Source organism: Mesorhizobium sp. LNJC405B00, assembly GCF_000502615.1.
Classification (GTDB): domain Bacteria; phylum Pseudomonadota; class Alphaproteobacteria; order Rhizobiales; family Rhizobiaceae; genus Mesorhizobium.
On record NZ_AYWC01000013.1, the window covers coordinates 114,351 to 171,285 of the forward strand.

A 56,935-nucleotide genomic window follows, 5' to 3' on the forward strand; every position below is an offset into this window, starting at 1 on the left:
TCCAACACCAAGCAATTGCGGCTGGCTCTCGACAAGTCGGAGAAGCAGCTAGCCCGCCTGCAGAAGCAGCGCGCGCTGATCGACGACGCCATCAACGAGCTGAGCGGCTCGATGTCGGCCGTGCGCCAGATGCTGTCCGAGCGTTCGGCCCCGGCCAGCGCCGCCAGCTGATTTTGCTCCGCAGCTCCCGGCGAAAGCTTTGAACTTAAGAGCCGCGCGGCCGCCCGCGCGGCTCTTTTTGTTTGACCCCCCTCGCTTTGCACAAAGCCATGCACCGCTCGTGCCGATAGGCTGGCATAGGTAAATTTTGTCCCGGCGACAAAATTGACGTTTACGCAAACGTCAATTTTTGCTATCCCGCTTTCAACATTGGCCCGCATGCCGCCCCAACCTCATGTTTCGGGGCTCGATCTCGCGGCCAAGACCCGCATGGTGGAGGAAACACATGCCGATCTACAGGGCGCCGGTCCAGGACACGCTGTTCGTGCTCAACGAGGTGCTGGGTTATCAGCGCTACTCCAACCTTCCCGGATTTGCCGACGCGACGCCCGACGTTGTCGAGGCGATCCTCGCCGAAGGCGCCAAGCTCGCCGAAAACGTCATGCATCCTCTGAACCGCGTCGGTGACATGGAAGGCTGCGTGCGCCATGAGGACGGCTCGGTGACGACGCCGAAGGGCTTCAAGGAAGCCTACGACCAGTATCGGGAAGGCGGCTGGATGGGACTGGCGGCGCCCGTCGAGTTCGGCGGCCAGGGGCTGCCCTATGCCGTGCACACCGCGGTTGCCGAATACATGGTTTCGGCCAACATGGCGCTGATGATGTATCCCGGCCTGACTCAAGGCGCTATCGCTGCGATCATCACACACGGCACCGACGAGCAGAAGGCGACATGGCTGCCGAAGCTGGTCGAGGGGTCCTGGACCGGTACCATGAACCTGACCGAGCCGCATTGCGGCACCGATCTCGGCCTGCTGCGCACCAAGGCGGTGCCGAACGGCAACGGCACCTACAAGATCTCAGGCCAGAAGATCTTCATCTCGGCCGGCGAGCACGACATGTCGGAAAACATCGTCCATCTCGTGTTGGCCCGCATCGAAGGCGCGCCGGCAGGCGTGAAGGGCATCTCGCTGTTCATCGTGCCAAAGCTGAAGCTCGATGCCTCGGGCAATCCGGGCGAGAAGAACACGCTCTCCTGCGGGTCGATCGAGGAGAAGATGGGCATACACGGCAATTCGACTTGCGTCATGAATTATGACGAGGCCGAAGGCACGCTGCTCGGTGAGGCCAATGGCGGCCTGAAGGCGATGTTCACGATGATGAACGAAGCCCGGCTCGGCGTCGGCCTGCAGGGCCTGTCGCTGTCCGAGATCGCTTACCAGAACGCGGTCTCCTACGCCAAGGACCGGCTGCAGGGCCGCTCGCTGTCTGGCGCCAAGGCGCCGGACAGACAAGCCGATCCGATCATCGTCCATCCCGACATCCGCCGCTCGCTGATGACCATGAAGGCCTTCAATGAGGCCGGCCGCGCGCTGGCGCTGTGGACGGCGATCAAGTCCGACATCGCCCACCGCTCCGCCGACGACAAGGATCGCCAGGCGGCCGACGACTATACCGGCCTGCTGACGCCGGTGATCAAGGGCGTGCTCACCGACAAGGGTTTTGACCATGCAGTCATGGCGCAGCAGGTGTTCGGGGGCCACGGCTACATCGAAGAGCACGGCATGAGCCAGTTCGTGCGCGATGCCCGCATCGCCATGATCTATGAAGGCGCCAACGGCATCCAGGCGCTCGACCTCGTCGGCCGCAAGCTTGGTCTGAATGGCGGTCGCGCCGTGCAGGCCTTCTTCAAGGACGTCGGCGAGTTCTGCGAGGAGAACCGCGCCGACGAGAAGCTGGCGCCTTTCACGAAGGCGCTGAAGAAGGGCCTCAACGATCTGCAGGCGGCGACCATGTGGCTGGTGCAGAACGGCATGGCCAAGCCCGACAATGCCGGCGCCGCGTCGACCGATTACATGCATCTCTTCGGCCTGGTAGCGCTGGGCTACATGTGGGCGCAGATGGCCAAGGCCGCGCTCGGCAAGACCGGCGCCAATGGCTCCCAATCTGTCCACGAAAATGGGGCTTTTTACGACAACAAGGTGGTGACGGCGCGCTTCTTCATGGAGCGGATCATGCCCGAGACATCGGCACATCTCGCCCGCATTTCCAGTGGTGCGGACACGCTAATGGCGCTGCCTGCGGAAGCGTTCTAGAAATGGCTGGCGTCCCCCTCCTCCTTGAGGGGAGGGTGGCCCGAAGGGCCGGGAGGGGTCCTTGCGTGCAGTGCGCCGGCTGGTTGGCGCTTTGGTAGGAGATGATCGCAATGCCCCAAACCCGCGTCAATTCCGAAGATAAGGTCGAGCACGTCATCGGCGACCCCACCCGACCGCTTCGCGGCCACCCTCCCCTCGAGGGGGAGGGGGACGCCGCCGCCCCGCAACCGATGAGGTTTTAGAGCATGGCCGCCCCAGGCGAGAATCTGCGAATCAATTCAGACCGTTTGTGGGATTCCATCATGGAGATGGCGAAGATCGGCCCCGGTATTGCGGGCGGCAACAATCGCCAGNGCGCGGGAGAAACGGCATGACAAATCCAGCCGAAGTGCTCTCCTTGCCGAAGCCCGCCTGGGCGGCGGACGAGGTCGGCATGCTCTACGACATGGCGCACCGCTTCATGTCGGAAGAGATCGCGCCGCGCTACGACGAGTTCGAGAAGAACGAGATGGTCGACCGCGAGAGCTGGCGCAAGGCGGGTGCCGCCGGCCTGCTCTGCGCCTCTATGCCGGAGGAATATGGCGGCTCCGGCGGCACCTTCGCGCATGAGAGCGCCATCATCGAGGCGATCGGCCATGTTGGCGTCGACGGTTTCGGCATCGGTCTCCACAACGCGATCGTTGCTCCTTACATCCTTCACTACGGCTCGGAAGAGCAGAAGAAGAAATGGCTGCCGAAACTGGCGACCGGCGAACTGATCGGCGCCATCGCCATGACCGAGCCGGGCGCCGGCTCCGACCTGCAAGGCGTCAAGACGCGCGCCGAGAAGGACGGCAACCAGTACAAGATCAACGGTTCGAAAACCTTCATCACCAATGGCCAACTGGCCAATTTCATCATCGTCGTCACCAAGACCGATCCGGCCAAAGGCGCCAAGGGCACCTCGCTGATCGTCGTCGAGGCCGACGAGGCCGAAGGCTTCGAACGCGGCCGCAACCTCGACAAGATCGGCCTGAAAGCCAACGACACGTCGGAGCTGTTCTTCAATGATCTGCGCGTGCCGACCTCGAACCTGCTTGGCCACGAAGAGGGACAGGGCTTCATACAGCTGATGCAGCAATTGCCGCAGGAGCGCCTGCAGATCGGAACCGGCGCGATCGCCATGATCGAACGCGCCCTGGCGCTGACCATCGACTACGTCAAGGGTCGCAAGGCCTTCGGCAAGGCGATCATCGAGTTCCAGAACACCCAGTTCAAGCTCGCCGAACTGAAGACCGAGGCCACCATCGGCCGCGTCTTCTACAATGATTGCGTCACCCGCCACATCAATGGCGGGCTGGATCCGGTGACGGCGTCGATGGCGAAATACTGGCTCTCGGACCTGCAGGGAAAAGTCGTCGACGAATGCCTTCAATTGCATGGCGGCTATGGCTACATGAATGAATATCCGATCGCCCGCATGTTCCGCGACGCCCGCGTCCAGCGCATCTACGGCGGCACCAACGAGATCATGAAATTGCTGATCGGCCGCTCTCTCTGAGAGCGACGTCGGCAAAGCAAGGAGCAAGCAAATGGCCGAAGCTTATGTCTATGACGCCGTGCGCACACCGCGCGGCAAGGGCAAGAAGGATGGCTCGCTGCACGAAGTGCCGGCGGTGCGGCTCGCCGCCAGGACGCTTGAGGCGCTGCGCGACCGCAACGGCCTCGACACCGCAAACGTAGACGACATCATCTTCGGCTGCGTGGACCCAGTGGGCGAGGCCGGCTCCGTCATCCCGCGCGCCGCCGCCTTCGAAGCCGGCTACGACAACAAGGCGCCGGGCATGCAGATATCGCGCTTCTGCGCTTCGGGTCTCGACGCCATCAATTTCGGCGCCGCCAAGATCGCTCAAGGCGCCGACGAGATCGTCATTGCAGGCGGCGTGGAATCGATGTCGCGCGTCGGCATGGGCGCCTCGGGCGGCGCCTGGTTCATGGACCCGTCCGTCGGCCTGCCCGGCTGGTTCGTGCCGCAAGGCATATCGGCCGATTTGATCGCCACCAAGTATGGTTTTTCGCGCGACGACGTCGATGCCTATGCGGTCGAGAGCCAGAAGCGCGCCGGCAAGGCCTGGGCCGATGGCCGTTTCAAGAACTCCGTCATACCGATCAAGGACCAGAACGGCCTCACCATCCTCGATCATGACGAGCATATGCGGCCGTCGACCGACATGCAGTCGCTGGCCTCGCTCAACCCGTCCTTCGTCATGCCTGGTGAAATGGGCGGCTTCGACGCGGTCGCCGTGCAGAAGCACCCTGAGGTGGAAGAGGTCAATCACGTCCACCATGCCGGCAATTCGTCGGGCATCGTCGACGGTGCCGCCGCAGTGCTGCTCGGCTCCAAGAAGGCCGGCAAAACGATGGGCTTGAAGCCACGCGCGCGTATCCGCGCCTTTGCCAACATCGGCTCCGAGCCGGTGCTGATGCTTACCGGTCCGGTCGACGTCACCGAGAAGCTTCTGAAGCGCGCCAAGATGAAGCTGTCGGATATCGACCTGTTCGAGCTTAACGAGGCCTTCGCCTCGGTGGTGCTGCGCTACATGCAGGCATTCGAAATCCCGCACGACAAGATCAACGTCAATGGCGGCGCCATCGCCATGGGCCATCCGCTCGGTGCCACCGGCGCGATGATCCTGGGCACGGTGCTGGACGAGCTCGAGCGCCGCGATTTGAACACCGCTCTGGTGACGCTCTGCATCGGCGCCGGCATGGGCACCGCAACGATTATCGAACGCGTCTGATTTTCGGCCGGAAGGAGAGAGACATGACTTATACAAACTTCACGGTCGACACCGACGCAGACGGCATCGCGCTGGTCACCTGGAACATGCCGGACCGCTCGATGAACGTCTTCACCGAAGAGGTAATGAACGAGCTCGACAAGATCATCGACCAGGTGGTGGCCGACGCCGCCATCAAGGGCGCGGTGATCACCTCGGGAAAGGACAGCTTCTCCGGCGGCGCCGACCTGACCATGCTGCAGAAGATGCTGGCCGTATTTGCCAAGGAGAAGACCAAGGACCCGGAGAAGGCGGCACAGCTTCTGTTCGACAATGCCGGCCGCATGGGGGGCCTGTGGCGCAAGCTCGAAACGTCGGGCAAGCCCTGGGTCTCGGCGATCAACGGTACCTGCATGGGCGGCGCGTTCGAGCTGTCGCTGGCCTGTCATGGCCGCGTTGCCGCTGACTCCGAAAAGGTCAAGATGGCCTTGCCGGAAGTCAAGGTCGGCATCTTCCCCGGCGCCGGTGGCACCCAACGCGTGCCGCGCCTGACCGACCAGCAGCAGGCGTTGCAGATGCTGACCACCGGCCAGACGCTGTCGCCGCAGAAAGCCAAGGCGATGGGGCTGATCCACGAGATCGCCGAACCCGGCAAGCTGATCGAGACCGCCAAGGCGATGATCAGGAACGGCCTGAAAGCCGTCCAACCCTGGGACGAGAAGGGCTTCAAGCTGCCCGGCGGCCTGATCTATTCGCCCGCCGGCTTCAATCTGTGGCCGCCGGCCATCGCCATCCTGCGTCGCGAGACCTACGGCAATTATCCGGCCGCCGCGGCCATCCTGAAATGCGTCTATGAGGGCCTGCTGGTGCCGTTCGACACCGGTCTGCGCATCGAACAGCGCTATTTCACCGAAATCATGCAGTCCAAGGAAGCAGCAGCGATGATCCGCTCGCTGTTCGTCTCGCTGCAGGAGCTCAACAAGGGCGCCCGCCGCCCGGCCGGCGTGCCGGAGACCAAGTTCAAGAAGATCGGTATTCTCGGCGCCGGCTTCATGGGTGCCGGCATCGCCTTTGTCACCGCCAAGGCCGGCATCCCGGTCGTCCTGCTCGACCGCGACATGGCGTCGGCCGAAAAGGGCAAGGCGCATTCCGACAGCCTGATCTCCGATCAGGTCAAGAAGGGCCGCGCCAAGCCCGAGGAGAAGGACAGACTTCTGTCGCTGATCACGCCGACGGCCGACTATGCCGATCTCGCCGGCTGCGATCTGGTGGTCGAGGCGGTGTTCGAGGATTCGGCCGTCAAGAAGGCTGCCACCGAACAGGCCGAAGCCGTGCTGAAATCGTCAGCGGTCCTCGCCTCCAACACCTCGACCATCCCGATCACTGCACTGGCCAAGAATTCGGCGCGGCCGAAGAATTTCGTCGGCATCCACTTCTTCTCGCCGGTCGACAAGATGATGCTGGTCGAGATCATCCTGGGCAAGAAGACCGGCGACAAGGCGCTGGCCACCGCGATCGATTTCGTGCGCGCCATCAAGAAGACGCCGATCGTCGTCAACGACACGCGCGGCTTCTACGTCAACCGCTGCGTGCTGCGCTACATGTCGGAAGCCTACAAGATGCTGATCGAAGGCGTTCCGGCGCCGATGATCGAGAACGCCGCCAAGGCCGCCGGCATGCCGGTCGGCCCGCTGGCGCTGACCGACGAGACGGCGATCGACCTTGCCCAGAAGATCATGAAGCAGACCATCAGGGACCTCGGAGACAAGTCTGTCGACCCCAGGCAGATGGCGCTGATCAACACGCTGGTCGACACCCATGGCCGCTTCGGCCGCAAGAACGGCAAGGGTTTTTACGACTATCCGGCCAAGCCTGCCAAGAAGAAGCTGTGGCCGGGCCTGAAGGATCTCTATCCGCAGCTGGAGGCCGAGAAGGTCGACTATGAGGAACTGCAGCAGCGCCTGCTGGTAACCATTGCGCTGGAAGCGGCCCGGGTGATGGAAGAGGGCATCGTCACCGATCCGCGCGAGGCCGATGTCGGCTCGATCCTCGCCTTCGGTTTCGCGCCATTCACCGGCGGCGCGCTGTCCTATATCGACGGCATTGGCGCCAGGGAATTCGTCAGAATAGCCAAGGGCCTGCAGAAGAACTACGGCGCCGAGTTCAAGGCGCCCAAGCTGCTACTCGACCTGGCGGAGAAGGGCGAGACCTTCTACCAGCGCTTCGATCCCTATGCGAAAGGCGAAGTGCAGAAGGCCGCTTGAGCTAGCGCCCCATGTACGTCTGAGGGCGCCTCGCGCGCATGGCCACGGCAAGGCGCGCCGTGACCCTTACGCGGTCGGCAGCGAAAGTCGGCTGGCTTTTCGCTGCCTGCCGACATCGACTTCAACCTCCATCTCAACAACGCCCGCTACATGATGCTCGCCGACCTCGCGCATGACCCCGAAAATCGGAATCGATTTTCGGAAAGGATCATGCGCCAAATCAAATGCTACTGCGTCCTTGGCGCGTCCAATAGGACGCTTGCCCGCTCCGTTCAACCGCGGCCGCCGACCGAGGCCGAGCGGGTTTGCATGACCTCCCACCAAGGATTGCGCAGCCTTGCCAAGGCAGTTTGAGGCATCCATGACGACTTCGCCGCACACAGCTTTTTAGGGGATCGGGCCGCGCGCCGGTGGACAATCGGATGACCGCGCGTTAGAAGGAAAAGGTATTTTTTCCTGTTTTGAGGAGAGCGAATTGCTCTCGCATGACCGAGTTTGGGCAGCCATCGACGCTCTCGCCGAGCGCTATTCATTGTCGGCCTCCGGCCTGGCCCGGCGAGCCGGTCTGGACTCCACCGCTTTCAACAAGTCGAAGCGGCTGTCCTCGGATGGGCGACCGCGCTGGCCCTCGACCGAATCGCTGGCCAAGATCATCGAGGCGACAGGCGCTTCGCTCGACGAATTCACCGGACTGGTCGAAGGCCGCGCCAAGACAGCTTCGGGCTCGTTAGCCCCGCAGCGTTCAGCGGTGCCGCTGCTCGGCTTCGCCCAGGCCGGCGCCGGCGGCTTCTTCGATGATGCCGGCTATCCCTCAGGCCAGGGCTGGGACCTTGTCGAGCTTCCGGCACGGGCGACCGAAACCTCCTATGCGTTGAAGGTGCAGGGCGATTCCATGCTGCCGCTCTACCGCAATGGCGATGTGCTGATCGTCGAGCCGGGCGCCGCTACCCGCAAGGGCGACCGCGTCGTCGTCAAGACCAATGCCGGCGAAGTCATGGCCAAGGTGCTCGACCGCCAGACGACGAAATCGATCGTGCTGATTTCGCTCAACCCCGACCATCCGGACCGCGACATCGCGATGCGCGATGTCGAATGGGTGGCGCGGATCGTCTGGGCAAGCCAGTAGGTCTCGCGGTGCGTCTGCTTCAAATCCTCATAGCCCTCCTGGCGATCCCGGTGATGGTCGCCATTGTCGTCGCCGGCGGTCGCGCGCTGCATCGCGACGGCCCCGCCATTACTGTCGACCAGATCGACCCGGACACCGAGGCCGTGCCCGAGGAGCCGGCGACGTCGGCGATCCCCGAGGTCCAGCCCGTCAAGCCTCCGATGCACTCGCCTCAGGTGCATTCGAGGGCGATCGATCCCGAGGCCATCGCTCCGCCGCCGCTGCCGGTAGAAGAACTTGAACGGGTTGAGCCACGCGCGCCGCTGAGCGACCTGGCGCTGGCCGGGCCGCCCANGACGTGTGCTCTTCCGATCTGCTGCCGGTAGAAGAACTTGAACGGGTTGAGCCACGCGCGCCGCTGAGCGACCTGGCGCTGGCCGGGCCGCCCAAGCCGCGTGGGCGCAGAGCGGTCGACGACTGGGGAGGAACAAAACTGTTCCAGCCGGTCGCGGCCGCCGCCGGCCTGATCGAAGCCAATGGTTATTCCGTGACGGTCTCCGGCATCGACATCGTCAGGCAAGACGAGACCTGCACCGAGGGCGGCAAGTCCTGGGCTTGCGGTATCAGGGCGCGCACCGCGTTCCGGTCTTTCCTGCGCGGCCGGGCCGTTGCCTGCAAGGTGCCGCCGGAGGCCGACCGTGCACTGATCGCCGCCGAATGCCGCATCGGCAAGCTGGATGTCGGCCAGTGGCTGGTCGAAAACGGCTGGGCGCGCGCCACGGCAGGCGGCCCCTATGTCGAAGCGGGCGACAAGGCGCGCGCCGCCAAGAAGGGCGTCTTCGGTGCCGCGCCCAATCTTGGCGGCCTGCCACCGGCGCCAACGCCGGTTGCGGCACCGACGGCGTCGCAACCGATCCTCGATGCCCCGGCGATGGACACGCCGCCGGCCGGGACGGAAATTACGCCGCCAGCTGACCAGCCAGCGCCCGCTCAATGAGCGCGCGGGTTTCGGCGATGCCGTAGAGGGCTGCGAACGAACCGAAGCGCGGTCCGCGTTCCTGGCCGATCAGCACCTGGTAGATCATCTGGAAGAAAGCGCCCGAGACACCAGGGCCGCCGTCCGGGCTCTTCTTCGAATGGTCCTGATAGCGTTCGATCTTGCGCGCCACGTTGAGCGAAGCGTTCTGGATCGCTTCGCCGTCGGCGCCGGCCGGCAGGCCAGCAAGCGCGTTGCCAAGCGCTTCCAGCGCCACGCGTTCGACATCGTCGGCCGGCCGGAAGGTCTTCGTCGGCTTCACGAAATCGTCGAAGTAGCGGATGGCGAAACCGACCAGCTGGTCGAGTTCGGGATGCGTCGCCGGCGTCACTCCAGATGCATGGCGCGAGATGAAGCCCCACAGCACATCCTTGTTTTGCGCGTTGGAGGCGCTGACCAGGTTGAGCAGCAGCGAGAACGGCACCGGCATGTCGATGGAAGGCGGCTTGCCGTCATGCATGTGCCAGACCGGATTGCCCAGCCGCTCCTTCCAGTCCTGGCGCGGATAGGCGTTGAGGAAGGTGTAGTACTCGTCGACGGCGCGTGGGATGACGTCGAAATAGAGCTTTTTCGCCTGCCTTGGCCGTTGATACATATAGAGGCCGAGGCTTTCGGTCGGCGCGTAGCGCAGCCATTCGTCGATGGTCAGCCCGTTGCCCTTCGACTTCGAGATCTTCTGGCCGTTCTCGTCCAGGAACAGTTCGTAGACGAAATGCTCGGGCGCGCGCCCGCCGAGAATGTTGCAGATGCGGTCGTAGATCACCGCGTTCGTCTGGTGGTCCTTGCCGAACATTTCGAAATCGACGCCGAGCGCTGCCCAGCGCATGCCGAAATCCGGCTTCCACTGCAGCTTGACCTTCCCGCCGGTCACCGAAAGCGTGGTCTCGGTGCCCTCATCGTCGAAGGTGATGTTGCCGGCCTTGGCGTCGACATGCTTCATCGGCACGTAGAGCACGCGCCCGCTCTTCGGCGAGATCGGCAGGAACGGGCTGTAGGTTGCCTGCCGCTCCGGCCCCAGCGTCGGCAGCATCACCGCCATGATCTGCTCATAGCGCTCGGCGGCGCGCACCAGCATCGCATCGAAGCGGCCGGCCTTGTAGTACTGCGTGGCGCTGGCGAATTCGTAGTCGAAGCCGAACGTGTCGAGGAAGCGGCACAGCATCGCGTTGTTGTGGTCGGCAAAGCTCGCATAGTCGCCGCCGAACGGATTGGGCACCGACGACAGCGGCATATGCAGATAGGGCTCGAGCGCTGCGCGATCCGGCACATTGTCGGGAATCTTGCGCATGCCGTCCATATCGTCGGAGAAGCAGAGCAGCTTCGTCTTGACCTTGTTCCCGGTCAGCACGTGAAAGGCATGGCGCACCATCGAGGTGCGCGCGACCTCGCCGAACGTGCCGATATGCGGCAGGCCCGACGGGCCGTAGCCGGTCTCGAACAGGACGGTCTCGGGAAAGTCGCCGCCTTTGTAGCGCTCGATGATCTTTTTGGCTTCCTCGAACGGCCAGGCCTTGCTTTCGGCGGCTGCCGCAAGCATTTCGGGGTTGAGATCGGCGATGTTTGATCCCGTCATGTCAAAGTTCCAGTCATGGGCCGGCTTCGCGGCTGGTAAGATTTTTCAACCGGGTCTCTAGGCGCGACAGGGCGGAGCGTCAACGATATCAGGCGTTTTCGTTGCGACGGCGCCGTGGCGTCCCTACCTTCGACCCTCACTATCAAGGAGTTTTGAATGCCGTTGCCGTCCACCCATGAAGCCCTGATCTACCTGATGGTCATCACCTCGGCTTCCGATCGCGACATGACCGATATCGAACTGGCGCGCATCGGCGACGTCGTCCGCAGCTGGCCGGTGTTCGAGGATTTCAAGCAGGACAGGCTGATCGCCATTGCGCAGGACTGCCAGAAGATGCTGCATGAAAAGGATGGATTGGAAGGCGTGCTCGAGCGTGTCGCCGAGACTTTGCCCGAGCGGTTGCGCGACACCGCTTATGCCGCCGCCTTCGAAGTTGCCGCCGTCGATCTCGAAATGCGCATGGAGGAATTGCGGGTGCTGCAGTTGATCCGGCGTGAGCTCGATCTCGACACGCTGACCGCCGCAGCCATCGCGCGCGGGGCGAAGGCCCGCCTGCGCACGCTGACCTGATCCAGCCCCTAGAGGAAGCTGACCGGGACCGGATCAGAAAAAGCTGACCGGGAAATAGCGCAGGTAGAATTCGGCGAAGGTGCCTTTCACCGATATCTCCTGCAGCGCGTAGTCCATGGCTGCGGCCAGCGCTGGGTCGCTGGCCCGGGTGGCAATGGTCATGCCGGACCCCAGATATTCCGGCGCCAGGTAGGGTCCACCGGCGAAGCGGCAGCAACCGGCGGCGTCCGTGCCGCCCAGCCAGAAGGAAAAGCGCATGCCGTCGCCGAAGGCGGCATCGATCTTGGCGCTCTTCAAGTCGCTGTAGAGGTCTTCCGGCCGTTGAAAGCGGATGATCTGCACGGTGCCGAAATAATCGCGCAGCATCTTTTCATGCGCCGAGCCGGCCAGCACGCCGACCCGCTTCGAGCGCAATTTGTCGAGGATCGGCTCGGCGAAGGCCTTGGTCTTCGGCATGATGAAGCGCGCCGGAAACTGTAGATAGGAGCGCGAAAAGCTGTACTTCGCCCGCGTCTCCGGCGTTGCGGCGATGCCGGCGATGATCGCCTCGCCTTCGCCCTTCTGCAACGCGTCGTCGAGTTCGGCCCAGGGCAGCGCCTGGATCTGGCATTTGTCGGCGATGTCGAGTTCGGCGCAAATCGCCCGCGCCAGGTCGATGTGGAAGCCGGACAGTCGGCCCGTGCCGTCGAGAAAATTGAAGGGCGGGAAATCGGTTGTGGTGAGGAACCTGAGCCTCGGCAGCGCCGCAAGGTCCGGCTTCGGCAGCCGCTCCTTGGCATCCCAAAGCACCGGCACCTGCGGTTCCGCTGCCCGCACAGCGCCGGCAAACGGCTGCACTCCGATCAGCATCGACAGCAAGGCGATGGTTATCCAGCGTGATGTCACAAAAAACTCCGCCCGTCTTGGCCGTTGGCTTGTGATACGAAAACGGCGCAGGCACAATTGTTTTTGATTTCAAAGGGCAAATTTCGGGTTATGCTTTGGCGAGGTTGCAAATAGCCGCACAGAGTCGGCCCGGGGTTGGCGGTCGCTGGCGTTAGAAAAGCTAAGGATGTGGCTTTGCAATCCGGGGTTGATGGCTAAGTGCGGGGCAGGCACGTAGCATCGGTCTCAAGAGCGGTAGGCAACATGGGGTAGATGTTGCGATGGGTTATTTTGACCGGACACTTGAATATATTGACCGGGTGCAGCGTGCCGACACGTCGGCTGCGGTGTGCGAGCAGCTACTTAGTGTCACCTCGAATTTCGGATTGACGGCCCTGATAGCCGCAACGGTGCCGCAGCCCGGTACACCAAGCAGCCAGACGAAGGACCATGTGCTGCTCTGCGATTGGCCTAGCGAATGGCTGGAGCGTTACTTATCGCGCAACTACGTCGACCACGATCCGGTCGTCAGCCATTTGAAGCAGTTTCGGGCGCCATTCCAATGGCGCGATGCCGTTCAAAGCATGCCCGCCGACAAGAGCAGCGCCGAGGTAATGCGCGACGCCCGCCAGTTCAAGCTGCGTGACGGCCTCGCCTTCCCGCTGATCACGCTCGAAGGCCAGATCGCGCTGGTCTCGCTGGGCGGTGAGGCGGTCGAACTGTCCGAAGCCGAATTCGCAATGGTCTCGCTGGCCTCCACCTATGCCATCGGCCGCGCCATGCAGCTTCAAACGACGGCCGGCAAATCTATCGATCACATTGAATTGACGCCGCGCGAGCGCGAATGCCTGCAATGGGCGGCGGTCGGAAAATCCGAGTGGGAGATTTCGCAGATCCTCGGCATCTCGGAGCATACCTCTGAGAAACACCTTCTCAACGCCAAGAGCAAACTAGGCGCCGCCAACCGTGTGCAGGCAGTCGCCGAAGCAGTCAGGCACGGCTATATCAGCTAGGCCGGTTCTGGCGGCCCGAAATAATGGCCGCATTGTTGGCGTCATATCTTCAGAAAAGACCGGCCCCTGTCGTCCTCTTGAGACGGCTAATGCTTTCTTAACGCCAAAAGCAGACTCGGCGTCGCCAACATGGTGCACGCCATCGCGGAGGCGTTTAGACGCAGCTATATTAGCCATGTCGGCTGTGGCAGCCTGGAAATCCTTGCCAACACCTTCGCGCAATTTTTTCGGGAAAGCCCGGCCGTATCTTCCTCTTAAGCCCAGGAGACGGCTAATGCTATTTTCCCTTACCACTCAACAACTGATGGAACGTCCCGACCTATGGGAGGCCGTCCATCGCCTGCGTCACAAGGTCTTCGTCGATGAGATGCGGTGGACCGATCTCGATCGCCCGGACGGCCTCGAAATCGATCAATTCGACCATGATGAGGCCGAACACCACCTTGTCATACGCAATGGCGAGCTTGCAGGCTATCATCGGATGCTGCCGACCACACGGCCGCATCTCCTTAGCGATGTGATGCCGGAACTCTGCGAGGGAAAGCGCCCTTCGGGACCGAATGTCTGGGAGCTAACCCGTTACGCGGTGGCGCCAGGCTTTCGCGATGGCAAGCGCGGCGTGTCTACGGTCGGCACCGAACTGATCGCCGGCTTCGTCGAATGGGGCCTTGCTCGCAATGTCGATCAGGTCATTATCGAGGTCGAGCCGGTGTGGGTGCTGCGGACGCTGCAGTTGCACTTCCTGGCGACGCCGCTCGGTTACCAGCGCACCTATGGCAACCAGCAGGTCGTCGCCACACTGCTGACCTTCAACGAGCATACGCTGGATGTCGTGCGCTCGCGCCGCAACCATCACGCCCCGGTGTTGGCCAGGGGCACCCCCCACATGCTCGGCATGCGGCAGGCGTCGTGAGACTGTCTTCACCCGACGCGCTTTAATGCATGTCGCTCAAAGTGGCCCCGGTTTTGAGAGAACGACATGCATGAAACAAAGACCTAAAGCGCGTCGCGTGAATCCGTTCAAATGCGATGCGCTTTAGACAATGGCCACAGAGCCCACCTCCGTGTGGGGGTGGGCTCTGTAATTTCAGCCTCTGCCTATCGAGGCCAGTCTCTACTTCTCGAGAAACGACGGCCCTTCGCCGACGATCTTCTTATCTTCCTTGCCGATGGCGTCTAGATCGCGCCCATCATAGGGCAGTGACAACAGGATGCGCCGCATGACGGCCAGCCGCGAGCGTCGCTTGTCATTGGCCCGCACGATGATCCAGGGCGCGAACTGTTTGTGCGTGCGCTCGACCATCTGGTCGCGCGCCTTGGTGTAGTCGTCCCATTTGGTGATGCCGGCAATATCGATCGGCGAGAACTTCCAGTTCTTCAGCGGCGACCAGCGGCGGTCGTGAAACCGTTCGAGCTGGGTCTCGCGGCCGATGTTGAGCCAGAATTTGAAGAAATAGATGCCCTCATTGGAGATCATCCGCTCGAAATGCGGCGTCTCGTCGAGGAATTTTGCATGCTGTTCCGGTGTGCAGAAGCCCATCACCGGCTCGACGCCGCCGCGGTTGTACCAGGAACGGTCGAAGGTGACGAATTCGCCCGATGTCGGGAAATGGGCGACGTAGCGCTGGTAGTACCATTGCCCGACTTCGGTCGGGGTCGGCTTGGTCAGCGCCACGTTGCGCGCGGTTCGAGGATTGAGATACTGGCGCAGTACCGAGATGGTGCCGCCCTTGCCGGCGGCATCGCGCCCCTCGAACAGCGACATCACTCTGCTGCCGGTCGCCTGCAGCCAGGCCTGCGCCTTGACCAGTTCGATCTGCAGCCGCTCCAGCGTCTCGTCATACTCCTCGCTCTTCATTTTCTTGTCGTAGGGGTAGTCGCCTGCGGTCAGTTTGTGGTCCTCGATCCAGCTGGGAAGCTCGGGGTTTTCGATGTCGAACTCCCGCTCCTTGCCGTCCACCTTGATCTTCAGCGGCCCCTTTGCCGGCTCTGCGGCGGGACTTTCCTTGGCTTTTTTCATCGAGACGAACCTTTCCAGCTTGCGGACTCATGCTATGGGGGGCCTCAAACCCGGTCCAGCGGAAGTTTCGGCGGGACCGGCGCAGAAGCACGGAAAGCACGAATGGCTGACACCGGCGCAGAGCGGACAACCACGGGGCAGGCCGTCGCCGGCCGGCTGTGGAACCGCCGATGGCTGCTTGCCGCCGGTGCGATCGCCATCATGGCCGTTTATGGGTTTGCCGGTATCTCCGCCTATGTCGTCCTGGCTGCGTTGACAGTGCTGCTGGCCGCCGCGCTTCTGCCAACCGGTGGCGCCAGCCGGTCTGCTGAGACCATTACCACGGTCGAGGCGAGCGGGCTGCAGCGGCTTTCCGGTGAATATCTTGCGGCTGCCGTTGCCGATCCGCTGATCATCTTCGACCGCACCGCCACCATCGTCCACGCCAATGCCGCCGCCTTTGCCGCCTTTGTCGGTATCGCGCCCGGCCTGTCGCTGTCGCTAAAATTCCGCGCGCCGGAAATGCAGGCCTTGCTGGACGGCGTGCTGTCGGGAACCGTCGCCTCCGATGCCGTCGACTACACCGAGAAGCTGCCGGTGGAACGGGCCTACCGGGTCAGCGCGTCCTCGGTCGGCCACGCCACCGATCTCTATGTGCTGGTATTCAAGGACCAGAGTGAGACGCGCCGCATCGACCGCATGCGCGCTGACTTCATAGCCAATGCCAGCCACGAGCTGCGCACCCCGCTTGCTTCAATCTCGGGCTTCATCGAGACGTTGCGCGGCCCGGCCCGCAACGATCCGGCGGCGCGCGAGCAGTTCCTGCAGATCATGCAGAACCAGACCGGCCGCATGGCGCGCCTCATCGACGATCTCCTGTCGCTGTCGAGGCTTGAAATGAAGCCTTACCTGAGGCCGGGAACCGAGGTCGATCTGCGCCAGACCATCGACAGCGTCATCGATTCACTAGGCCCGCTCGCCAGCGAGAACGGCGTCGTCATCGAACGCGACTACGCCGAGGGGCCGCTCGACGTGCCCGGAGACCGCGACGAGCTGTTCCAGGTGTTCGAGAATCTCTTGGAAAACGCCTGCAAATACGGCCAGCCTGGCGGACGCGTCACGGTGTCGATCGCGCGGGGCGAGGCCGGCCCGGAACCGGGCATCGATGTAACCATCAGGGACTACGGCCCGGGCATCCCGGAAGAGCACATACCGCGCATTACCGAGCGCTTCTATCGCGTCGACGTGGAGAGCAGCCGCACCCAGAAAGGCACCGGTCTTGGCCTGTCCATCGTCAAGCATATTCTGACGCGCCACAACGCCCGGCTTTCGATCAAGTCGGAGGTTGGGAAGGGCGCGGCGTTCACGGTCCATTTGCCGGCAGGCTGAGGCGGTACTATCTGCTAACTGCCTGTTTCTTCTTTCTGTCATCCGGCTAGCGTATCAGCACAGGGGTCGAGGAAACGACTCAAAAGGCCAAAGATTTAAGGAAGGCATTTCGCCCATGCAGTCCGTACACATTGTCAGCGCCTATGACGAAGAGCTGAAATACCTGGCGAAGCGCATCGCTGCGATGGGCGGCCATGCCGAGCGCATGGTCGAGCAGGCGATCCAGGCGCTGGTCAATGCCGATCCCGGCCTCGCCCAGAAGGTCATTCGTGACGACATCGTGCTTGACGATGGCCAGCGCGAAATCGACGACAAAGCCATCGTCATCATCGCCAAGCGCCAGCCCATGGCGACGGATCTGCGCGAGATCGTCGGCGCCATCCGCATTTCGGCCGACCTCGAACGGGTCGGTGACCTCGGCAAGAACGTCGCCAAGCGTGTGGTCAGCGTCATTGACGGCCGCCAGCCGACCAGCCTGTTTCGCGGCCTCGAGGCGCTGGCCGAACTCGCTTTGACCCAGCTCAAGGAAGTGCTCGACGTCTATGCCTCGCGCTCGGTCGAGAAAATAGGCTTCGTTCGCGACCGCGACGACCAGATCGACGCCATGTACACCTCGCTGTTTCGCGAATTGCTGACCTACATGATGGAAGATCCGCGCAACATCACGCCGTGCACGCATCTGCTGTTTTGCGCCAAGAACATCGAGCGCATCGGCGACCACGCCACCAACATTGCCGAGACGATCTACTACATCGTCACCGGCGAGCAGTTGCCGGCCGAGCGTCCCAAGGGCGACAAGACCGACAAGGTTGCCCTGCCGGCGCTGCCGGTGAAGTGATCGCGCGCCCCTCGAATGCTTAATCATATTGCGCTAAACTACCTGGATGTTAGCGTCTCGGTTCCTGGCCAAGGCCAGGCGCTCAGGAGGCTGCGATGGAATATGTCCGAGAGTTCAAGCCGGCGCCGGCATCGTCCGGCATCATCGCGTCGAGCGTCTACACCGCCGGCAAGCGCATCGCCGACATACCGATCGAGGAAGCCGGCGAATGGGCCAAGAAGTCGGGCCATGTCGTCTGGATCGGGCTGCTCGAACCCGACCGCGAGCTTCTGCTGCGCGTCAAGGCGCAATTTCATCTGCACGAACTGGCGATCGAAGACGCCGAACATCCGCACCAGCGGCCGAAAATCGAGCAATATGGCGATGCGCTGTTCATCGTTGCCCGCACTGCACAGCTGATCGACGGACGCGTCACCTTCGGCGAGACGCATCTGTTCGTCGGCTCAGGCTATATCGTCAGCGTCAGGCATGGTCCCTCGACCTCATACGCCGCCGTGCGCCAGCACTGGGAAAGTTGTCCGCACTCACTGGCCAAGGGCGAGGATTTCGTCCTCTACGCCATTCTCGACTTCATCGTCGACAACTACATGCCGGTGCTCGAGCAGATCGAGGACGAGGTCGAGGCGATCGAGGACAGGGTGCTGCTGAAGCCGATGACCGGTCCCGACATCGAGCGGCTCTACATGCTGCGCCGCGATCTGTTGCGCCTGCGCAATGCGGCGCTGCCGTTGGTCGAGGTCTGCCGCCGGCTGACCAGCGCCGAACTGCCGCAGATCCATACCGCAATGCATCCGCTGTTTCGCGATGTCACCGACCATATCCGCACCGTGCAGGAAAAGATCGACAGCCTGCGCGAGGTTCTGGCCTTCGCTTTCGAAGCCAGCCTGCTGGTCGGCCAGAGCCAGGAAACCGCGAACACCAAGAAGCTGGCCTCATGGGCCGCGATCCTGGCGGTGCCGACGGCGCTCGCCGGCATTTACGGCATGAATTTCGACGACATGCCGGAACTGAAGATGCAATACGGCTATCCCGTCGTATTGGTCTCGATCGCGCTGATCTGCTCGTTTTTGTATTGGCGATTTCGGAAGAGTGGGTGGCTGTGATGGTAGGCAGTAGGCAGTAGGCAGTAGGCAGTAGGCAGTAGGCAGTAGGCAGTAGGCAGTAGGCAGTAGGCAGAATAAGGTGGCGCCTCACGAGCGCTACCCCATTCCCTACTGCCCAGTCCCCAATCCCTATTCCTAACTACCGGCTCCTGCGCCGCTCTGAAGCCGGCTGGAACGCCACCCTTGCGTGGTACTTGCAGTAAGGTCCGGTTTCAGCCGCCTCGTTGCCGCAGAAGTTGAAGTCTTCCGATAGCGGATCGCCATTCGGCCATTTGCAGGTGCGCTCGGTGAGATCGGTGAGCTGCAGATGCCGCGAGATCGGCACGACGACGTTTTCGACCGGGCGGATGTAGTGGCGCGCCACTGGCTCGGCGTCGAACTGCGCCTGCAGTGCGTTCGCCCCGATCGAAGTCGTGACATGGCGCTGCGTGGTTGCGGCGCGAGGCACCGATTTCTGGATCGAAGATCCCTGCGTTGTCTTCTTCTGACGCGCCGGCGTCGCGGTCGAGCGTCCGCGGCCCGACAGCTTCAGCCGGTGCACCTTGCCGATGACCGCGTTGCGGCTGACCCCGCCGAGTTGTGCGGCGATCTGGCTTGCGCTCAAGCCCTCCGACCACAGTTTCCTGAGAAGTTCGACCCGCTCGTCAGTCCAGTTCATGAGACCGCGCTCCTGCTATGTGTGCGGCAGCCGGAATCCGTTCCCGACCCGGCAATCTTTGCCGGGGCAGACACCACATATATTAGGTGATTAGGTCCGCCGCACGAAATCTAGTTATTTCCCGACTACAATTACCTCATGTGTTGACTCGGTGACAAGAGTCCCAGGTGCAACACGAATCGGTTTTTTAGGTTTTCCCCAACTTGCCCGGTCGCTTATGAGCCGGCGTCTCGTCGGGAGCTGGCCACGCGCCTCTGCACGACGTTTTCGTTGACTTCATGGCCGAAAAACACGATAAGCCGCAAAGGCCGCCGCTTTGGCGGCTTTTTTGATTTTTCCGGTACCGGAGACGCATATAATGAGCGGTTCGGCGCTTTACGAGACCTTTGCCCGCGCCCCTTTGGCCTTCGATCATGGCGAAGGCACCTGGCTGGTTACCGACAAGGGCGAGCGATATCTCGATTTCGCTGGCGGCATCGCGGTCAATTCGTTGGGCCACAGCCATCCGCATCTGGTCTCGGCGCTGACCGAACAGGCGGCCAAGCTCTGGCACGTCTCCAATCTCTACGAGATCCCGGGGCAGACCCGGCTCGGCGAGCGGCTGGCTGACGCCACCTTCGCCGACAAGGTGTTCTTCACCAATTCCGGCGCCGAGGCGCTCGAATGCGCGATCAAGACGGCGCGGCGCTACCAGTTCGTCAAGGGCCATCCCGAGCGCTTCCGGGTCGTCACCTTCGAAGGCGCCTTCCACGGCCGCACGCTGGCGACCATCGCCGCCGGCGGCCAGTACAAATATCTCGAAGGTTTTGGGCCCAAGGTCGAAGGCTTCGACCAGGTCGGCTTCGACGACATCGACGCCGCCGAAAAGGCGATCACACCAGAGACCGCCGCGATCCTGATCGAACCGGTGCAAGGCGAGGGCGGCATCCGCCCGGTGCCGACGCAATCCTTGAAACGGCTGCGGCAGCTCTGCGACCAGCACGGCCTGCTGCTGATCTTCGATGAGGTCCAGTGCGGTATCGGTCGCACCGGAAAGCTGTTCGCGCATGAATGGACCGGCGTGACGCCCGACATCATGGCGATTGCCAAAGGCATTGGCGGCGGCTTTCCGATGGGCGCGTGCCTCGCCACCGACGACGCTGTCGTCGGCATGACGGCAGGCGTGCATGGCACCACTTTCGGCGGCAATCCGCTGGCCATGGCGGTCGGCAACGCTGTGCTCGACGTCGTGCTGGAAGACGGCTTCCTTGAAGACGTCCAGCGCAAGGCATTGCTGATGAAGCAGGGCCTGGCGGCGGTCGCCGACGAATTTCCCGATGTCATCGAAGGCATCAGGGGCAGCGGCCTGATGCTTGGCCTGAAATGCGCCATGCCAAACACCAAGGTCAACATGGCGCTGCGCGACCAGCATCTGCTGGCGGTGCCGGCCGGCGACAACGTCATTCGTCTGCTGCCGCCGCTGACCGTCACCGACGCCGAGATCGGCGAAGCGCTCGATCGCATCCGCGCCGCCGCCAAGGGCCTGACCGACGCCATCGCCGCGGCCGCCGCGAAGTAATCCCGAGAACCATTCCCGATGAGCCTTCGCCATTTCACCGATCTTTCCGCCGTTTCCGAAGGCGATCTGCGCCTGATGCTGGACGATGCGGTGGTGCGCAAGGCGCGCCTCAAGGCCGGCGAACGGACCAAACCGCTCGAAGGCAAGGTGCTGGCCATGATCTTCGACAAGCCGTCGACGCGCACGCGCGTGTCCTTCGACGTCGGCATGCGACAGCTCGGCGGCGAGACCATCATGCTGACCGGCACCGAAATGCAGCTCGGCCGCTCCGAGACCATTGCCGACACCGCCAAGGTGCTGTCGCGCTATGTCGACGCCATCATGATCCGCACCACGTCGCATGAGCGGCTGCTCGAGCTGACCGAGAATGCCACGATTCCGGTCATCAACGGGCTGACCGACGACACCCATCCCTGTCAGCTGATGGCCGACATCATGACCTTCGAGGAGCATCGCGGTCCGGTTGCCGGCAAGACCATCGCCTGGACCGGCGACGGCAACAACGTGCTGCATTCGCTGCTCGAAGCTTCGGCGCGGTTCCGCTTCAACCTGAACGTCGCAGTGCCGGAAGGCAGCGAGCCGGCGCAAAAGCACATCGACTGGTCGAAGTCCAATGGCGGCAAGCTGCACTTCACCCGCTCGCCCGAAGAGGCCGTCGACCAAGCCGACTGCATCGTCACCGACTGCTGGGTGTCTATGGGCCAGGAACACCGCGCCCGCGGCCATAATGTCTTCTCGCCCTATCAGGTCAATGCGGCGCTGATGGCCAGGGCCAAGCCCGACGCCCTGTTCATGCACTGCCTGCCGGCGCACCGCGGCGAGGAAGTGACCGACGAGGTCATCGACGGGCCGCATTCGGTGGTCTTCGACGAAGCCGAGAACCGGCTTCACGCCCAGAAGGCGGTTTTGGCCTGGTGTCTGGGCGCTTGATCTCCAGGCGCTTGATCTCGAAGCGCTTGATCCGGGGCGGCGTGATGCCTATTTGCGCCGCATCACGCAAATCAAGCGCGTTTGGACGCATGCACCCCTCCGGGCCGCATGGCCGCGCCCTGGAGCTTTGTCATGTTGGAAACGCATCAAGTGACTGAACATCACCCCAAACTCGGCGAGTTCGGCTATGCCGGCGACGATCATGTCGTACCCTTCGAGGTCGGCCCGCTCGACGTGCGCGGCCGCACCGTGCAACTCGGGCCGATGCTCGACGCCATCCTCAACCGTCACGACTATCCCGAGCCGGTCGCCCGCCTGCTCGCGGAAGCCTGTGTGCTGACGGTGCTGCTCGGCACCTCGCTCAAATTCGAAGGCAAGTTCATCCTGCAGACCCGCACCGACGGGCCGGTCGACATGCTGGTCGCGGATTTCTCCACGCCTTCGGCATTGCGCGCCTATGCGCGTTTCGACGCCGACCGGCTGGAGGCCCTGGTGGCCGGAGGCCAGACCTCGCAGCAGACGCTGCTGGGCAGCGGCGTTTTGGCGCTGACCATCGACCAGGGCGCGCACACGCAGCGCTATCAGGGCATCGTCCAGCTCGACGGCGAGACGCTGGAAGACGCCGCGCGCACCTATTTCCGCCAGTCGGAGCAGATCCCGACCGACCTCAGGCTGTCGGTGGCCAAGCTGCTGACGCCAGGTCCCGGCGGCGCTCGTGAGCAGTGGCGCGCCGGCGGCATCCTGGCGCAGTTCCTGCCGCAGTCACCCGAGCGCATGCGCGTGCCCGACATTTCGGGCGGCGACGGCGATCCGCGTGACGTGACGCAGGAGCCGGCCGACAATTCGTGGCGCGAGCTGGTGGCGCTGCTCGGCACCATCGAGCCGACCGAGCTGATCGACCCGACCATCGGCGCCGAGCGGCTGCTCTACAGGCTGTTCCACGAACATGGCGTGCGCGTCTTCGGCGGCGTGCCGGTCGCCGACCAATGTTCCTGCTCAAGGGACAAGATACGCGGCATCCTCGAGGGGTTTTCCGCGCAGGAGATCAAGGACAGCACCGAAGATGGCGGCATCCACGTCGCCTGCGAGTTCTGCTCGAAGCAGTACGACTTCGACCCGGCGGAGTTTGCAACTCAGTAGCATCTCTTCCTTCTCCCCGTTCACGGGGAGAAGGTGCCCGAAGGGCGGATGAGGGCAGCGCGAACTTTGGTGAATGGCCGCGCATAGCCTAGGTCATGTGCGTGGAAGATAACCTCATGACTCTGGCGCTGCCCCTCATTGCCCTGCCGGGCATTTCTCCCCGTATAGTGACGGGGTGAAAACCCCTAATTCACCGTCCGTCGGGTCCCCGGCAGATCCAGCGAAAACGCGGGAATAGCGACGTCGAACGTCTCGCCCTTTTTGTTGCGCATGGTGTAGTGGCCGACCATGAAGCCGGAGGGCGTCGAGAGCGGGCAGCCTGACGTGTATTGATAGCTGTCGCCGGGATTGAGCTCAGGCTGGTCGCCGACCACGCCGGCGCCGCGCACTTCCTCGATCCGGCCGCTGCCGTCGGTGATGTGCCAGTAACGCGACATAAGCTGCACGAAATCGTCCGACTGGTTGTCGATCGTCACCTGGTAGCCCCAGACATAACGGTTCTCCGCCGGGTCCGAGCGGTCCTCCAGGTAGAACGGTCTGACCTGCACTTCGATGTTGCGCGTGACGGCGCGGTACATGGGCTGCTCCGGTTGCGCAGCAGGGAACATTTGTCGCGCCATGCGGTTTGATACGCGCAGAGCGGCATGTCCTGCCAGCCTCAAAGCGCAGTGCCGACAAACAATGTCATTTAAGTGACACATGACAATGTTGGTGTGCGCAAACCTTGCCGGCGACTCAAGGCCCATCTGTCGACTGACAAAGCAGCCGCGAGCGGCCTTTCCGGAGTGACCAGATCTCGATGGAACTAGCTCTCACAGCCGCCTTCGCTTCCTCCGCTTTGCTTCTTTCCAATCTCGCCAGCATCCTGCTTGCTTCGTCGAAACTGCAAGCGCGTCGCCTTATCCCTCCGCCGTCCGGCGAGCAGCCACCGGTCTCGATCGTCGTGCCGTCGCGCGGCGTGGAGCCGTTCACACAAGAGACGCTGCAGCGAGCCTTCTCGCTCGACTGGCCGCGCTACGAACTGATCTTCTGCGTCGCTCACGCCGACGATCCCGTCGTCAAACTGATAAACAGGGCGATCGTCCTGTTTCCCAACGTGCCGGCCCGGCTGCTGATCGGCGACGACCGCGTCAGCAGCAACCCGAAGCTCAACAACTGCGTCAAGGGCTGGGAAGCGGCGCGCTATCATTGGGTTATTCTGGCGGATTCCAACGTGCTGATGCCAAGGGATTACGTCCAGCACCTGATGGCGGCCTGGCGGACCAATACCGGGCTTATCTGCTCGACGCCGATCGGCTCTCGGCCGGATGGCTTTTGGGCCGAGGTCGAATGCGCGTTCCTCAACACGCTGCAGGCGCGCTGGCAATATGCCGGCGAGGCGCTCGGTCTCGGCTTTGCCCAAGGCAAGAGCATGCTGTGGAACAAACCGATGCTCGATACCAGTGGCGGTATCCGCGCGCTGGCCGCCGAGATCGCCGAGGATGCTGCTGCAACCAAGCTGGTCAACGGACTGGGCCTGCGCGTCAATCTCGTTGCCTCGCCTTTCGAGCAACCACTGGGGCAGCGCCGACTTGCCGACATCTGGTCGCGTCAGGCGCGCTGGGCGCGGTTGCGCCGCGTCACTTTCCCGCTGTTTTTCGCACCCGAGATCCTGACCGGCGTCGCCGTGCCGTTGGCGTTGGCGCTGGTGGCGGCCGCAAGTGCCGGCATCAGCCTGCCGGCCACGGTGTCGGCCGTGCTGACGGCGGCCTACATTCCCGAATGCGCGCTGGCCGCGGCCAAGGGCTGGCATCTGTCGCTGCGCATGGTCCCGGCGATGATGGTCCGCGACATGATGCTTCCCGCCATCTGGGCGCGCGGCTGGCTGAGCGGCGCCGTCGACTGGCGCGGCAACACCATGACCATCGGCACCAAGACGGCCGAACTGGAAGAGGTTTCGTCGGGAGCGTGACGCCTCGCGGCCTACCCGGCTGCCTTCAGCGCCTGCGCAACGTCCTCCAGCAGATCGTCCGTATCCTCAAGACCGACCGACAGCCTGAGCGTTCCCGGCCCGATGCCAAGTTCGGCGCGAGCTTCGTCGCTGAGGTTCTTGTGCGTGGTGGTCGCCGGATGGGTGATCAGGCTCTTGGCGTCGCCGAGATTGTTGGAGATCAGCACGATGTCGAGCGCGTTCTGCAAGGCGAAGGCCGCCTGCTTGCCGCCCTTGACGTCGAGGCAGATCAGCGTCGATCCGCCCGTCATCTGCTTCTTGACGATGTCGGCCTGCGGGTGGTCGGCGCGGCCGGGATAGATGACGCGGGCGATTTCCGGCCGTCCTGCCAGGAAATCCGCGATCTTGGCCGCGCTTTCCGTCTGCTGGCGCACCCGAACCGGCAGCGTCTCCAGGCCCTTGAGCAGCGTCCAGGCGTTGAACGGCGACAGGCTCGGGCCGGTGTGGCGGAAATAGTCGTGCAAATTCTCGTCGATCCATTTCTTGTCCGACAGGATGATGCCGCCGAGACAGCGTCCCTGGCCGTCAATGTGCTTGGTCGCGGAGTAGACGACGATATGGGCGCCGAGCTGCAAGGGCTTCTGCTGCAAGGGCGTGGCAAAGACATTGTCGACGATCAGCCTGGCGCCGATCGAGGTGGCGAGCGCCGCCACCGCTGCGATGTCGACCACTTCCAGCGTCGGATTGGTCGGGCTTTCCAGGAAGAACAGTTTCGTGTTCGGCCGCACCGCCTTTTCCCAGTTGGCGACGTCGGTGCCGTCGACCAGCGTTGCCTCGATGCCGTATTTCGGCGCCAGCGTCTCCACCACCCAGCGGCAGGAGCCGAACAGCGCGAGCGCCGCAACGATATGGTCGCCGGCCTTGGCGCTGCACAGGAGCGCTGCCGTCACCGCCGCCATGCCGGACGCCGTGGCGCGCGCATCTTCGGCACCCTCCAGCGCGCACATGCGCTTTTCGAACATGTCGACGGTAGGGTTGGCATAGCGCGAATAGATGAAGCCCGGCTCCTCGCCCTTGAAACGGGCCTCGGCAGCCTGCGCCGTCTCGTAGACATAGCCTTGGGTGAGGTACATCGCTTCGGACGTCTCGCCGAACTGGGAACGCAGCGTTCCCCCGTGCACGAGTGCGGTCTGAGGTTTCCAGTTACGCTTCTTGGTGCTCATCGTTTTTGTTCCAGACACAAAAAAACCGGCCGCGAAAGTCGCAACCGGTCCATATGGCCTTGCGGCCCGACGGTCCTTTAGCGACTTGTTTAACGTGGCTGCAAGCCGACCGGCCAAATCACCACGGGATAACGACCCTTTAGACCTCACCTGCGCTTGCGTCAATTGCCGGCTTCATTAAGAGGTTTGTACCAGGCAGGTTCCGCAATAATATCCAGCGGTTTTGCGGCAAGAACCTGCCACAAAGAGACCGACCTTGGAGCGGAGCCAGCCTTTTGCGGCAGACAGGCATTCTTCCCGATCAGGACATTTCCGCGCTGTTTCAGTCCGGCGCGCTGAAGTCGCCGCGCGCGCTCGATGTCGACCAGGTGCAGCCGGCGAGCCTCGATCTCAGGCTCGGCGACAAGGCTTTTCGCGTGCGCGCCTCCTTCCTGCCGGGTCCCGATCATCTGGTGGCCGACAAGCTTCACCGGCTGAAATTGCATGAGTTCAGTCTCGCCGAGGGCGCGGTGCTGGAAACCGGCTGCGTCTACATCGTGCCGCTGCTCGAAAGCCTGGCGCTGCCCGCAAATGTGTCGGCCTCGGCCAACCCGAAGAGCTCGACCGGCCGGCTCGACATCTTCACCCGGGTGATGACCGATCGCGGCCATGAGTTCGACAAGATCGCCCCCGGCTATCACGGGCCGCTTTATCTCGAAGTCAGTCCGCGCACCTTCCCGATCGTCGTACGCGCCGGATCGAGGCTGTCGCAGATCCGCTTTCGCACCGGCAACGCGCTGTTGTCGGAGGCAGAACTGAACGAATTGCACCGCGCCGAGATGCTGGTGGCGACCGAGCCGCCCAACATTTCCGGCGGCGGCATTGCGCTGTCGATCGATCTTGACGGCGACCAGAACGGCCTGGTCGGCTATCGCGGCAAGCATCACACCGGCTTGGTCGATGTCGACAAGCGCGCCGCCCAGGATGCCGTCGATTTCTGGGAGCCGCTCTATAAGAGCGGCGCCGGCGAACTGGTGCTCGACCCGGACGAGTTCTACATCCTGGTCAGCCGCGAAGCCGTGCACGTGCCGCCGCTCTACGCCGCCGAGATGACGCCCTTCGATCCGCTGGTTGGCGAATTCCGTGTTCACTATGCCGGCTTCTTCGATCCGGGCTTCGGCCATTCGGCCTCAGGCGGCACCGGCAGCCGGGCGGTGCTCGAAGTGCGCAGCCACGAAGTGCCGTTCATCCTCGACCACGGCCAGATCGTCGGCCGGCTGGTCTACGAACACATGCTGAAGCGGCCGCAGGCGCTTTACGGCACCGATCTCGGCTCGAATTACCAGGCGCAAGGCCTCAAGCTCTCCAAGCATTTCCGCCCCGCCGGCTGAACCTTCGATCACCGTCAGGCAAAATACTTGCCTGCGCTGCCTCACCATGCTTGGCTGCCTTTCGGTGGCCGGCAAGAGAACGGCGCGCAAGGGGAACCAAAATGCAGATTTCAAGATGGATCATATCGGCAGCGGGCGCTGCCATGCTGGTGATATCGGCCGGCTCGCTGGCTGAGGCGCAGGAGAAATTGAAGATCGGCACCGAGGGCGCTTATCCGCCCTTCAACACCATCACCGCGGACGGCAAGATCGAGGGCTTCGACATCGACATCGCCAATGCGCTGTGTGCGCAGATGAAGGTCGAGTGCGAGATCGTCACCCAGGACTGGGACGGCATCATCCCGGCGCTGCAGGCGAAAAAGTTCGACGCCATCATCGCCTCGATGAGCATCACCGAGGAGCGCAAGAAACAGGTCGCCTTCACCAACAAATACTACACGACGCCGCTGGCGCTGGTGGCGCCCAAGGACAGCGACCTCACTTCCACCGAACCGGCAGCCCTTGCCGGCAAGACGGTGGGCGCGCAGGCCTCGACCACCCAGGCCGACTATGCGCAGGACGCCTATGGCAAGGCCGGCGCCGAGGCGAAACTCTACCCCACCCAGGAAGAGGCGATCACCGACTTGCAGAACGGCCGTCTCGACGCCGTCATCTCCGACAAATTCGTTCTGATGGACTGGCTGAAGAAGGCGAGCGACGGCTGCTGCAAGCTTGTCGGTGACGTCAAGGGCACCGAGACGCAAGCCGGCATCGCTGTCCGCCTGGAGGACACGGCACTTCGCGACAAGCTCAACGCGGCGATAGACGCCATCGTCGCCGACGGCACTTACAAGAAGATCCAGGCCAAGTATTTCGATTTCGATATCTATTGAGTCCCGTCCGCCGGCGTCAGCCGCGAAAGAGATACGATTTCGCGGCGCCAAGGCAGGCATGAAAATGGCCGATAAACAGCAGTTCGCGTGCGGCCAAACGTTTCCTGCCCCAAAAGCCTTCGGTCAGTTTGACCTCGTCGAGCGAAGCGTTTGAGCCGCGCTTCAACGGGAACAACTGCTTGTCGAGGCAACCGAGGACATGGGCCTTGGCGGAGTCGATGCCGCAGACCTTGCCATTGTTGTTCAGCCTGTCGCTGCGAAGCGCTGATGTCATGTGATCCGTGTTGCGCATCAGAAAGCTCACCTGGGCTTTCGAATAGCCGGTTGCCAGAAGACGGCTCGTCATCGCCAAACGGGCTTCACGATAGGACTTCGGGCTGCACTGGCCGGCGCTAAAGGCCACCGACGGTTGGGTCAGGAACAGGGCCACGCCCGTGAACACAATGACAAGCCGCATTCCGTTCATTTCCGGCTCCCAAATTGTGATGCTGCCTCAAAGCGCCTTCACCGCCACCTTAACCGGCTGCTCAATCTCCAGCGGGTTGCGCAGCGGCAGGCCGAAATCCGCGGCCTCGATCTCGAAAACGTCGCCGGCCTGAGTCTTGATGCCGTCGGCAAAGGACAGCGTCGCCGTGCCGAACATGTGCACATGCACGTCGCCCGGCTGGCGGAAGGCCGAATATTTGAAGTGATGATGTTCGAGATTGGCGATTGTGTGCGACATGTTCGCTTCGCCCGACAGGAACGGCTTTTCCCACAGCAAATTGCTGTCGCGATAGATTCGCGATGAGCCCCTGACGTCGGCCGGCAGGTCGCCGATCAGGATTTCCGGCCCGAACGAGGCGTTGCGCAGTTTGGAATGTGCCAGGAACAGATAGTTCACCCGCTCGGTAACATGATCGGAAAACTCGTTCGACAGCGTGAAGCCGACGCGGAACGGCGCGCCGTCGTCGCCGATGACATAGATGCCGGCGATTTCCGGCTCCTCGCCGGCGTCCTGCGCAAAGGCCGGCGACATCAGTGCGGCGCCCGGCGCCACCGCCATGGTGCCGTTGCCCTTGTAGAACCATTCCGGCTGCACGCCGGTCTGGCCCTTGGCCGGCTTGCCGCCTTCGAGCCCCATGCGGAACATCTTCATGGAATCGGTAAGCTGCTCCTCGCCGCCATCGCTGAGCTTCTTGTGCATGGAATCGCGCGTCGCCGCCGAGCCGAGATGGGTCAGGCCGGTGCCGGTCAGATGCAGATGCGCAGGATCGGGATGGTTGATCGGGGACACCAGCCGGCCCTTCTTGTAGACGGCGTCGAGGTCTATCGCTTCACCGAACCCCTTGCGCTCGATCAGCGCGGCGAGGGCCGTTCCGGTGCGCGCGGCTTCCATGGCCAGCGAATAGACGCTGCGGGCGCCGTTGATGATCCTGGTCTTGCCGCCGCCATTGCGGGCGACGACGCGGATGGTCTCGGCGTCGTCGAGGATCTGGGAGATTAGCATGATGAAATCCTCTCTCATGTGCCTTGGCCGGGTTGCCCCTTGGCAAACCTTGACCTGCGCGGCTCGGACCTCGCCGCGCCACGGGTTGAACTCTTCGTCCGGATTGCGCTCGCGAGCTCCATCCCTCGGGGGACTTCTTGTGCCGACAACTTGCCGGCTGCGCCGCGACCGTATGCCTCCTGCTTGCCTCGCCTGAAGCTTGTCAGGCCTTGTTCTTGTTGTAGACGTCGAAGATCACGGCGCCGAGCAGCACCAGGCCTTTGACCACCTGCTGCCAGTCGACATTGACGCCCATGATCGACATGCCGTTGTTCATCACGCCCATGATGAAGCCGCCGACGACTGCCCCGATGACCTGGCCGACGCCGCCCATCGCCGAGGCGCCGCCGATGAACACTGCGGCGATGACGTCGAGCTCCGAGCCGAGACCCGCCGCCGGCACCGCCTGGCCGAGACGAGCCGCGATGATCAGGCCGCCAAGCGCCGACAGCACGCCCATATTGATGAACACCATCAGCGTCAGCCGCTCGGTGTTGATGCCCGACAGCTGCGCCGCCTTGGGATTGCCGCCCATGGCGTAGATGCGCCTCCCGATGGTCATGCGCTTGGTGACGAAGACGAACAGCGTGATCAGCACGCCCATGACCAGCAGCACCACCGGCAGGCCGCGGTAGCTGGCAAACTCATAGACCAGGAACAGCGCCAGCGCGCTGGCGACCAGCGTCTTGACCACGAACAGGGTGAAGGGCTCGGCCTCATAACCATGGCGTTCTCGTTTGCGCCGGGTGCGGACCCCGAAATAGGCATAGGCGAGCACGGCGATCAGCCCCAGCACGACCGTCGTCATGTGCAGGGTCACGCCGCTGCCCATGATGGTCTTGCCGGCTGCGTTCACGACCGGCGGGACGAGCGTCAGTGGGCCGATCACATCCGGGATGAAGCCGGAGCTGAGCATCTTGAAGTCGTCGGGAAGCGGACCCACCGACGAGCCGCCGCCAAGCAACGCCTGGCAAATGCCGCGGAAGATCAGCATGCCGGCCAGCGTGACGATGAAGCTCGGTATCCGGTGATAGGCGATCCAATACCCTTGCGCGGCGCCGATCAGGCCACCCGCGACCAGGCAGACGATCGAAACCACCAGCGGATTGCTCAGCGGTCCGAGTTGCCAGATGACCATCATGTTTGCCGCCAGCGCGCCGATGAAACCGGCGACCGATCCGACGCTGAGGTCGATATAGCCCGATACGATCACCAGCAGCATGCCCAGCGCCATCACGATGATGAAGGAGTTCTGCTGCACCAGATTGCTGAGGTTGACCGGCTTGAACAACGTCCCCGACGTGGTGAACTGGAAGAACAGCATGATGACGATCAGGGCTATGATCAGCCCGTATTCGCGTAAATTCGTCGCCAGCGCCGAGACGGCGATGCGCGGGCGCTGTTCGTCGGCGACGTTGCCCTGCGGGGCGGGGGCGCTTTCGGTGCTCATGCTGCTTTTCCTTCTCCCCGGACGATGGCGCGCATTATCTTTTCCTGGCTTGCTTCCGCCGCGGGCATTTCGCCCACCATGCGCCCTTCGTTCATGACGTAGATGCGGTCGGTAATCCCCAGCAATTCCGGCATTTCCGACGAGATGACCACGATCGCCTTACCCTCCGAGGCAAGGCGCGCGATGATCGTGTAGATTTCATACTTGGCGCCGACATCGATGCCGCGTGTCGGCTCGTCGAGGATCAGCACGTCAGGGTCGGCAAACAACCATTTCGACAGCACCACCTTCTGCTGGTTGCCGCCGGAAAGATTGCCGGTCATCTGATAGACGCTTGACGCACGGATATTGGTCTTCTTGCGATAGTCGTTGGCGACCGCAAGTTCGCGCATGTCGTCGATCACGCTGTGGCGCGACACGCCGTCGAGATTGGCCAGCGTAATGTTATGCTTGATATGGTCGATGAGGTTGAGGCCGTAGGTCTTGCGGTCCTCGGTGACATAGGCGATGCCGTGTTGGACCGCCTTGCTTACCGAGGAGACATCGACCGGCTTGCCCTTGAGCAGCACTTCGCCGGTGATGCGGCGGCCATAGGAGCGGCCGAACAGGCTCATGGCGAATTCGGTGCGGCCGGCGCCCATCAGCCCGGCGATGCCGACCACCTCGCCCTTGCGCACATTGATGTCGATGCCCTTGATCACCTGCCGCTCGGCATGGAGCGGGTGATAGACCGACCAGTTCTTCACCTCGAACACGACTTCGCCGATCTTGGGCTCGCGCGGCGGATAGCGGTCGTCTAGCGAACGGCCGACCATCGAGGTGATGATGCGGTCTTCGGAGATATCCTTCTTGGCCAGCGTCTCGATGGTGCGCCCGTCACGGATGACGGTTACCTTGTCGGCGACCCGGTTGATCTCGTTGAGCTTGTGCGAGATCAGGATCGAGGTCATGCCTTGCCGCTTGAATTCGAGCAGAAGATCGAGCAGCGCCTGGCTGTCTTTCTCGCTGAGCGACGCGGTCGGCTCATCGAGGATCAAAAGCTTGACGTCCTTGCTCAGCGCCTTGGCGATCTCGACCAGCTGCTGCTTGCCGACGCCGATATTGGTGATCAGTGTCTTGGGGTCCTCCTTGAGGCCCACCTTCTTCAACAGGGCAGCGGTGCGCGCCTCGTTGGCATCCCAGTCGATGACGCCGTATCGGGCGTTTTCGTTGCCGAGGAAGATATTTTCGGTGATCGACAGCATCGGCACCAGCGCTAGCTCCTGGTGGATGATGACGATGCCCTTGTGTTCGCTGTCATGGATACCTTTGAACTGGCATTCCTGACCCTGAAAAATGATCTGGCCGTCATATGTGCCGGCGGGATAGACGCCCGACAGAACCTTCATCAGCGTCGACTTGCCGGCGCCGTTCTCGCCAACCACGGCGTGGATCTCGCCTTCTTCGACGCTGAGGTTGACGTTCGACAGCGCCTTCACGCCGGGGAAGGTCTTGGTGATGTCGCGCATCTCCAAAATCGTCGTCATCAGGGCAAGCTCCTCCTGTTGCATGTCGCTCAAAATTGCTTGCGGTTTGAGACAACGACATGCACGCAAACTAAGTCCGGTAGAAACAATACCGGGGTCGCTTGTGAACGGAAAGGGGTCCTGCGTCGCGCAGGACCCCTGTCTTTCTAAACGGATTACTTCAGTTCGTCGGCCTTGATGTAGCCGGAGTCGACGACCAGTGCCTGGTAGTTCGACTTGTCGACCTCATGCGGCGTCAAAAGGATCGAGGGAACGACCTTGACGTCGTTGTTGTAGGTCTTTTCATCCAGGCCGTCCGGCTTGCCGCCCGAGAGCACCTTGTCGACGAGTTCGACGGTGGCCTTGGCCAGTTCGCGGGTGTCCTTGAACACGGTCGAGTATTGCTCGCCCGTGATGATCAGCTTGACCGAAGCGGTCTCGGCGTCCTGGCCGGTCACGATCGGCCACGGCTGGGCGTCGGTGCCGTAACCGACGGCGCGCAGCGAAGCGGTGATGCCGCGCGACAGGCCGTCATAGGGCGACAGAACGCCATCGACGCGGCTGCCGTCCGAGTAGTTGGCCGACAGAAGGTTGTCCATGCGCGCCTGGGCGGTGGCGGCGAGCCAGCGCAGCGTGCCGACCTTGTCCATGCCGGTCTGGCCGGACTTGATCTTGATCGAGCCGTCATCGATCAGCGGCTGCAGCACCGAGATTGCGCCGTTGTAGAAGAAGAAGGCGTTGTTGTCGTCCGGCGAGCCGCCGAACAGTTCGACGTTCCACGGCTTGGTGTTCGGGAAGCGCTCCTTGAGGCCCTTGACCAGCGAGTTCGCCTGGATCACGCCGACGCCGAAATTGTCGAAGGTGGTGTAGTAATCGACATTGGCGGTCTTCTTGATCAGGCGGTCATAGGCGACGACGACGACGCCGGCGTCAGCGGCCTTCTGCAGCGCGTCCGACAGGGTCGTGCCGTCGATCGAAGCGATGATCAGCGCCTTCGGGCCCTTGGTGATTTCGTTTTCCAGCTGGCTGAGCTGGTTGGGGATGTCGTCCTGCGCGTACTGCAGGTCGACCGTGTAGCCGAGAGCTTCGAGCTGGGACTTGACGGCATCGCCGTCATTGATCCAGCGCTGCGAGGTCTTGGTCGGCATCAGCACGCCGACAAGACCCTTGTCGGCTGCGTGCGCCGAGTAGGTCATGGCAGCGATGCCAAGGGCCGCGACGGCGGCCAGTGTCTTGATGATTTTCACGTAAAACTCTCCCTGGTTGATGGACGCGACACCTCGGGGCTTCGCGGGCCGCGCAGTCGGGCGGATGCGCCAAAGCGCCGCCGCCGTCATAATCGATCTCCGGTATCCTCCCAATCGGCCCTCAGTTTTGATTTAAATCGATACGATTTTGCTCGTCATCGACCGTCAAGTCTTGAGGACGCGCGAAAGTGTGACCCTTTGCCATAACTGTCAAATGCGATCTTCGGTGGTTGCTATACCAAAACCGGTATATGACTAAACCGGGCTGGAACAGTGGCGGAAGCGGGAAAAGGCATGGCGGCTTTACGAGGTCCTCAGGGAATTTCAAGCGGTTACGATGAATTGCCGGGCGATGGCGAGACACTTCTGCGTAGCGGCTTGAGCCTGCGTCACATGCGCATGATCGCAGCACTCGACGATCACGGTCGGGTGAGTGCTGCCGCCCAGGTGATGAACATCTCGCAGCCGGCGGCCTCGCGCATGATTTCCGAGATGGAAGCGGTGCTCGAGGTGAAGCTCTGCGAAAGGCTGCCGCGCGGCATCACACTCACCCCTTACGGCAAGGCGCTGGCCCGGCGCGCGCGCTCGATCCTGCTCGAAATGCGCGAGGCCGACCGCGAAATATCGGAGCTCAAGGCCGGCAAGGGCGGCTCGGTGTTCCTTGGCGCGGTGACGGCGCCGGCGATCGAACTGGCGGTCCCGGCGATCCGCGAGATACGCCGCCTCTATCCGCGCATCGAAATTACCATGCAGGTCGAGACGTCGAATGTGCTGGCGCGCGAACTGATCGCCACGCGCCATGATTTCATCATAGCCCGTGTTCCCGAAGACCTCAATCCGCGGCTGTTCGAATCCCGTGTCATCGGCGTCGAGAAGGCCTGCCTGATCGTGCGTCGCGGCCACCCGCTGAGCAATGGCCATCCTCTTAACAATGGGAGGGCGGTGCGGCTGGAGGACACCGCCGCCTTCGACTGGGTGTTCCAGTCGGGCGGGTCGCCGCTGCGCCAGGCGATGGAGAGCAATTTCCTGAACCGCAACATCGCCCTGCCGGACCGCATCCTTAACACCTCGTCCCTGCTGCTCACACTGGTCATGGTGGCGCAGTCCGACGCCATCGCCCCGGTGTCGATCCAGGTGGCAAAATTCATCCAGAACCCCGACGGTCTCGCCGGCGCCATCGATGTCGTCCAGACCGAGTTTGACATCGAGGTCCGCCCCTACAGCCTGATCACGGTGAAGAACCGCGTCCTGTCGCCGGCAGCCAAGATGCTGCACGATTTTATCTTGCGGGAGGTGGGATAGGAACTGGAGCGGGTAGAGGGAATCGAACCCTCGCGTTCAGCTTGGGAAGCTGACAAGCTACCATTACATCATACCCGCATTGGCCTCTCGATATCATGACGGGCGTGCTTCGGGCAATCGCCCTTGGACAGCTCTTCGTAAACGGCTGTTGGAAACCCCGACCGATTGCGCCAGTCCGCCTGCCTTGATGTGGGCGCAGCAAGTGCGTATTCGTGGTTTGTACCCCGAATCCGGGCACACCAATCTGGAGGCAGGCCCCTTGTCCACAGTGACGCGCTTTCTCGGTGACTCGCCCGTCAGGGTGATCGTCAAGCTGCTGGTCGTGTCGTTCCTCGTCGGCCTGGTCATGAATGCGTTCGGCTGGACGCCGATGGACGTCTTCTACCGCATCCAGGGTTTCTTCATCGATCTGTGGAATCTTGGCTTCAACGCGGTCTATCGCTTCTTGGGCTATATCCTGCTCGGCGCCGCGATCGTCGTGCCGGTGTTCATCCTGCTCAGGGTCGCGAACTACCGGAAGTGAAGCGGAGGCATGATCCCGAAAAGTGGCAACCGGTTTTCGGAAAAGATTGTGCTCAAACCGAAGGCCACTCAGGCAAAGTCCGACGCCACCTCGAACAGGATGGCGTGGCGCGCGGCCAGCGCTGCGACATCGGTCGAATAGCCGCCGCCGATGACACCGCAGACCGGGATGCCCAGCGCGCGGAAATGACCGATCACCATGGCGTCGCGGGCACGCACGCCGTCATCGCTGAGCGACAGCCGGCCAAGCCGGTCCTCGGCATGCACGTCGACACCGGCATTGTAGAAGACGATGTCCCAGTGCGCCTTGGCCGAGAGCTCCGGCAGGAGGACACCCAGCCGTTCGAGATAGGCGCCATCGCCGGTGCCGTCCGGCAGGGCAACGTCGAGATCGGAGGCAATCTTGCGCACCGGATAATTGCGCTCGCCATGCATGGAAAAGGTGAACGCGCGTGGCTCGTCTTTCAGGATGTCCGCGGTGCCGTCGCCCTGATGCACATCGAGATCGACGATCAGGATGTTTTTCACCGCGTCTTCGGCTAGCAGCACCAGCGAAGCGACGGCAACATCGTTGAAGGTGCAGAAGCCCGCGCCTTGCGCGCGCCGCGCATGGTGGCTGCCGCCGGCGCTGTTGCAGGCAATGCCATTGATAAGCGCCAGTCGCGCCGCCAGCACCGTGCCGCCGGCGGCGAGTTGCGCCCTGAGCGAAACGCGCGGTCCCACGGGAAAGCCGATCTCGCGCTCGATCTTTTCAGGCACTGAACACGTGATGACCTGGACGACATAATCAGCCGCATGGGCGAGCTTCAGCCAGGAGGCCGGCGCCGGCTCGGGCATCGACAGCGCCCCGGCATGGATCAGACCCCTGATATGCAAGGCCTGCATCAGCAGCGGATATTTGCTCATCGGAAAGCGATGATTGACGGCGAAGCCGGCATCGTAGTCGGGATGATGGACGATCTGCAGGGGCATGGCTAAAGCAATTCCAGGAAAAGTGTGCAGCGGTTTTCCCGGGAGAAGCGCGTAGCGCTTCCCTTTGGGAATTGCTTAAAACCAGTACTGGGATCCGGCGGGCTCGCGCCAGAAGAACATTTCGGTTGGCCGTCACGGCAAGAGTGATTGCGCGGTGGCGGGAAAATGGGGCACATCGGCTGTTCGATCAAGCCGCAACCAGCAAGGCAGCAATCCCCTGGACACGGGTGCAACCCCAGCCGACGCGAGACCCTTCGCCGTCACCAATCGTTCGGTGCTCGCCATCGCCGTGCCGATGACGCTCGCCTATCTGACGACGCCGCTGCTCGGCATCGTCGACACGGCGGTGGTCGGGCAGTTCGGCGATGCCGCCCTGCTCGGCGGCCTGGCGGCCGGGGCCCTGGTCTTCGACGTCGTCTTCAGCACCTTCAATTTCCTGCGCTCCGGCACCACCGGCCTCGTCGCCCAGGCGTTTGGGCGCGGCGACGAAACCGAGGAGCAGGCGGTGTTCTGGCGCGCCGTGCTGATCGCGGCCGCCGCCGGCATCGTGCTTGTCGTCCTTGCGCCGCTGATCGCCATCGCCGGCCAGAAATTCATCGGCGGCGAAGCGCGCGTCGGCGAGGCGATGGGCGTCTATATCCACATCAGAATGCTCGCCGCCCCCTTCACGCTGATCAACTACGCCATCCTCGGCTATGTCCTTGGACGCGGCGAGGGCGGGCTTGGGCTGATGCTGCAGGCGGTGCTCAACGGCATCAACATCGTGCTTTGCATCCTGCTCGGCCTGAAGCTTGGCTGGGGCGTCGCCGGCGTGGCCTGGGCGACCGTCACCGGCGAATGTCTGGCCATGCTGCTGGGTCTCGCCATCGTTGTCTGGCGGTTCCGGGCCGCACCCCGCCTGCCGCGGCATCGCCTGCTCGACATGCCCGCTTTCCTGCGCATGCTGTCGCTCAACCGCGATATCATGATCCGCTCGTTCTCGCTGCTCGCCGCTTTCGCGCTGTTCACCCGCCAGGGCGCGCAGTTCGGCACGCTGACGCTGGCCGCCAATGCCGTGCTGATGAACTTCTTTCTCGTCGCCGGCTATTTCCTCGACGGTTTTGCCACAGCCGCCGAGCAGTTGGCGGGACGCGCGATCGGCGCACGCGCCGAGACGGCGTTCCGCCGGGCGGTGCGTCTGACCTTGTTCTGGGGGTTCGGCCTCGCCGGAACCGCGACGCTGATCTTCTGGCTCGGCGGCGCCGGCCTGATTTCTTTGATCACCACGTCGCAGGACGTTCGTGCTGCTGCCGACATCTATCTGCCGTGGGCGGCACTGACACCGTTGAGCGGCGTGCTGGCCTTCCAGATGGACGGCGTCTTCATCGGCGCCACGTGGTCGCGCGACATGCGCAACATGATGCTGGTGTCGTTCCTGGCCTTCAGCGCCGCATTGTTCAGCTTGGCGCCGTCTCTCGGCAATCGCGGCCTGTGGGCGGCGCTGCACGTTTTCCTGCTGGTGCGCGGCTTCAGCCTGCTGGCCATCCTGCGGCTCAGGCTGCGCACGGCTTTTTAGAGCGCCTTGGCAGCCCACTGATCGAGCCGGCTGTCGCGCAGTTCGCGCAAAGACGTCAGCCTTTCCTTTTCTGCAAAGCGCACCATGCCTGAAAGAATGCGGCCTGGCAGCGCGGGGCCGGCATAGATCATGCCGGTGTAGAGTTGCACCAGATCGGCGCCGGCGCGGATTTTTTCCAGAGCCGTCTCGGCAGAATCGACACCGCCGACGCCGATGATGGCGCACTCCGGCCCGAGCAGTTTGCGCATCTTGGCCAGCACGATCGTCGAGCGTTCGAACAGCGGCTTGCCGGAGAGCCCTCCGGTCTCGCTGGTGGTGCTACGCAATCCGGTCCGCGCCAGCGTCGTGTTGGAGACGATGACCCCGTCGATCTGCTTTTCGCTGACCTCGGCGGCGATGTCCTCCAGCTCGGCCTCGACCAGATCAGGTGCGATCTTGAGGAAGATTGGTGGCTGGGCCGATGCCGAGGCACGCGCCGATACGACGCGAGCCAGAAGTTCGCCGAGCTGTTCGCGCGCCTGCATGGTGCGCAGGCCGGGCGTGTTGGGCGACGAGATGTTGACGGTGAGATAGCTGGCGTATTTCGCAAAGCGGGAAACGCCCAACTCATAGTCACGGACACGATCGGCGCTGTCCTTGTTGGCGCCGATGTTGACGCCGACAATGCCGCCGCGTCCCTGGCGCGCGGCAAGGCGTTTTTCCGCCGCCTCGTGGCCCTCATTGTTGAAGCCCAGGCGGTTGATCACCGCGTCATCCTGGGTCAGCCGGAAGATGCGCGGCTTCGGATTGCCCGCTTGCGGCAGCGGCGTCACGGTGCCGACTTCGGCAAAGCCGAAGCCGAGGCCAAGCAGCGCGTCGGGCACTTCGGCGTTCTTGTCGTAGCCGGCGGCCATGCCGAGCGGATTGGGGAAGGCGATGCCACAGAGGCTGAGCTTCAACCTGTCGTCGCGCACCGTCCGCCCGCCGACCGGCAGACCGCATCGCAGCGCCGCGATCGACATGCCATGCGCCGTTTCAGGGTCGAAGGTGAACAGCAGTTTCTGGCCGATGCGGTCGAACACGCTCATTCGGCCTCCAGCGCCGGGAATTGATGCGTGCCGTCGGCGCCCAGCGGCAATGGCCGCACCCACAGGACTGTCTTCAGGTCGAGCTCGCCGTAAAGATGCGGAAACAGCGCGCCGCCCCGCGAGACCTCGTACTTCAGCGCGTCACCGAGCAGCGCCCCGTCGATGGCGATCAGCAGCAAATCCATCTGGCCGGCGAAATGCTTCGCCGCCGTCTCCCTGACCTGATCAGCGGTGGAGAAATGGATGAAGCCGTCGGCGATATCGATCGGAGCGCCGGTGAAACGGCCGTTTTTCTCGGCCTCGCGCCAAAGCGCTTCGGGCGCGATCTTGTAGATAATCTGAGACATGGTTGCGCTATAATCCGAACCGATCATGCGGGGAAGGGCAACTCGTCCGCATTTACGGCGCAAAGCTGTGATAGGTTGCGAACACTGGCTCGTGGAGGATGGAACATGCGTCTGCAGCACATACTGATCCCCGCCGCACTGGTCTCGCTGGTCGCGGCATCGGCCTGGTCGGAGGAGGCCGACCACTACCGGCTGGAAAAATCGGCCAACGGCTATGTCCGCATGGACACCCGGACCGGCGCCATGTCGATCTGCGAAGAGCGCTCCGGCCAGCTCGTCTGCAAGATGGCCGCCGACGAACGCGCCGCCTTCCAGGACGAGGTCGAGCGTTTGCAGGCCTCGATGAAGGCAATGGACGAACGCGTCGCCAGGTTGGAGAATTCGCTGTCGGCCCGTCTCGAGTCGAAATTGCCGAGCGAAGAGGATTTCGACAAGACGATGAGCTATATGGAGCGCATGCTGCGTGGCTTCATGGGCATCGTCAAGGAGATGGACAAGGACAATGGCAACGGCGCCAAGCTCAACTCGCAAAAGACCTGAGCTGCCCGGCGCAAAGTGCCGTCCGGCCATTGCCGCTTGAAAACAAAGCGCTTCGCCGCATAATCGTCCGATCCCGTAAAAGCCGTCAATCGATAACGAAGTTTGGGCAACAACGGGATTTGGGGAGGAACATTTGCCGTCGGGTTACACCTTCGTCATCGCCGACGACCATCCGCTTTTCCGCGGCGCCTTGAAAGAGGCGCTTGCCGGCGTCGGCGATGTCGCCGCCATTCACGAGGCCGGCGATTTCGAAAGCGCCAAGGCGCTGGTCGTGGCCCATGAGGATGTCGACCTCGTGCTGCTCGATCTGTCGATGCCGGGCGCCAGCGGCCTGTCCGGTCTGATCGCGTTGCGCGGCATCCACCCGGCGGTGCCGCTGGTGGTGGTGTCGGCCCACGACGACCCGGTGACCATCCGGCGCGCGCTCGATCTCGGCGCATCCGGCTTCATCTCCAAATCGGCCAGCATGGAGGAAATCCGCAGCGCTGTGCAATCGGTGCTGGCAGGCGATATCGCAGCCCCCGTCGGCATCGACCTCGGCGTCGAGCGCGACCCGGAAATATCCGACCTGATCAAGCGGCTGCAGGCGCTGACACCGCAGCAGACGCGTGTCCTCGGCATGCTTGCCGAAGGCCTGCTCAACAAGCAGATCGCCTACGAGCTCAGCGTATCCGAAGCGACGGTCAAGGCGCATGTTTCGGCCATCCTGCAGAAACTCGGCGTCGACAGCCGCACCCAGGCGGTGATCCAGCTGTCCAAGATCGGCAGCGATCCGCTGCAGCCGGCGGGCTAAAGCTATTCCAGGAAAAGTGCGTAGCGCTTTCCCTTGGGAATTGCGTAAAACAAAAAGATAGAAACTCTACTCGGCCGCCGACGCCAGCGGCCTGACCCTTGCCATCATCGAACGCAGCACCGCCGGCTTCAGCGGCTTGTTGATCACCGGCACGTCGAGCGCGGCGGCAGCGGCACGGACCTCGGTGGAGCGGTCGGCGGTGACCAGCACGGCCGGCAGGTCGGAACCATGGATGTCACGCAGGCGGGCGATGATGTCGAGGCCGCTTCTGCCATCGAGATGATAGTCGGCAAGCACGATGTCGGGACGATCGGCCCTGCCAATATCCTCCGAACCCGAAAACGTGCCGATGCTGCAGCCCCAGCCCTCGAGCAGAAGCCGCATGCCGTCGAGGATGCGGGCGTCGTTGTCGATGCACATGACGCGCAGGCCGGCCAGCGAATTCGCGGTGCGGGCAGGCGCCTTCGGCTCGACCTCGCGCCGCGGCGCCTCAACCGCCGCAACCGGCAGGATAACGGAAAAGCGCGTACCCTTGCCCGGGTTGGAAAAGATCTGGATCTCGAGCCGCAGCACCCGCGCGATGCGGTCGACGATGGACAGGCCAAGGCCGAGACCTTCGGCCTCGCGCACGCCTTCGTCCAGCCGGGTGAACTCGTTGAAGACCGTGTTCAGCTTGTCGCCGGCAATGCCGATGCCAGTGTCGATCACCTGGATTTCGGCGAGTTCGCCGCGCCGTCGCACGCCGACCAGGATGCGGCCATGGGGGGTGTATTTGATGGCGTTGGAGACCAGATTCTGGATCAGCCGGCGCAGCAGGTTGCGGTCCGTCAACACGCTGAGCGACGAGGCTATGATCGTCAGATCGAGTTTCTTTTCGGCGGCGAGCGGCTGAAAATCATTGCCGATCTGGCGCAGCAGCCCGTCCAGGCGGAAGGCGCTGTCGTCCGGCTTCATCGCGCCGGCGTCGAGGCGGGAAATGTCGAGCACGGCGCCCAGGATCGTCTCGACCGATTCGAGCGAGGATTCGATGTTGATAGCAGCCTCCCCGGCCGGGCCCTTGCCGGCCTTTTCGATCAGCGACGAGCAGTAGAGACGGGCGGCGTTCAGCGGCTGCAGGATGTCGTGGCCGGCGGCGGCGAGGAAGCGCGTCTTGCCCAGATTGGCCTCCTCGGCCAGCATCTGCGCCTGCGCCAACTCCTCATTGACCCGGGTCAACTCCTCGTTGACCCTAGTCAGTTCGATGGTACGCGTCTTGACCCGCTGCTCCAGCGATTCATTGGCCCGCTTCAGCGCCAAATCCTGTTCGACGCGTCCTGATATGTCGGCATAGGTGGCAACGATGCCACCGTCCGGCATCGGGTTGGAACGCAGTTCGAGGATTCGGCCACTGGTCGTCAACTCCATCTGCCATGGGCTGACGAAGCTGGTCAGCCGGTTGAGCATCGCCACGCGCTGGTCGGCCGGGATATCGCCGCGCTCGGCGAGGTGGCGCAGGATGCGGTCGAGCGAGACGCCGACCTGGCCCATCTCGTCGGGCAGGTCGAACAGCGCGCGATATTGTCTGTTCCAGCAGATCAGACGAAAATCGCGGTCGAATACGGTGATGCCCTGCTCCATCTGGTCGAGCGCGATCTGCAGCAGGTCGCGATTGTGCTGCAGCGCTTCGGTGGCGTCGTCGAGCAGGCGAAAGGCGTCCTTGGACTCGCGGTCGTTGCGGCGAAACAGCAGCGACAGGATCAGCCGCGCCGAAGACGAGCCGACCGCGCTCGCCAGCAGCTGCTCGGAAAAGCGGATGACATCCATGCTGGCCTGCTCATTGCCGTGCAGCGAGACGCCATTGCTTTTCTCGAAGGATTGGAAGGAGCGCTCGGTGCGCTCGACGCCGAGGTAGCGCGAGATGGTGTCCTTCAGCACGTTGACGGTGATGGCGGTGCGGAAGCGGCGCAGGCTGGGCATCGGGCCGGATTCGCGCGGCACGAAGATCGACGCCTGGATCCGCTCCAGCGGCACTGACGCACGCGACAGCGAGCCGAGCACGAAGAACAGCGTGTTGACCGACAGGCTCCAGAGCACGCCGTGGTTCAACGGTTCGGCGACGGTGCCGAACAGAGCCTGCGGCCGCAGCGCCTCGAAACCGAACAACCCCTGCACGACGATGTCCGCGTCGGCTGCCGAGAGCGACGGCAAAAGCAGCGTATAGCCCCAGACGAGGATGCCGGCGACCATGCCAAGGGCCGCGCCGCGGCCATTGGCGCCGCGCCAGATCAGCCCGCCGATCAGCGCCGGCGCGAATTGGGCGATTGCCGCGAACGACATCAGGCCGATCGACGACAGCCGCGCCGAGTTGGTGCTTTCGCGGTAGTAGAGGAAGGCGATGAACAACAGGATGAAGATGGCGCCGCGCCGCACGTTGAGGATCAGCGTCGACCAATCCTCATTCTCAGAGGTCGTGGTCTTGAGCAGGCGGCGCACGAACAGCGGGATGACGAGGTCGTTGGAGATCATGATCGACAGCGCCACGCTTTCGACGATCACCATGGCGGTCGCCGCCGACAGCCCACCGATGAAGGCGGCCATGGCGAGGAAGTCATGGCCGCCGAACAAGGGCAGCGCCAGCACATAGAGGTCACTGGTGGTTTTGGCGCCGACCAGCGCCAGGCCGGCGAAGGCGATCGGCAGCACGAACAGGTTTATCGCCACGAGATAGAGCGGAAACACCCAGGTCGCGGTGCGCAGTTCGGCCTCGCCGCGGTTCTCGACGATGGTGACGTAGAACTGGCGCGGCAGCATGATGATGGCAAAGCCGCTCAGGCAAGTCAGCACCAGCCAGGTGGCGAGCGAGGTGTTGTAGCCCATGGCTTGCCGCACCTGGCTGTTTTCGGCCAGCTTGTCGATCATGTCGCCCGGGCCACCGAAGATCAGGAAGGTGACCATCAGGCCGATCGCCAGGAAGGCGGCGAGCTTGACCACGGTTTCGACCGCCACCGCCAGCACCAGCCCGTCCTGGTGCTCGGTGGCGTCGGCATGGCGGGTGCCGAACAGCACCGCAAACAGCGCCAAGAGCATGGCCACCACCAGCGAGATGTCGCTGACGAAGGGATCGAAGGAGGGCGGCGATCCCGTATAATGCTCGACCATCAGGCCGACCGAACCGGAGATCGCCTTCAATTGCAGTGCGATATAGGGCACCGCGCCGATGGTGGCGATCAGCGTGGCGATCGCCGAGACGGCAAAGCTCTTGCCGTAGCGCGCGCCGAGGAAGTCGGCGATCGAGGTGATCTTCTCGCTCTTGGCCAGCCGCACGATGCGATTGAGCAGCGGAAAGCCGAACACGAACACCAGCACCGGCCCGGTGTAGATGCCCAAAAATTCGAGGCCGCGCTCGGACGACAGGCCGACCGAGCCGAAGAAGGTCCAGGAGGTGCAGTAGATGGCGAGGCTGAGCGCATAGATGAAGGGCCGGGCGCGGCCGGGTCCCAGCGCCGTTGAACGCCGGTCGCCGAGGCTGGCGATGACGAACAGCAGCGTTACATAGGCGACCGCAATGATGACGATGAACCAGCCCTGCACGGCCCGAAAATCCTCCTCGGCCAGCTTTCACCCCGGCCTGCCCAGAGGCAATCACAGCTCTAAGGTCAAGTCCATCGCGGCTTTCCGGCGCATGGCCGCGACGCGGCCCTGTCGAACCGTGACCCAAGGTAAGGAGAAAGCGGTGTTTTCCAGCTTTTGCTTCTGTTGCAACCGCAGGTTTTTGTTATGGTGCGCACGGGCCGACGCCGGAGGGACGGCGGCAGCGCGGTCCGTCATGACAAGGAGGGTCGAATGCTGAAAGAATTCCAGGAATTCATTTCCAAAGGAAATGTGATGGACCTTGCGGTCGGCGTCATCATCGGCGCGGCCTTCAGCAAGATCGTCGATTCTCTTGTCAATGACATCATCATGCCTTTCATCGGCGCACTTGGTGGCGTCGACTTTTCCAACTACTTCATAGGCCTCTCATCAACAGTGCATTCGACCAATCTTGCCGACGCGCGTAAGGAAGGCGCGGTGTTCGCCTACGGCAATTTTATCACCGTGGCGCTGAATTTCGTCATCCTGGCTTTCATCATCTTCCTTATGGTCAAGGCCGTGAACAACATGCGCAAGCGGCTCGAGCGCGAGAAGCCGGCCGCACCTGCGGCTCCGCCGCCGGCTGACGTCGCACTGCTCACCGAAATTCGCGATCTCCTCGCCAGGAAATAGACAAGGCCAGATTTCTGGACCAAAACCCCGGTCGTTCGCGGCCGGGGTTTTCTGTTGCCGCATCTGCTAAGAGCATCCGCCAATGCATGTCGCCCATAAGTGCGCAGCGGTTCTGGATAATGACATGCATCAAAGCGGACATCAAAACGGACCTGTCATGACCCTGATCGATAGCTTGCGCGCCGAAGCGGTGGCCGCCCCCGAAAGCGGCATTGTCGCCGTCGTCAATTACGGCCGTACGCGCGAGGGCATGATCCCGCTCTGGGCCGGTGAAGGCGATTTGCCGACGCCTGCCTTCATTTCGGAAGCCGCCGCCAAGGGGCTCGCCAATGGCGAGACCTTCTATACCTGGCAGAAAGGCATTCCGGAGCTGAGGCAAGCGCTTTCTCGCTACTATGCCAGGCATTTCGGCAAGAGCTTCGCCGAAGAGGAATTCATCGCCACCGGTTCCGGCATGCATGCCATTCAGTTGGCATTAGCCGCGGTCGCCGGCAGCGGCGACGAGGTGGTCTATCTCTCCCCGGCGTGGCCGAATTTCGCCGCCGCCGCCGGTATTTCCGGCGCTACCCCGGTTGCGGTCACGCTCGACCAGTCGGGCAATGGCTGGTCCTGCGATGTCGACAAGATTGCGGCTGCGGTGACGCCGCGCACCAAGGCGCTGTTCGTCAACACGCCATCGAACCCCACCGGCTGGACGGCCGATAAGGAAACGCTGCAGGCGATCCTGAATCTCGCCCGCCAAAATGGCCTGTGGATCATCGCCGACGAGATCTATTCGCTGTTCCACTACGGCCACGGCCGTGCGCCGTCCTTCCTCGACATTTCGACCGCGGAAGACCGCATCCTGTTCGTCAACTCCTTTTCCAAGAACTGGGCGATGACCGGCTGGCGCGTCGGCTGGATCAAGACCCATCCCGAGCTGCAGCAGGTGTTCGAGAACCTGATCCAGTATTCGACCTCAGGCGTCGCCCAGTTCATGCAGCGCGGCGCCGTCGCGGCGCTGGACCACGGTGATGCCTTCATCGTCGAGCAGGTGGAGCGCGCCAGGAAAGCGCGCGACCTGGTCTGCGATATTCTCGGCGCAACCGGCAAAGCGCGCTTCACCGTGCCGCAAGGCGCGTTCTATTTGTTCTTCACGGTAGACGGCATCACCGATCCGCGCCGGGCCGCTTTCGACATTGTCGACAAGGCCAATGTCGGCCTCGCGCCAGGCACCGCCTTCGGCCCTGGCGGAGAGGCGTTTTTGCGCCTGTGCTTCCACCGCCGCCTCGACCAGCTCGAGGAAGCGGCACACCGGCTGGCGGGATGGATGAGGACGGTTTGAGGTTAAATGGGCGGCGGCTTCAGCCGCCCGACTTCGGCACCAGCAGCGGCACAATCCGGTCGCTCTTGGTGACAGTGGGCCGCCCTGCGGAGCCATAGGGAATGCCCAGCGCATCCCATGTCTCGACCAGCGCGTCCTGCAGTCCCGCAATCAGCGCATCGGTATGGAACGGCGTCGGCGTGATGCGCAGCCGCTCGGTGCCGCGCGGCACGGTCGGATAGTTGATCGGCTGGATGTAGATGCCGTGCACGCCGAGCAGACGGTCGCTGGCCATCTTGCAGAGTTCGGGGTCACCGACCAGCACCGGCACGATATGGGTCGGCGATTCCATCACCGGCAGGCCAGCTGCAGACAGAACCTCCTTGGTCCGCGACGCCTGGCGCTGTTGCGCATCGCGCTCGGCCTGCGAGCGCTTGAGGTGGCGGATGGACGTGGTGGCGGCGGCGGCGATGGCCGGCGGCAGCGCCGTGGTGAAGATGAAGCCCGGCGCATAGGAGCGCACCGCGTCGATGACGGCGCTGTTGCCGGCGATATAGCCACCCAGCGTGCCGAACGCCTTGGCCAGCGTGCCTTCGATGATGTCGATGCGGTCGGCCAGCCCCTCGCGCTCGGTGATGCCGCCGCCGCGCGGTCCGTACATGCCGACGGCATGGACCTCGTCAATATAGGTCATGGCGTTGTAGCGTTCGGCCAGTTCGACGATCTGCTTGATCGGCGCGATGTCGCCATCCATCGAATAGACGCTCTCGAACACGATCAGCTTGGCGCGTTCGCGGCCCGCCACCTGCAGCAGGCTTTCGAGATGCGCGACGTCATTGTGACGGAAGATCTTCTTTTCGGCGCCCGAGCGCCGCACGCCTTCGATCATCGAGGCATGGTTGAGCTCGTCCGAAATGATCAGGCAGTTGGGCAAAAGCCGCGCAATGGTCGAGATCGACGCTTCGTTGGAGACGAAGCCGGAGGTGAAGACCAGCGCCGCTTCCTTGTCGTGCAGGTCGGCCAGTTCCAGCTCGAGCTCGACCAACGGGTTCGAGGTGCCGGAAATGTTGCGGGTGCCGCCGGCGCCCGAACCCATCTTGCCGGCCGCGTTCTGGAAAGCGGCGATGACATCGGGGTTCTGGCCCATGCCGAGATAGTCGTTGGAGCACCAGACGGTGATTTCCTCGGCGCGGCCGTTGGAACGCCAGATAGCGCGCGGAAACTTGCCGACAATGCGCTCGAGATCGGCGAAAACCCGGTAGCGCCGCTCGGCGTGGAGCTGATCGATCGCTTCCTCAAAGAACCGCTGATAGTTCATGTCGCCTTCCCAGTTTTGCGCGGGATCATAATCGTTGGCCCATTCGTCGTCCACCGGGCCGTTTTGGTCAAAATGCCACGCCCCAAGCCTGTTCCTAACGACCCCGGATCGTGGCCTATTCCCTTGATGTGGATCAATTTTGTTTCCGTACGGTGCCACAGGCCGGTGAGACTGTTACGGATTTAACATTCAGGCGTTTCTAATGGCCTTGCCGCAGGCTTTCCAGTAAGGCGGTGATTGAGACAGTTTCCGATAAATCATGAGTAAAAGAGGACACGGATGACGGTTTTGGTAACGGGCGGCGCCGGTTATATCGGCAGCCACATGGTCTGGGAACTGCTGGATGTCGGCGAGAGCGTCGTCGTTCTCGACCGCCTTTCCACCGGCTTCGAATGGGCGGTAGCGCCGGAAGCCAAGCTTGTCGTCGGCGATGTCGCCGATAGGGAATTGGTCGGCCAGATCATCCGGGATAACGAGGTCGACGCGATCATCCACTTCGCCGGTTCCATCGTGGTGCCGGAATCGGTTGCCGACCCGCTCGCCTATTACGAGAATAACACCTCCAAGACCCGCACGCTGATCGAAACCGCGGTGCACGAGGGCGTGCCGCATTTCATCTTCTCCTCGACCGCCGCCGTCTATGGCGGCGCCGGCCTGGAGCCGGTGCGCGAGGATGCCCGCCTGGCGCCGGAATCGCCCTACGGCCTGTCCAAGCTGATGAGCGAATGGATGCTGCGCGACGCAGCGCTTGCGCATCCCTTGCGGTACACGGCGCTGCGCTACTTCAACGTCGCCGGCGCCGATCCCAGGGGCCGGACGGGGCAGTCGACGCCTGGCGCCACGCATCTGATCAAGGTCGCCTGCGAGACCGCGCTCGGCAAACGCCCCTTCATGCAGGTGTTCGGCACCGATTATCCGACGCCGGACGGCACCTGCATGCGCGATTATATCCATGTCAGCGACCTGGCCGCGGCGCACCGGCTGGCGCTGCAGCGCCTGCGCGCCGGCGGCGGCAGCCTCGTCGCCAATTGCGGCTACAGCCACGGCTATTCGGTGCTCGAGGTCATCGACAGCGTGCGGCGCGCCTTCGGCCGGGATTTCGAGGTCAAGATGGGCGACCGGCGCCCCGGCGACGCCGCCGCCGTGGTTGCCAATTCGGACCTTGCACGCGCCGAACTCGGCTGGACCCCGCAACGCGACGACCTCGACCAGATCGTCGCCGATGCACTCGCCTGGGAGCGTATCCTCACCGGCAAGAACTCCGCGCGGGGCTGAGCCGGGCACTTCCGAGGGCTCGCAAGGCGCGCAGCGAAGCGCTATTGAAGGCATTGGCGGTGCGGCGTGGAGGCGCTGTGCCGCGAAGAGCTTTGGGGGGTGGCATGAAGATAACGGTGCTTGGAGCCGGTGTTGTCGGTACCGCGGCCGCGTATTATCTGGCCGCCGACGGCCATGAGGTCACCGTGATCGAGCGCCATCCGGCGCCGGCGCGCGGCACCAGCCAGTCCAATGCCGGCCTGGTGTCGCCGGGCGACGCCACCGCCTGGGCCTCCCCGTCGGCGCTGAAGACCTTCCTGCGCGCGCTCTGGAACCATGATCTCGGCATCAAGGTCAGGCTGCGCTTCGATCCTTATTTCCTCGCCTGGAGCCTGCGTTTCCTGCGCCAGTGCACCGTGGCCCGGCTGCGCGCCAACAGCCAGGTCAAACTGCGCCTGGCGCTCTATTCGCGCGACTGCATCAACGCGCTCTCCGACGCCACAGGCATCCACTATGACGAGCGCAAGAAGGGCATTCTTTATTTCTTCCGCTCACAGCACAGTCTCGACACCGGCACCGACAACTACCAGTTTCTGGCGAAGCATGGCCTGCCGATCGAGATCGTCGGCCGCGACCGGCTGGTCGAACTTGAGCCCGGGCTCGCCGGAGTGAAGGAAAAGATCGCCGGCGGCGTTTATTCGCCAATCGACCAGACCGGCGATTCCAGGATATTCGTCGATGGGCTGGCCGCCTATGCCGCCGAAAAGCTCGGCGTCAGATTCCTGTTCGACACCACGGTCGAGGGGCTCGACATAGAGGGCGACTGGGTGCGTGCGGTCATGACGTCGGCCGGCCCGGTGACGGGCGACGCCGTCGTCATCGCCATGGGCCCCGAGAGCGGCCTGATCGGCCGCCGCTACGGTATCGACCTGCCCGTCTATCCGGTTAAAGGCTATAGCGCGACCATCCCGCTGGAGGACGAGAGCAAGGGACCGACCATGGGCGGCGCCGACGAGGACCGGCTGGTTGGTTACTCCAGGCTCGGAAACCGCCTGCGCATGTCCTCGACAGCCGAGTTCACCGGCTTCGACCGCAGCTTCAAGCCCAGCGACTTCAAGTCTATGCTGAGCACCGGCAAAGACCTTTTCCCTGGCGCTTTCGACGAGAAGAAGGCGCTGCTTTGGGCGGGCCTGCGACCAATGATGCCGAACTCGGTGCCGGTCATCGGTCAGGCCAAATATCGCAACCTCTATCTCGACACTGGGCATGGCCATGTCGGCTGGACGATGGCCTGCGGCTCGGGCAAGTTCCTGGCCGACCTCGTCGCCGGCCGCAAGCCGGAGATCGACCCCCAAGGGCTGGTCTACGGGAGCTGAGCGATGTCGGGACCGCAAGTCGCTATCGACCTTGGCCGCATCGAGCGCAACGCCCGCACCATCGTCGAACGCTGCGCATTGTCTGATATCAAGGTATTCGGTGTCACCAAGGGCACATGCGGCATGCCGCAGGTGGCGCGGGCCATGCTGCGCGGCGGTGTTGCCGGCATCGCGGAATCGCGTTTTGAGAACATTCGGCGGCTGCGCGACAGCGGCATCAATGCGCCGGTCATGCTGCTGCGCAGCCCGCCCATGGCGCGCGTCGAGGAGGTCGTGCGCACCGTCGACATCAGCCTGCAGTCGGAACTGACCACCATCCGCGAGATATCGCGCATTGCCGAGCGCATGGGCCGCGTCCACGACATCATGCTGATGATCGATCTCGGCGATCTCCGCGAAGGCATCTGGCCAAGCGACCTGATCCCCACTGTCGAGCAGATCCTGGAATTCAAGGGCGTGCGCATCGCCGGCATCGGCACCAATCTCGGCTGCTTCGGCGCCATAATGCCGACGCCGGAGAACCTTGGCCAGCTCGTCGCCCATGCCTACAAGACCGAGCGCCTGTCCGGCAAAAGCCTCGACTTCATTTCCGGCGGCGCCTCGTCGTCGCTGACGCTGCTGCTCGAAGGCAAGCTGCCGCCCGGCATCAACAATCTGCGCGTGGGCGAGGCGATCCTGCAAGGCGGTGTCGAAACCTTTCGCGACGTGCCGTGGCCCAAACTCGAACCCGATGCCTGCCGGCTGACCAGCGACATCATCGAGGTCAAGCTCAAGCCTTCGCGGCCGATAGGCACGTCCGGCTACGACGCCTTCGGCAACCAGCCGGTCTTTGCAGACGAGGGCGACCGGCTGCGCGCCATCGCCAATATAGGCCGCGAGGACGTGCTGGTGGAAGGGCTGACGCCGATCGCCAAGGGGGTGAGGGTGCTCGGCGCTTCCAGCGACCATCTGCTGCTCGATGTGCAGGATGCCGATCCGCGACCTACCGTCGGCGACCGTGTCGCCTTCCGCATGAATTATGGCGCCATGCTTCTGGCGATGACCTCGGAATATGTCGAGAAGGCGCCGATGCACGACGTCGCGGATTTCTCCGGCCGCAAGATGGTGTCGATCTCGGCCGAACCGGAAGCCGGCGGGATTATCGCCCGCGAGGGAACCGGCGCGCGTCTGGAGGCGATGAATTTCGACGTGGTCGAACTCGCCGACGTCGAGCGGCCGCCCTCGGGCTTGATCCGGCTCGCTGCCGGCGCCGATCGCCGTATCGCCCACAAGGCGCTGACCGCAACGGCGCGCGCGACGCATTCCTTCGGCCTGATCTGGATCGATTCCATCGCCGCCCTGATGCCCGAGGACGAGGAGGCCGAAGACATGCCTGAAGTCTCGGTGCTGGCCCGCGCGCTCGGTCTCGATCACAAGCCCGGCGCGCTGCAGCCGCAGCTGTCGCCGGAAAATGTCGTCATCGTGGGCCTGCGCCATGCCGATCCGGCGGAGGCAAGGGTGCTCAAGGATTCGCGTGTCTCGGCCTTCACCATGACCGACATCGACGCCATGGGCATGCGCGACCTCATGCATGAGGCGATCCGCATCGCGACGTCGGGCACGCAGGGCTTTCACGTCAGCTATTCGCCGACGGCGACCGAATTTACCGGCTGGGCTGCGGGCTCGGGCGGGCTGACGGTGCGCGAGACGCATCAGGCAATGGAGGCGATCTCGCTGTCCGGCGGTCTGCTGTCGATGGATGTTTCCGGGCTGACCGCCGGTCTGGAGCCGCGGATCGGCGCCGACGCCGTCAACTTCGTCATGTCGGCCTTTGGGAAGCGGATTTTGTGATCAGCCTTGCGCGTCGACTGCCGCGCGCCACGCGGTGACATAGGCCGCCCAGACCGGGTCGGTCTGCGGCTCAATTCTTTCGCCCTTGCCGTGCGTCACTGGCTGATCGGATGCGAGCAGTGCCGCGCCGATGCTGGTGCCGGTGGCCGCCTCGGAGGCGATGACGATGCGCGCCGTCGCTGCCGCCAGCATGCCGACAAAGAGCCGGTTGCGAGCAAACGGTCCTTCCACGGTGGTCGGGCCGTCGGCGCCGATCAGCTCGAGGCAGGTCGCCGTCATCAGTGCCAGATAGAAGGAAATGGCGGCGAACCGCTCGCCTTTGCTGATGCCCTCGGCACCAAGCCATGCCGCGGCATGGTGCGGGAACGGACCTGATCCCTGCTGGGTAGAAGGCAAAAGCAGCATCTTTTTTGTCAGAACGGCCAGCACCTCGCTGCCGCTGCAGTCCTGCGGCTTGTCCTTGGTCAGCTGGGAAAACTCGCGGCCACCCATGAACCGCGCCGAGGGGACGGGAGCGCCAAGCGCGCTGACATTGACCAGCGTGTCGCGCGCAGCATCGAGCGCAATCTCTCTGCCGCCGACCGCCATCGAGACCACCCAGGTGCCGGTCGAGACGACCGAGAAGGGCGGCTCGTCGGACAGAAGATGCGGCAATAGCGAGGCGTTGGAATCGTGCAGGCCACAGAATACCGGCGTCTGCGGATCGAGCCCGGTGCGCGCGGCAAGCGGAGGCAGGATCGGGCCGAGCTGGTCCCTGGCCGGCCGCACCGGCGCCATCAGCCTGCGCCAATCCAGCCTGTCGACCATCGAGGAAAAGTCCGCCTCCCAAGGGCTCCACAGATCGGTGTGGCAGCCGAGCGAGGTCACCTCGTTGGCGGCAACGCCGGTCAGGCGCAGCGCCCAGTATTGCGGATACATCAGCATCGCGGCGGCCTTGGCGAATTCGGTGGGGAAACGCTTCTCAAGCCAGAAGAATTGCGCACCGAGATTGAGGCCGACCGGCAGGCGCGGCGTACCGGTTTTGGCGAAGGGCGCTCGGACAGCGTCATACTCCGCCGCCAGCCGGTCGGGGCCGTCGAACTCGTAGTCAAGCACCGGCAGCACCAGTTCGCCCGCGGCGTCGACCAGCACGCCGGTCGCACCATGCGTGGTGATCGAAATCGCGTCGATACGCTGATCGCGGTTGAGGCTGGCAAGGCTGTTGAGGATAAACGTCCACAGCGCCTCGACATCGTGATGCGGATAGGGCGCTTGTCGCAGCGGCGCGTTCGCCATGCGGCGCAACCCCACCTCGCTCAGCGTGACGAGATCGACCAGCGCCACCTTGGCGTTGGTCTTGCCGATGTCGATGACGGCGATGTGGCGCAGCGCACTCATGCCATATGGAACATTGTTTCCAGGGGGATGGCCACCGGTTGGTTGTCCGGCCTGGTCTCCATGATGTCGGCCATGTGCGCCCACCAGCGCTGCATCACCGGATGCTTCGGCAGGTCGGCCATGCTATGGTCGTCCCGCCGCCACAGCACGCCGAACAGGATGTTGGTGTCTTCATCGAGATGGATCGAATAATCGGAGACGCCGGCCTGTCTCAGCAGCGCCGCCAGCTCCGGCCAGATCTCATCGTGGCGCTTTTTGTACTCGGCTTTCATGCCGGGTTTGAGCTGCATCTTGAAGGCGTATTTCTCAGGCATCAGCTGTTACCGCGCAGCCGCCGCCAGACGATCGGCAGTGCGATGACGACGATTAAGAGCAGGCCGATGAAGATCGACATGACGATGCCGGGCACGTTGAGCAGGCCGAGCCCGAAGGTCACCAGCCCCATGATAAAGGCGGCGAGCACGACGCCAACAATGCTGCCGGAGCCACCCAGAATGCTGACGCCGCCCAGCACCACCATGGTGATGACCTCAAGCTCATAGCCCTGCGCGATCGACGGCCGCGTCGAGCCGAGCCGCGAGGTGATCAGCACCGAGGCCATGCCGGCCATCAGCCCGGTCAGGCAAAACAGGATGAATTTGATGCGGCCGACACGAACGCCGGAAAACTGTGCCGCGACCGGATTGTTGCCGATGGCAAAGACACGGCGGCCGAAGCTGGTGCGATGCAGCAGGAACCAGTAGGCGACGGCCGCGATGAGGAAGAGCACCAGTTCGAACGACACCACCCACCAGACATAGCCCTGGCCGAAGAAAGCAAAACTCTCGGGATAGCCCTTGTAGGCCTGGTCACCGAGGATGATGAAGGCAATGCCGCGAAACAGGCTCATCGTGCCGATGGTAACGACGATGGACGGCAGGCCGAGCCTCGTCACCAACAGGCCGTTGAAGGCGCCGCAACCGAGCCCGACGACGATGCCGATAGCCACCAGCACCGGCGTGTCGGCGCCGGCCTGTACCGCCATGCCCATCATGGTCGAGGCGAGCGCGATGATGGCGGCGACCGACAGGTCGATCTCGCCCGAAATGATCAGCAGCGCCATGGCGAAGGCGATCAGGCCTTTCTCGGTGAAATTGAAGGTCAGGTCCGACAGCGAATAGGCATCGAGGAAATAGGGCGATGCGAAGCTGTTGATGGCGAAGATGGCGACCGCCACGACGACCAGCAGCGCTTCCCAGGAAAAGATCGCCGAGGAGAGCGGCTTGTCGAGCCGGTCGGGAATGTGGCGCGGGGCGGGGGTGTCGGTCATGCCGCCTCCGCCTTCCTCAGAATGATCCGCCCCTGCTGACGTTCGCCACGCGCGTTGAGCACGACGGCCAGGATGATGGCGCTGCCTGAAATCGCCATCTGCCAGAAGGGCGAGATGTTGATGACGGGCAGCGCGTTGGAAATGATGCCGAGGAACAGCGCCCCTAACACCGCGCCCCCGACCGAGCCGATGCCGCCGGCAATCGAAATGCCGCCGATGACGCAGGCGGCGATGATGTTGAGTTCATAGCCGTTGGCGACCTCGACCGAGGCGATGACATAACGAGAAATCCAGAGATAACCGGCGAGCCCGCCGATCATGCCGGAAATGCAGAAGACGATGAATTTGGTTCGGCCGACATCGATGCCGGCATAGACCGACGCCGTCGGGTTGACGCCGATGGCATAGATCGAACGGCCAAGCGCGGTTCGCGTCATCACCACGAAGAACAGCGCGATGACCAGTATGGCGATCCAGGACAGAACCGGAATGCCCAGGAAAGCTGCGCGCTGGAAGCCGATGAACTCAGGACTCATCTTGTCGGCATTGACCCATGCGCCGCCGGACAGGACGAAGGTGGCGCCGCGATAGATGGTGAGCGTGCCCAATGTCACCACGATCGAAGGGATGTTCAGCCGCCACACCAGCAGGCCGTTGATGGCGCCGAGCACCAGTCCGACGGCCAGCGCAATGACGATCAGCAGCGGGATCGGGATGGCCGGATGCGCGGCGTTCAGCATCGCCACCACCATGCCGGTGAAGCACAGGTTGGAGGCCATCGACAGGTCGATCGAGCGGGTCAGGATGACGACCATCTGTCCCAGCGCCAGGATCATCAGGATCGAGGTGTCGTTGAACACCTGGGCGAGATTGCCGGGGTCGGCAAAGGCCGGGAAACGCGTCGAGATCACAGCAATCAAAACGACGATCGCCGCTGCCAGCCAGATCTCGCGGTATTTAAGGAGAGCCTTCATGCCGCGATCCCCGCTGCCGTCCGGACCAGCGTTTCGGCGTCCAGCCCCTTATTATCGTAGACCGCCGCAACCAGCCCTTCGCGCATGACGACGACGCGGTCGGACATGCCCAGAATCTCCGGCAGTTCCGACGACACCATGATCACCGACAGGCCCTGCGCGACGAGCTCCGCCATGAAGCCGTGCACGGCGGCCTTGGAGCCGATGTCGATGCCCTTGGTCGGCTCATCCAGGATGATCACCTTGGGCGCTGTCGCCAGCCATTTGGCGATGACGATCTTCTGTTGGTTGCCGCCCGACAGCGTGCCGACATCCTGGCTCAGCGACGAGGCGCGCAGGTCTAGCCGCTCGGTGTAGGAGCGGGCGAGCGCGAATTCGTCCGACAATCGCAGCAGGCCGGATTTGGAGGTGCGCTTGAGCGAGGGAAGCGAGACGTTTTGGAAGATCGGCAGGCCGATCACCACGCCCTGCTTGCCGCGCTCCTCCGGCACGTAGACGATGCCGGCTTCGATGGAATCCGCCGCCGATTTCGGCGTGATCACCTTGCCTTCCAGCGTGATCGTGCCGCCCGATATGCGGGTGATGCCTGAAATCGCCTGCATCACCTCTGACCGCCCGGCGCCGACCAGGCCATAGAAACCGAGGATCTCGCCCTCGTGCAGCTCGAAGCCGATAT

Annotated in this window: 50 protein-coding genes, 1 tRNA gene, 1 pseudogene and 1 riboswitch (2 of these 53 only partly in view); of the genes and pseudogenes, 29 read left to right on the forward strand and 23 right to left on the reverse strand. The window is 63.2% G+C overall.

Translation table 11 applies throughout. From position 1 onward, the window contains the following. The 5 genes from X756_RS143225 to X756_RS143205 all read left to right on the forward strand — a co-directional run. Nucleotides 1-171 carry the 3' end of a MerR family DNA-binding transcriptional regulator gene (locus X756_RS143225; RefSeq protein WP_023669610.1) on the forward strand. Its footprint begins 288 nt before the window's first position, so the window shows 171 of its 459 coding nt (coding positions 289-459); its start codon lies off the left edge, out of view; it ends in the stop codon at nucleotides 169-171. A gap of 274 nt (nucleotides 172-445) precedes the next feature. Next, complete coding sequence (locus X756_RS143220; protein ID WP_023681963.1) at nucleotides 446-2,254, forward strand: acyl-CoA dehydrogenase; 1,809 nt, start codon at nucleotides 446-448, stop codon at nucleotides 2,252-2,254. A gap of 370 nt (nucleotides 2,255-2,624) precedes the next feature. Then, nucleotides 2,625-3,794, forward strand: coding sequence for an acyl-CoA dehydrogenase family protein (locus X756_RS143215; protein ID WP_023730961.1), 1,170 nt, complete (start codon nucleotides 2,625-2,627; stop codon nucleotides 3,792-3,794). 31 nt (nucleotides 3,795-3,825) lie between these two features. Further along, nucleotides 3,826-5,034, forward strand: a complete 1,209-nt coding sequence (locus X756_RS143210; protein WP_023669613.1) for an acetyl-CoA C-acetyltransferase — start codon at nucleotides 3,826-3,828, stop codon at nucleotides 5,032-5,034. 23 nt (nucleotides 5,035-5,057) lie between these two features. Then, entirely contained in the window at nucleotides 5,058-7,277 is a 2,220-nt protein-coding gene (locus X756_RS143205; RefSeq protein WP_023730962.1) for a 3-hydroxyacyl-CoA dehydrogenase NAD-binding domain-containing protein, read from the forward strand. A 66-nt stretch (nucleotides 7,278-7,343) separates the two neighbouring features. Here X756_RS143205 and X756_RS1000000170605 read toward each other — a convergent pair whose 3' ends face one another. Beyond that, nucleotides 7,344-7,640, reverse strand: a complete 297-nt coding sequence (locus X756_RS1000000170605) for a hypothetical protein (protein WP_023730963.1) — start codon at nucleotides 7,638-7,640, stop codon at nucleotides 7,344-7,346. A 112-nt stretch (nucleotides 7,641-7,752) separates the two neighbouring features. Here X756_RS1000000170605 and X756_RS143200 point away from each other — a divergent pair, with 112 nt between their 5' ends. Then, the gene (locus tag X756_RS143200) at nucleotides 7,753-8,403 is read left to right on the forward strand and encodes a helix-turn-helix transcriptional regulator (protein WP_023715330.1); all 651 of its coding nucleotides are present in this window, start codon (nucleotides 7,753-7,755) and stop codon (nucleotides 8,401-8,403) included. Nucleotides 8,404-8,411: 8 nt separating this feature from the next. Continuing rightward, a pseudogene (locus X756_RS1000000170065) lies at nucleotides 8,412-9,379 on the forward strand (thermonuclease family protein). On the opposite strand, the gene X756_RS143190 reads toward X756_RS1000000170065, so the two are convergent. Then, on the reverse strand, nucleotides 9,342-10,991 hold the full coding sequence (locus X756_RS143190) for a lysine--tRNA ligase (RefSeq protein ID WP_023726835.1): 1,650 nt from the start codon (nucleotides 10,989-10,991) through the stop codon (nucleotides 9,342-9,344). The pseudogene X756_RS1000000170065 and the gene X756_RS143190 overlap by 38 nt on opposite strands. A 156-nt stretch (nucleotides 10,992-11,147) precedes the next feature. On the opposite strand from X756_RS143190, the gene X756_RS143185 reads away from it, so the two are divergent. Further along, entirely contained in the window at nucleotides 11,148-11,561 is a 414-nt protein-coding gene (locus X756_RS143185) for a tellurite resistance TerB family protein (protein ID WP_023730966.1), read from the forward strand. A 33-nt stretch (nucleotides 11,562-11,594) separates the two neighbouring features. Here X756_RS143185 and X756_RS143180 read toward each other — a convergent pair whose 3' ends face one another. Next, nucleotides 11,595-12,446: a transporter substrate-binding domain-containing protein gene (locus tag X756_RS143180; protein WP_023730967.1), complete on the reverse strand. Its 852-nt coding sequence runs from the start codon at nucleotides 12,444-12,446 to the stop codon at nucleotides 11,595-11,597. Nucleotides 12,447-12,706: 260 nt separating this feature from the next. On the opposite strand from X756_RS143180, the gene X756_RS143175 reads away from it, so the two are divergent. Continuing rightward, entirely contained in the window at nucleotides 12,707-13,438 is a 732-nt protein-coding gene (locus X756_RS143175) for a LuxR family transcriptional regulator (RefSeq protein ID WP_023669621.1), read from the forward strand. A 274-nt stretch (nucleotides 13,439-13,712) separates the two neighbouring features. Further along, entirely contained in the window at nucleotides 13,713-14,351 is a 639-nt protein-coding gene (locus X756_RS143170; RefSeq protein WP_023730968.1) for a GNAT family N-acetyltransferase, read from the forward strand. Nucleotides 14,352-14,552: 201 nt separating this feature from the next. On the opposite strand, the gene ppk2 is transcribed toward X756_RS143170, so the two are convergent. Beyond that, the gene (gene ppk2, locus X756_RS143165; RefSeq protein ID WP_023669623.1) at nucleotides 14,553-15,458 is read right to left on the reverse strand and encodes a polyphosphate kinase 2; all 906 of its coding nucleotides are present in this window, start codon (nucleotides 15,456-15,458) and stop codon (nucleotides 14,553-14,555) included. 102 nt (nucleotides 15,459-15,560) lie between these two features. Between ppk2 and X756_RS143160 the strand changes: the two genes are divergently transcribed. The 3 genes from X756_RS143160 to X756_RS143150 all read left to right on the forward strand — a co-directional run bounded on the left by X756_RS143160 (nucleotide 15,561) and on the right by X756_RS143150 (nucleotide 18,767). Further along, nucleotides 15,561-16,826, forward strand: a complete 1,266-nt coding sequence (locus X756_RS143160; protein WP_023730969.1) for an ATP-binding protein — start codon at nucleotides 15,561-15,563, stop codon at nucleotides 16,824-16,826. Between the two features lie 115 nt (nucleotides 16,827-16,941). Further along, the gene (gene phoU, locus X756_RS143155) at nucleotides 16,942-17,664 is read left to right on the forward strand and encodes a phosphate signaling complex protein PhoU (protein WP_023730970.1); all 723 of its coding nucleotides are present in this window, start codon (nucleotides 16,942-16,944) and stop codon (nucleotides 17,662-17,664) included. A 95-nt stretch (nucleotides 17,665-17,759) separates the two neighbouring features. Further along, nucleotides 17,760-18,767, forward strand: a complete 1,008-nt coding sequence (locus tag X756_RS143150; RefSeq protein ID WP_023692534.1) for a magnesium and cobalt transport protein CorA — start codon at nucleotides 17,760-17,762, stop codon at nucleotides 18,765-18,767. Between the two features lie 139 nt (nucleotides 18,768-18,906). On the opposite strand, the gene X756_RS143145 is transcribed toward X756_RS143150, so the two are convergent. Further along, a complete protein-coding gene (locus X756_RS143145; RefSeq protein ID WP_023669627.1) occupies nucleotides 18,907-19,425 on the reverse strand; it encodes a GcrA family cell cycle regulator in 519 nt (172 codons plus the stop codon). A 358-nt stretch (nucleotides 19,426-19,783) separates the two neighbouring features. Between X756_RS143145 and X756_RS143140 the strand changes: the two genes are divergently transcribed. The 3 genes from X756_RS143140 to X756_RS143130 all read left to right on the forward strand — a co-directional run bounded on the left by X756_RS143140 (nucleotide 19,784) and on the right by X756_RS143130 (nucleotide 23,053). Continuing rightward, nucleotides 19,784-20,983, forward strand: coding sequence for an aspartate aminotransferase family protein (locus X756_RS143140; RefSeq protein WP_023730971.1), 1,200 nt, complete (start codon nucleotides 19,784-19,786; stop codon nucleotides 20,981-20,983). Nucleotides 20,984-21,001: 18 nt separating this feature from the next. Next, nucleotides 21,002-21,913 carry an ornithine carbamoyltransferase gene (gene argF, locus X756_RS143135; protein ID WP_023669629.1) on the forward strand — a complete coding sequence of 304 codons (912 nt, stop codon included), beginning with the start codon at nucleotides 21,002-21,004 and terminating at the stop codon, nucleotides 21,911-21,913. A gap of 108 nt (nucleotides 21,914-22,021) precedes the next feature. Then, the gene (locus X756_RS143130) at nucleotides 22,022-23,053 is read left to right on the forward strand and encodes an Hsp33 family molecular chaperone (RefSeq protein WP_031201668.1); all 1,032 of its coding nucleotides are present in this window, start codon (nucleotides 22,022-22,024) and stop codon (nucleotides 23,051-23,053) included. Between the two features lie 185 nt (nucleotides 23,054-23,238). Here X756_RS143130 and apaG read toward each other — a convergent pair whose 3' ends face one another. Beyond that, on the reverse strand, nucleotides 23,239-23,631 hold the full coding sequence (gene apaG / locus X756_RS143125; RefSeq protein ID WP_023681948.1) for a Co2+/Mg2+ efflux protein ApaG: 393 nt from the start codon (nucleotides 23,629-23,631) through the stop codon (nucleotides 23,239-23,241). A 221-nt stretch (nucleotides 23,632-23,852) separates the two neighbouring features. On the opposite strand from apaG, the gene X756_RS143120 reads away from it, so the two are divergent. Next, a complete protein-coding gene (locus X756_RS143120; protein WP_023730972.1) occupies nucleotides 23,853-25,004 on the forward strand; it encodes a ceramide glucosyltransferase in 1,152 nt (383 codons plus the stop codon). Between the two features lie 11 nt (nucleotides 25,005-25,015). Here X756_RS143120 and X756_RS143115 read toward each other — a convergent pair whose 3' ends face one another. After that, nucleotides 25,016-26,206, reverse strand: coding sequence for an O-succinylhomoserine sulfhydrylase (locus X756_RS143115; protein ID WP_023730973.1), 1,191 nt, complete (start codon nucleotides 26,204-26,206; stop codon nucleotides 25,016-25,018). A gap of 57 nt (nucleotides 26,207-26,263) precedes the next feature. Further along, nucleotides 26,264-26,341: riboswitch (SAM riboswitch) on the reverse strand. A 140-nt stretch (nucleotides 26,342-26,481) separates the two neighbouring features. On the opposite strand from X756_RS143115, the gene X756_RS143110 reads away from it, so the two are divergent. Next, entirely contained in the window at nucleotides 26,482-27,576 is a 1,095-nt protein-coding gene (locus tag X756_RS143110; RefSeq protein ID WP_023699517.1) for a 2'-deoxycytidine 5'-triphosphate deaminase, read from the forward strand. A gap of 101 nt (nucleotides 27,577-27,677) precedes the next feature. After that, entirely contained in the window at nucleotides 27,678-28,448 is a 771-nt protein-coding gene (locus tag X756_RS143105; RefSeq protein WP_023688688.1) for an ABC transporter substrate-binding protein, read from the forward strand. Between the two features lie 16 nt (nucleotides 28,449-28,464). Here the strand turns inward: X756_RS143105 and X756_RS143100 are convergent, their stop codons facing one another. The 5 genes from X756_RS143100 to chvE form a co-directional block, all read right to left on the reverse strand. Next, on the reverse strand, nucleotides 28,465-28,914 hold the full coding sequence (locus tag X756_RS143100) for a hypothetical protein (RefSeq protein WP_031208582.1): 450 nt from the start codon (nucleotides 28,912-28,914) through the stop codon (nucleotides 28,465-28,467). 27 nt (nucleotides 28,915-28,941) lie between these two features. Further along, entirely contained in the window at nucleotides 28,942-29,937 is a 996-nt protein-coding gene (gene araD1, locus X756_RS143095; protein WP_023730974.1) for an AraD1 family protein, read from the reverse strand. Between the two features lie 202 nt (nucleotides 29,938-30,139). Then, the gene (mmsB, locus tag X756_RS143090) at nucleotides 30,140-31,426 is read right to left on the reverse strand and encodes a multiple monosaccharide ABC transporter permease (protein ID WP_023669637.1); all 1,287 of its coding nucleotides are present in this window, start codon (nucleotides 31,424-31,426) and stop codon (nucleotides 30,140-30,142) included. After that, nucleotides 31,423-32,955, reverse strand: a complete 1,533-nt coding sequence (gene mmsA, locus X756_RS143085; RefSeq protein ID WP_027049369.1) for a multiple monosaccharide ABC transporter ATP-binding protein — start codon at nucleotides 32,953-32,955, stop codon at nucleotides 31,423-31,425. Before mmsA ends, mmsB begins: the two co-directional genes overlap by 4 nt. Nucleotides 32,956-33,107: 152 nt before the next feature. Next, nucleotides 33,108-34,178 carry a multiple monosaccharide ABC transporter substrate-binding protein gene (chvE, locus tag X756_RS143080; RefSeq protein WP_023681943.1) on the reverse strand — a complete coding sequence of 357 codons (1,071 nt, stop codon included), beginning with the start codon at nucleotides 34,176-34,178 and terminating at the stop codon, nucleotides 33,108-33,110. A gap of 294 nt (nucleotides 34,179-34,472) precedes the next feature. On the opposite strand from chvE, the gene X756_RS143075 reads away from it, so the two are divergent. Then, entirely contained in the window at nucleotides 34,473-35,480 is a 1,008-nt protein-coding gene (locus X756_RS143075) for a LysR family transcriptional regulator (RefSeq protein WP_023669640.1), read from the forward strand. A 4-nt stretch (nucleotides 35,481-35,484) separates the two neighbouring features. Here the strand turns inward: X756_RS143075 and X756_RS143070 are convergent. Continuing rightward, a tRNA-Gly gene (locus X756_RS143070) sits at nucleotides 35,485-35,558 on the reverse strand. A 181-nt stretch (nucleotides 35,559-35,739) separates the two neighbouring features. Here X756_RS143070 and X756_RS143065 point away from each other — a divergent pair. After that, nucleotides 35,740-36,003: a DUF6460 domain-containing protein gene (locus X756_RS143065; RefSeq protein ID WP_023681941.1), complete on the forward strand. Its 264-nt coding sequence runs from the start codon at nucleotides 35,740-35,742 to the stop codon at nucleotides 36,001-36,003. Between the two features lie 68 nt (nucleotides 36,004-36,071). On the opposite strand, the gene X756_RS143060 is transcribed toward X756_RS143065, so the two are convergent. Continuing rightward, entirely contained in the window at nucleotides 36,072-36,974 is a 903-nt protein-coding gene (locus X756_RS143060) for a histone deacetylase (protein WP_023730975.1), read from the reverse strand. 217 nt (nucleotides 36,975-37,191) lie between these two features. Here X756_RS143060 and X756_RS143055 point away from each other — a divergent pair, with 217 nt between their 5' ends. Further along, nucleotides 37,192-38,529 carry an MATE family efflux transporter gene (locus tag X756_RS143055; protein WP_023730976.1) on the forward strand — a complete coding sequence of 446 codons (1,338 nt, stop codon included), beginning with the start codon at nucleotides 37,192-37,194 and terminating at the stop codon, nucleotides 38,527-38,529. On the opposite strand, the gene X756_RS143050 is transcribed toward X756_RS143055, so the two are convergent. Next, nucleotides 38,526-39,596: a quinone-dependent dihydroorotate dehydrogenase gene (locus tag X756_RS143050; protein WP_023730977.1), complete on the reverse strand. Its 1,071-nt coding sequence runs from the start codon at nucleotides 39,594-39,596 to the stop codon at nucleotides 38,526-38,528. The two genes, X756_RS143055 and X756_RS143050, sit on opposite strands and share 4 nt — an antisense overlap. After that, entirely contained in the window at nucleotides 39,593-39,943 is a 351-nt protein-coding gene (locus tag X756_RS143045; protein ID WP_023715339.1) for a DUF952 domain-containing protein, read from the reverse strand. Before X756_RS143045 ends, X756_RS143050 begins: the two co-directional genes overlap by 4 nt. A gap of 105 nt (nucleotides 39,944-40,048) precedes the next feature. Here X756_RS143045 and X756_RS143040 point away from each other — a divergent pair, with 105 nt between their 5' ends. Together X756_RS143040 and X756_RS143035 are read left to right on the forward strand one after the other, a co-directional pair. Further along, the gene (locus tag X756_RS143040; RefSeq protein ID WP_023730978.1) at nucleotides 40,049-40,483 is read left to right on the forward strand and encodes a hypothetical protein; all 435 of its coding nucleotides are present in this window, start codon (nucleotides 40,049-40,051) and stop codon (nucleotides 40,481-40,483) included. A gap of 133 nt (nucleotides 40,484-40,616) precedes the next feature. Then, the gene (locus tag X756_RS143035; protein ID WP_023688678.1) at nucleotides 40,617-41,276 is read left to right on the forward strand and encodes a response regulator transcription factor; all 660 of its coding nucleotides are present in this window, start codon (nucleotides 40,617-40,619) and stop codon (nucleotides 41,274-41,276) included. A gap of 66 nt (nucleotides 41,277-41,342) precedes the next feature. Here X756_RS143035 and X756_RS143030 read toward each other — a convergent pair whose 3' ends face one another. Next, nucleotides 41,343-44,846: a PAS domain-containing hybrid sensor histidine kinase/response regulator gene (locus X756_RS143030; RefSeq protein ID WP_023730979.1), complete on the reverse strand. Its 3,504-nt coding sequence runs from the start codon at nucleotides 44,844-44,846 to the stop codon at nucleotides 41,343-41,345. Nucleotides 44,847-45,098: 252 nt separating this feature from the next. On the opposite strand from X756_RS143030, the gene mscL reads away from it, so the two are divergent. Together mscL and X756_RS143015 are read left to right on the forward strand one after the other, a co-directional pair. Further along, nucleotides 45,099-45,518, forward strand: coding sequence for a large conductance mechanosensitive channel protein MscL (gene mscL, locus X756_RS143020; RefSeq protein ID WP_023681933.1), 420 nt, complete (start codon nucleotides 45,099-45,101; stop codon nucleotides 45,516-45,518). 157 nt (nucleotides 45,519-45,675) lie between these two features. Next, nucleotides 45,676-46,842: a pyridoxal phosphate-dependent aminotransferase gene (locus X756_RS143015; RefSeq protein ID WP_023696681.1), complete on the forward strand. Its 1,167-nt coding sequence runs from the start codon at nucleotides 45,676-45,678 to the stop codon at nucleotides 46,840-46,842. A 19-nt stretch (nucleotides 46,843-46,861) separates the two neighbouring features. Here the strand turns inward: X756_RS143015 and hemA are convergent, their stop codons facing one another. After that, on the reverse strand, nucleotides 46,862-48,139 hold the full coding sequence (gene hemA / locus X756_RS143010; RefSeq protein ID WP_023730981.1) for a 5-aminolevulinate synthase: 1,278 nt from the start codon (nucleotides 48,137-48,139) through the stop codon (nucleotides 46,862-46,864). Between the two features lie 279 nt (nucleotides 48,140-48,418). On the opposite strand from hemA, the gene galE reads away from it, so the two are divergent. The 3 genes from galE to X756_RS142995 all read left to right on the forward strand — a co-directional run bounded on the left by galE (nucleotide 48,419) and on the right by X756_RS142995 (nucleotide 52,599). Beyond that, nucleotides 48,419-49,414: a UDP-glucose 4-epimerase GalE gene (gene galE, locus X756_RS143005; RefSeq protein ID WP_023730982.1), complete on the forward strand. Its 996-nt coding sequence runs from the start codon at nucleotides 48,419-48,421 to the stop codon at nucleotides 49,412-49,414. A 104-nt stretch (nucleotides 49,415-49,518) separates the two neighbouring features. Continuing rightward, nucleotides 49,519-50,769 carry a D-amino acid dehydrogenase gene (locus X756_RS143000; RefSeq protein WP_023730983.1) on the forward strand — a complete coding sequence of 417 codons (1,251 nt, stop codon included), beginning with the start codon at nucleotides 49,519-49,521 and terminating at the stop codon, nucleotides 50,767-50,769. A gap of 3 nt (nucleotides 50,770-50,772) precedes the next feature. Further along, nucleotides 50,773-52,599 (forward strand): alanine racemase, encoded by a 1,827-nt coding sequence (locus X756_RS142995; protein WP_023730984.1) that lies wholly within the window; start codon nucleotides 50,773-50,775, stop codon nucleotides 52,597-52,599. Here X756_RS142995 and X756_RS142990 read toward each other — a convergent pair whose 3' ends face one another. The 5 genes in view from X756_RS142990 to X756_RS142970 are tightly spaced (each overlapping or abutting the next) and all read right to left on the reverse strand, a layout consistent with a single transcriptional unit that may run on beyond the window. Next, nucleotides 52,600-53,976 carry an FGGY-family carbohydrate kinase gene (locus X756_RS142990; RefSeq protein WP_023730985.1) on the reverse strand — a complete coding sequence of 459 codons (1,377 nt, stop codon included), beginning with the start codon at nucleotides 53,974-53,976 and terminating at the stop codon, nucleotides 52,600-52,602. It abuts the gene before it with no gap. Continuing rightward, complete coding sequence (gene rhaM, locus X756_RS142985) at nucleotides 53,973-54,290, reverse strand: L-rhamnose mutarotase (RefSeq protein WP_023730986.1); 318 nt, start codon at nucleotides 54,288-54,290, stop codon at nucleotides 53,973-53,975. Before rhaM ends, X756_RS142990 begins: the two co-directional genes overlap by 4 nt. Beyond that, nucleotides 54,290-55,285, reverse strand: a complete 996-nt coding sequence (locus X756_RS142980; RefSeq protein ID WP_023730987.1) for an ABC transporter permease — start codon at nucleotides 55,283-55,285, stop codon at nucleotides 54,290-54,292. The genes rhaM and X756_RS142980 overlap by 1 nt, the downstream gene beginning before the upstream one ends. Continuing rightward, the gene (locus X756_RS142975; RefSeq protein ID WP_023730988.1) at nucleotides 55,282-56,259 is read right to left on the reverse strand and encodes an ABC transporter permease; all 978 of its coding nucleotides are present in this window, start codon (nucleotides 56,257-56,259) and stop codon (nucleotides 55,282-55,284) included. Before X756_RS142975 ends, X756_RS142980 begins: the two co-directional genes overlap by 4 nt. Beyond that, nucleotides 56,256-56,935: the 3' portion of a sugar ABC transporter ATP-binding protein gene (locus X756_RS142970; RefSeq protein WP_023730989.1), read on the reverse strand. It continues 862 nt past the right edge of the window; the window shows 680 of its 1,542 coding nt (coding positions 863-1,542); the start codon falls outside the window, past its right edge — the gene reads right to left on this strand; the stop codon is at nucleotides 56,256-56,258. Before X756_RS142970 ends, X756_RS142975 begins: the two co-directional genes overlap by 4 nt.

Excerpts from the sequence above, each read along its gene's own strand:
- X756_RS142990 (WP_023730985.1), bottom strand. The coding sequence starts at position 53,976 with ATGAGTGCGCTGCGCCACATCGCCGTCATCGACATCGGCAAGACCAAC.
- X756_RS142995 (WP_023730984.1), top strand. The coding sequence starts at position 50,773 with ATGTCGGGACCGCAAGTCGCTATCGACCTTGGCCGCATCGAGCGCAAC.
- X756_RS143160 (WP_023730969.1), top strand. The coding sequence starts at position 15,561 with ATGGCTGACACCGGCGCAGAGCGGACAACCACGGGGCAGGCCGTCGCC.
- hemA (WP_023730981.1), bottom strand. The coding sequence starts at position 48,139 with ATGAACTATCAGCGGTTCTTTGAGGAAGCGATCGATCAGCTCCACGCC.
- rhaM (WP_023730986.1), bottom strand. The coding sequence starts at position 54,290 with ATGCCTGAGAAATACGCCTTCAAGATGCAGCTCAAACCCGGCATGAAA.
- X756_RS143115 (WP_023730973.1), bottom strand. The coding sequence starts at position 26,206 with ATGAGCACCAAGAAGCGTAACTGGAAACCTCAGACCGCACTCGTGCAC.
- X756_RS143100 (WP_031208582.1), bottom strand. The coding sequence starts at position 28,914 with ATGAACGGAATGCGGCTTGTCATTGTGTTCACGGGCGTGGCCCTGTTC.
- X756_RS143045 (WP_023715339.1), bottom strand. The coding sequence starts at position 39,943 with ATGTCTCAGATTATCTACAAGATCGCGCCCGAAGCGCTTTGGCGCGAG.
- X756_RS143015 (WP_023696681.1), top strand. The coding sequence starts at position 45,676 with ATGACCCTGATCGATAGCTTGCGCGCCGAAGCGGTGGCCGCCCCCGAA.
- X756_RS143175 (WP_023669621.1), top strand. The coding sequence starts at position 12,707 with ATGGGTTATTTTGACCGGACACTTGAATATATTGACCGGGTGCAGCGT.
- X756_RS143075 (WP_023669640.1), top strand. The coding sequence starts at position 34,473 with ATGGCGGCTTTACGAGGTCCTCAGGGAATTTCAAGCGGTTACGATGAA.
- mmsB (WP_023669637.1), bottom strand. The coding sequence starts at position 31,426 with ATGAGCACCGAAAGCGCCCCCGCCCCGCAGGGCAACGTCGCCGACGAA.
- araD1 (WP_023730974.1), bottom strand. The coding sequence starts at position 29,937 with ATGCTAATCTCCCAGATCCTCGACGACGCCGAGACCATCCGCGTCGTC.
- X756_RS143205 (WP_023730962.1), top strand. The coding sequence starts at position 5,058 with ATGACTTATACAAACTTCACGGTCGACACCGACGCAGACGGCATCGCG.
- X756_RS143000 (WP_023730983.1), top strand. The coding sequence starts at position 49,519 with ATGAAGATAACGGTGCTTGGAGCCGGTGTTGTCGGTACCGCGGCCGCG.
- apaG (WP_023681948.1), bottom strand. The coding sequence starts at position 23,631 with ATGTACCGCGCCGTCACGCGCAACATCGAAGTGCAGGTCAGACCGTTC.
- phoU (WP_023730970.1), top strand. The coding sequence starts at position 16,942 with ATGCAGTCCGTACACATTGTCAGCGCCTATGACGAAGAGCTGAAATAC.
- X756_RS143130 (WP_031201668.1), top strand. The coding sequence starts at position 22,022 with ATGGCCGCGCCCTGGAGCTTTGTCATGTTGGAAACGCATCAAGTGACT.
- X756_RS143210 (WP_023669613.1), top strand. The coding sequence starts at position 3,826 with ATGGCCGAAGCTTATGTCTATGACGCCGTGCGCACACCGCGCGGCAAG.
- X756_RS142980 (WP_023730987.1), bottom strand. The coding sequence starts at position 55,285 with ATGACCGACACCCCCGCCCCGCGCCACATTCCCGACCGGCTCGACAAG.
- X756_RS143145 (WP_023669627.1), bottom strand. The coding sequence starts at position 19,425 with ATGAACTGGACTGACGAGCGGGTCGAACTTCTCAGGAAACTGTGGTCG.
- X756_RS143140 (WP_023730971.1), top strand. The coding sequence starts at position 19,784 with ATGAGCGGTTCGGCGCTTTACGAGACCTTTGCCCGCGCCCCTTTGGCC.
- X756_RS143050 (WP_023730977.1), bottom strand. The coding sequence starts at position 39,596 with ATGAGCGTGTTCGACCGCATCGGCCAGAAACTGCTGTTCACCTTCGAC.
- X756_RS143190 (WP_023726835.1), bottom strand. The coding sequence starts at position 10,991 with ATGACGGGATCAAACATCGCCGATCTCAACCCCGAAATGCTTGCGGCA.
- galE (WP_023730982.1), top strand. The coding sequence starts at position 48,419 with ATGACGGTTTTGGTAACGGGCGGCGCCGGTTATATCGGCAGCCACATG.
- X756_RS143120 (WP_023730972.1), top strand. The coding sequence starts at position 23,853 with ATGGAACTAGCTCTCACAGCCGCCTTCGCTTCCTCCGCTTTGCTTCTT.
- argF (WP_023669629.1), top strand. The coding sequence starts at position 21,002 with ATGAGCCTTCGCCATTTCACCGATCTTTCCGCCGTTTCCGAAGGCGAT.
- X756_RS143170 (WP_023730968.1), top strand. The coding sequence starts at position 13,713 with ATGCTATTTTCCCTTACCACTCAACAACTGATGGAACGTCCCGACCTA.
- X756_RS143150 (WP_023692534.1), top strand. The coding sequence starts at position 17,760 with ATGGAATATGTCCGAGAGTTCAAGCCGGCGCCGGCATCGTCCGGCATC.
- X756_RS143060 (WP_023730975.1), bottom strand. The coding sequence starts at position 36,974 with ATGCCCCTGCAGATCGTCCATCATCCCGACTACGATGCCGGCTTCGCC.
- X756_RS143185 (WP_023730966.1), top strand. The coding sequence starts at position 11,148 with ATGCCGTTGCCGTCCACCCATGAAGCCCTGATCTACCTGATGGTCATC.
- mscL (WP_023681933.1), top strand. The coding sequence starts at position 45,099 with ATGCTGAAAGAATTCCAGGAATTCATTTCCAAAGGAAATGTGATGGAC.
- ppk2 (WP_023669623.1), bottom strand. The coding sequence starts at position 15,458 with ATGAAAAAAGCCAAGGAAAGTCCCGCCGCAGAGCCGGCAAAGGGGCCG.
- X756_RS1000000170605 (WP_023730963.1), bottom strand. The coding sequence starts at position 7,640 with ATGGATGCCTCAAACTGCCTTGGCAAGGCTGCGCAATCCTTGGTGGGA.
- X756_RS142975 (WP_023730988.1), bottom strand. The coding sequence starts at position 56,259 with ATGAAGGCTCTCCTTAAATACCGCGAGATCTGGCTGGCAGCGGCGATC.
- X756_RS143040 (WP_023730978.1), top strand. The coding sequence starts at position 40,049 with ATGCGTCTGCAGCACATACTGATCCCCGCCGCACTGGTCTCGCTGGTC.
- X756_RS143105 (WP_023688688.1), top strand. The coding sequence starts at position 27,678 with ATGCAGATTTCAAGATGGATCATATCGGCAGCGGGCGCTGCCATGCTG.
- X756_RS143215 (WP_023730961.1), top strand. The coding sequence starts at position 2,625 with ATGACAAATCCAGCCGAAGTGCTCTCCTTGCCGAAGCCCGCCTGGGCG.
- X756_RS143220 (WP_023681963.1), top strand. The coding sequence starts at position 446 with ATGCCGATCTACAGGGCGCCGGTCCAGGACACGCTGTTCGTGCTCAAC.